The organism is Rahnella aceris, from assembly GCF_011684115.1.
Lineage (GTDB): Bacteria > Pseudomonadota > Gammaproteobacteria > Enterobacterales > Enterobacteriaceae > Rahnella > Rahnella aceris.
Genome location: NZ_JAADJV010000001.1, coordinates 2417500 through 2475170, shown reverse-complemented (window position 1 = coordinate 2475170; position 57671 = coordinate 2417500). Strand labels below are relative to the sequence as shown.

The 57671-nt window shown below is 52.7% G+C and carries 47 protein-coding genes and 1 tRNA gene (2 of these 48 only partly in view); 19 read left to right on the top strand and 29 right to left on the bottom strand.

Features of this window, described 5'->3' with window-relative positions:
* A protein-coding gene (gene alkA, locus GW591_RS11310; RefSeq protein WP_119261873.1) for a DNA-3-methyladenine glycosylase 2 crosses the window boundary here: on the top strand, positions 1-608 show its 3' portion. 265 nt of this gene lie to the left of the window's left edge; 608 of the gene's 873 nt are visible here — the last part of the coding sequence; the start codon falls outside the window, past its left edge; its stop codon occupies positions 606-608.
* Between the two features lie 7 nt (positions 609-615).
* Here the strand turns inward: alkA and GW591_RS11305 are convergent, their stop codons facing one another.
* The 3 genes from GW591_RS11305 to GW591_RS11295 form a co-directional block, all read right to left on the bottom strand.
* Positions 616-2898: a diguanylate cyclase domain-containing protein gene (locus GW591_RS11305; protein WP_166860715.1), complete on the bottom strand. Its 2283-nt coding sequence runs from the start codon at positions 2896-2898 to the stop codon at positions 616-618.
* A 204-nt stretch (positions 2899-3102) separates the two neighbouring features.
* Positions 3103-4542: a magnesium transporter gene (gene mgtE / locus GW591_RS11300; protein WP_015690293.1), complete on the bottom strand. Its 1440-nt coding sequence runs from the start codon at positions 4540-4542 to the stop codon at positions 3103-3105.
* A gap of 9 nt (positions 4543-4551) precedes the next feature.
* Positions 4552-4770, bottom strand: a complete 219-nt coding sequence (locus tag GW591_RS11295) for a YfgG family protein (protein WP_013576570.1) — start codon at positions 4768-4770, stop codon at positions 4552-4554.
* Positions 4771-5283: 513 nt separating this feature from the next.
* Here GW591_RS11295 and GW591_RS11290 point away from each other — a divergent pair.
* Positions 5284-7515 carry a sensor domain-containing phosphodiesterase gene (locus GW591_RS11290; protein ID WP_225444898.1) on the top strand — a complete coding sequence of 744 codons (2232 nt, stop codon included), beginning with the start codon at positions 5284-5286 and terminating at the stop codon, positions 7513-7515.
* A 75-nt stretch (positions 7516-7590) separates the two neighbouring features.
* Here the strand turns inward: GW591_RS11290 and ppx are convergent, their stop codons facing one another.
* The 5 genes from ppx to purM form a co-directional block, all read right to left on the bottom strand.
* On the bottom strand, positions 7591-9135 hold the full coding sequence (ppx, locus tag GW591_RS11285) for an exopolyphosphatase (RefSeq protein WP_013576567.1): 1545 nt from the start codon (positions 9133-9135) through the stop codon (positions 7591-7593).
* Between the two features lie 22 nt (positions 9136-9157).
* Positions 9158-11227 (bottom strand): polyphosphate kinase 1, encoded by a 2070-nt coding sequence (gene ppk1, locus GW591_RS11280; RefSeq protein WP_013576566.1) that lies wholly within the window; start codon positions 11225-11227, stop codon positions 9158-9160.
* A gap of 309 nt (positions 11228-11536) precedes the next feature.
* Positions 11537-12112 carry a spermidine N1-acetyltransferase gene (gene speG, locus GW591_RS11275; protein ID WP_013576564.1) on the bottom strand — a complete coding sequence of 192 codons (576 nt, stop codon included), beginning with the start codon at positions 12110-12112 and terminating at the stop codon, positions 11537-11539.
* 220 nt (positions 12113-12332) lie between these two features.
* Positions 12333-12971, bottom strand: coding sequence for a phosphoribosylglycinamide formyltransferase (gene purN / locus GW591_RS11270; RefSeq protein ID WP_013576563.1), 639 nt, complete (start codon positions 12969-12971; stop codon positions 12333-12335).
* A gap of 36 nt (positions 12972-13007) precedes the next feature.
* Positions 13008-14045: a phosphoribosylformylglycinamidine cyclo-ligase gene (purM, locus tag GW591_RS11265; RefSeq protein WP_015690292.1), complete on the bottom strand. Its 1038-nt coding sequence runs from the start codon at positions 14043-14045 to the stop codon at positions 13008-13010.
* 232 nt (positions 14046-14277) lie between these two features.
* On the opposite strand from purM, the gene upp reads away from it, so the two are divergent.
* The 3 genes from upp (at position 14278) to hda (ending at position 17160) form a co-directional block, all read left to right on the top strand.
* Positions 14278-14904 carry a uracil phosphoribosyltransferase gene (gene upp / locus GW591_RS11260; protein WP_013576561.1) on the top strand — a complete coding sequence of 209 codons (627 nt, stop codon included), beginning with the start codon at positions 14278-14280 and terminating at the stop codon, positions 14902-14904.
* Positions 14905-14983: 79 nt separating this feature from the next.
* Positions 14984-16276: a uracil permease gene (gene uraA, locus GW591_RS11255; protein WP_013576560.1), complete on the top strand. Its 1293-nt coding sequence runs from the start codon at positions 14984-14986 to the stop codon at positions 16274-16276.
* A 176-nt stretch (positions 16277-16452) separates the two neighbouring features.
* Entirely contained in the window at positions 16453-17160 is a 708-nt protein-coding gene (hda, locus tag GW591_RS11250) for a DnaA inactivator Hda (protein ID WP_013576559.1), read from the top strand.
* A gap of 53 nt (positions 17161-17213) precedes the next feature.
* On the opposite strand, the gene arsC is transcribed toward hda, so the two are convergent.
* Both arsC and bepA read right to left on the bottom strand, forming a co-directional pair.
* Positions 17214-17570: an arsenate reductase (glutaredoxin) gene (arsC, locus tag GW591_RS11245; RefSeq protein WP_112197534.1), complete on the bottom strand. Its 357-nt coding sequence runs from the start codon at positions 17568-17570 to the stop codon at positions 17214-17216.
* Positions 17571-17597: 27 nt separating this feature from the next.
* Entirely contained in the window at positions 17598-19130 is a 1533-nt protein-coding gene (gene bepA / locus GW591_RS11240) for a beta-barrel assembly-enhancing protease (protein WP_015690291.1), read from the bottom strand.
* A 260-nt stretch (positions 19131-19390) separates the two neighbouring features.
* Here bepA and GW591_RS11235 point away from each other — a divergent pair, with 260 nt between their 5' ends.
* Entirely contained in the window at positions 19391-20455 is a 1065-nt protein-coding gene (locus GW591_RS11235) for an AI-2E family transporter (RefSeq protein ID WP_013576556.1), read from the top strand.
* Positions 20456-20529: 74 nt separating this feature from the next.
* Here GW591_RS11235 and bcp read toward each other — a convergent pair whose 3' ends face one another.
* Both bcp and GW591_RS11225 read right to left on the bottom strand, forming a co-directional pair.
* Positions 20530-20997, bottom strand: a complete 468-nt coding sequence (gene bcp, locus GW591_RS11230) for a thioredoxin-dependent thiol peroxidase (RefSeq protein WP_013576555.1) — start codon at positions 20995-20997, stop codon at positions 20530-20532.
* Positions 20998-21022: 25 nt separating this feature from the next.
* Positions 21023-21589 carry a glycine cleavage system transcriptional repressor gene (locus GW591_RS11225; protein ID WP_013576554.1) on the bottom strand — a complete coding sequence of 189 codons (567 nt, stop codon included), beginning with the start codon at positions 21587-21589 and terminating at the stop codon, positions 21023-21025.
* A 145-nt stretch (positions 21590-21734) separates the two neighbouring features.
* Here GW591_RS11225 and dapA point away from each other — a divergent pair, with 145 nt between their 5' ends.
* The 7 genes from dapA to ypfH all read left to right on the top strand — a co-directional run bounded on the left by dapA (position 21735) and on the right by ypfH (position 28887).
* Positions 21735-22616 carry a 4-hydroxy-tetrahydrodipicolinate synthase gene (dapA, locus tag GW591_RS11220; RefSeq protein WP_013576553.1) on the top strand — a complete coding sequence of 294 codons (882 nt, stop codon included), beginning with the start codon at positions 21735-21737 and terminating at the stop codon, positions 22614-22616.
* 16 nt (positions 22617-22632) lie between these two features.
* Entirely contained in the window at positions 22633-23712 is a 1080-nt protein-coding gene (bamC, locus tag GW591_RS11215; RefSeq protein ID WP_126125073.1) for an outer membrane protein assembly factor BamC, read from the top strand.
* Between the two features lie 56 nt (positions 23713-23768).
* The gene (purC, locus tag GW591_RS11210) at positions 23769-24482 is read left to right on the top strand and encodes a phosphoribosylaminoimidazolesuccinocarboxamide synthase (RefSeq protein WP_013576551.1); all 714 of its coding nucleotides are present in this window, start codon (positions 23769-23771) and stop codon (positions 24480-24482) included.
* 219 nt (positions 24483-24701) lie between these two features.
* Positions 24702-25574, top strand: coding sequence for a KPN_02809 family neutral zinc metallopeptidase (gene ypfJ, locus GW591_RS11205; protein WP_013576550.1), 873 nt, complete (start codon positions 24702-24704; stop codon positions 25572-25574).
* Between the two features lie 114 nt (positions 25575-25688).
* A complete protein-coding gene (locus GW591_RS11200; RefSeq protein WP_013576549.1) occupies positions 25689-26141 on the top strand; it encodes a DUF441 domain-containing protein in 453 nt (150 codons plus the stop codon).
* A 1-nt stretch (position 26142) separates the two neighbouring features.
* Positions 26143-28128, top strand: a complete 1986-nt coding sequence (locus tag GW591_RS11195) for a tRNA(Met) cytidine acetyltransferase TmcA (protein ID WP_166860600.1) — start codon at positions 26143-26145, stop codon at positions 28126-28128.
* Positions 28129-28236: 108 nt separating this feature from the next.
* A complete protein-coding gene (gene ypfH, locus GW591_RS11190; RefSeq protein WP_015690286.1) occupies positions 28237-28887 on the top strand; it encodes an esterase in 651 nt (216 codons plus the stop codon).
* Positions 28888-28966: 79 nt separating this feature from the next.
* Here the strand turns inward: ypfH and GW591_RS11185 are convergent, their stop codons facing one another.
* From GW591_RS11185 to acrD, 7 genes are all read right to left on the bottom strand, one after another.
* Complete coding sequence (locus tag GW591_RS11185; protein WP_013576546.1) at positions 28967-30067, bottom strand: phosphoserine transaminase; 1101 nt, start codon at positions 30065-30067, stop codon at positions 28967-28969.
* 2 nt (positions 30068-30069) lie between these two features.
* Positions 30070-31350, bottom strand: a complete 1281-nt coding sequence (locus GW591_RS11180; protein ID WP_223509232.1) for an ATP-grasp domain-containing protein — start codon at positions 31348-31350, stop codon at positions 30070-30072.
* 129 nt (positions 31351-31479) lie between these two features.
* Positions 31480-31665 (bottom strand): YpfN family protein, encoded by a 186-nt coding sequence (locus GW591_RS11175; RefSeq protein WP_013576544.1) that lies wholly within the window; start codon positions 31663-31665, stop codon positions 31480-31482.
* Between the two features lie 10 nt (positions 31666-31675).
* A complete protein-coding gene (locus GW591_RS11170; RefSeq protein ID WP_166860598.1) occupies positions 31676-32350 on the bottom strand; it encodes a M15 family metallopeptidase in 675 nt (224 codons plus the stop codon).
* Positions 32347-33474 (bottom strand): succinyl-diaminopimelate desuccinylase, encoded by a 1128-nt coding sequence (gene dapE / locus GW591_RS11165; RefSeq protein WP_013576542.1) that lies wholly within the window; start codon positions 33472-33474, stop codon positions 32347-32349. The genes GW591_RS11170 and dapE overlap by 4 nt, the downstream gene beginning before the upstream one ends.
* A gap of 1 nt (position 33475) precedes the next feature.
* Positions 33476-33859 carry an ArsC family reductase gene (locus GW591_RS11160; protein WP_119261864.1) on the bottom strand — a complete coding sequence of 128 codons (384 nt, stop codon included), beginning with the start codon at positions 33857-33859 and terminating at the stop codon, positions 33476-33478.
* Positions 33860-34309: 450 nt separating this feature from the next.
* Positions 34310-37465, bottom strand: a complete 3156-nt coding sequence (gene acrD / locus GW591_RS11155; RefSeq protein ID WP_112197530.1) for a multidrug efflux RND transporter permease AcrD — start codon at positions 37463-37465, stop codon at positions 34310-34312.
* Between the two features lie 343 nt (positions 37466-37808).
* Between acrD and GW591_RS11150 the strand changes: the two genes are divergently transcribed.
* Positions 37809-38099 carry a winged helix-turn-helix domain-containing protein gene (locus GW591_RS11150; RefSeq protein WP_112197529.1) on the top strand — a complete coding sequence of 97 codons (291 nt, stop codon included), beginning with the start codon at positions 37809-37811 and terminating at the stop codon, positions 38097-38099.
* 70 nt (positions 38100-38169) lie between these two features.
* Positions 38170-38760 (top strand): GDP-mannose pyrophosphatase NudK, encoded by a 591-nt coding sequence (gene nudK / locus GW591_RS11145; protein ID WP_013576538.1) that lies wholly within the window; start codon positions 38170-38172, stop codon positions 38758-38760.
* 56 nt (positions 38761-38816) lie between these two features.
* Here the strand turns inward: nudK and GW591_RS11140 are convergent, their stop codons facing one another.
* Entirely contained in the window at positions 38817-39992 is a 1176-nt protein-coding gene (locus tag GW591_RS11140; RefSeq protein WP_153374601.1) for a hypothetical protein, read from the bottom strand.
* A 255-nt stretch (positions 39993-40247) separates the two neighbouring features.
* Between GW591_RS11140 and GW591_RS11135 the strand changes: the two genes are divergently transcribed.
* The gene (locus GW591_RS11135; RefSeq protein WP_037036947.1) at positions 40248-41315 is read left to right on the top strand and encodes a DUF1176 domain-containing protein; all 1068 of its coding nucleotides are present in this window, start codon (positions 40248-40250) and stop codon (positions 41313-41315) included.
* Positions 41316-41414: 99 nt separating this feature from the next.
* On the opposite strand, the gene ybcJ is transcribed toward GW591_RS11135, so the two are convergent.
* Positions 41415-41633: a ribosome-associated protein YbcJ gene (gene ybcJ / locus GW591_RS11130; RefSeq protein WP_013576535.1), complete on the bottom strand. Its 219-nt coding sequence runs from the start codon at positions 41631-41633 to the stop codon at positions 41415-41417.
* 32 nt (positions 41634-41665) lie between these two features.
* Positions 41666-42538, bottom strand: a complete 873-nt coding sequence (gene folD / locus GW591_RS11125; RefSeq protein WP_013576534.1) for a bifunctional methylenetetrahydrofolate dehydrogenase/methenyltetrahydrofolate cyclohydrolase FolD — start codon at positions 42536-42538, stop codon at positions 41666-41668.
* Positions 42539-42723: 185 nt separating this feature from the next.
* On the opposite strand from folD, the gene GW591_RS11120 reads away from it, so the two are divergent.
* Together GW591_RS11120 and GW591_RS11115 are read left to right on the top strand one after the other, a co-directional pair.
* Positions 42724-43635, top strand: coding sequence for an L-lactate dehydrogenase (locus GW591_RS11120; protein WP_166860596.1), 912 nt, complete (start codon positions 42724-42726; stop codon positions 43633-43635).
* Between the two features lie 146 nt (positions 43636-43781).
* A tRNA-Arg gene (locus GW591_RS11115) sits at positions 43782-43858 on the top strand.
* Positions 43859-43995: 137 nt separating this feature from the next.
* Here the strand turns inward: GW591_RS11115 and GW591_RS11110 are convergent.
* The 3 genes from GW591_RS11110 to GW591_RS11100 form a co-directional block, all read right to left on the bottom strand.
* Positions 43996-44643 carry a phosphatase PAP2 family protein gene (locus GW591_RS11110; RefSeq protein ID WP_166860594.1) on the bottom strand — a complete coding sequence of 216 codons (648 nt, stop codon included), beginning with the start codon at positions 44641-44643 and terminating at the stop codon, positions 43996-43998.
* Between the two features lie 536 nt (positions 44644-45179).
* Positions 45180-46838, bottom strand: a complete 1659-nt coding sequence (locus tag GW591_RS11105; protein ID WP_166860592.1) for a ShlB/FhaC/HecB family hemolysin secretion/activation protein — start codon at positions 46836-46838, stop codon at positions 45180-45182.
* Positions 46839-46841: 3 nt separating this feature from the next.
* Positions 46842-51398: a two-partner secretion domain-containing protein gene (locus tag GW591_RS11100; RefSeq protein ID WP_166860590.1), complete on the bottom strand. Its 4557-nt coding sequence runs from the start codon at positions 51396-51398 to the stop codon at positions 46842-46844.
* Positions 51399-51741: 343 nt separating this feature from the next.
* Between GW591_RS11100 and GW591_RS11095 the strand changes: the two genes are divergently transcribed.
* The gene (locus GW591_RS11095) at positions 51742-52521 is read left to right on the top strand and encodes a HalD/BesD family halogenase (protein ID WP_166860713.1); all 780 of its coding nucleotides are present in this window, start codon (positions 51742-51744) and stop codon (positions 52519-52521) included.
* A 741-nt stretch (positions 52522-53262) separates the two neighbouring features.
* On the opposite strand, the gene GW591_RS11085 is transcribed toward GW591_RS11095, so the two are convergent.
* From GW591_RS11085 to GW591_RS11070, 4 genes are all read right to left on the bottom strand, one after another.
* Positions 53263-53976: a DUF2461 domain-containing protein gene (locus tag GW591_RS11085; protein WP_013576527.1), complete on the bottom strand. Its 714-nt coding sequence runs from the start codon at positions 53974-53976 to the stop codon at positions 53263-53265.
* 172 nt (positions 53977-54148) lie between these two features.
* The gene (locus GW591_RS11080) at positions 54149-54478 is read right to left on the bottom strand and encodes a hypothetical protein (protein WP_166860588.1); all 330 of its coding nucleotides are present in this window, start codon (positions 54476-54478) and stop codon (positions 54149-54151) included.
* 376 nt (positions 54479-54854) lie between these two features.
* Positions 54855-56573 carry a restriction endonuclease subunit S gene (locus GW591_RS11075; protein ID WP_166860586.1) on the bottom strand — a complete coding sequence of 573 codons (1719 nt, stop codon included), beginning with the start codon at positions 56571-56573 and terminating at the stop codon, positions 54855-54857.
* Positions 56573-57671, bottom strand: the 3' portion of a protein-coding gene (locus GW591_RS11070; protein ID WP_166860584.1) for an N-6 DNA methylase. The gene runs 371 nt beyond the window's last position; the window shows 1099 of its 1470 coding nt (coding positions 372-1470); its start codon lies beyond the right edge, outside the window; the stop codon is at positions 56573-56575. Before GW591_RS11070 ends, GW591_RS11075 begins: the two co-directional genes overlap by 1 nt.

The window sequence follows — 57671 nt, the reverse complement described above, 5'->3', positions numbered from 1 at the left end:
ATCTGGACGCGCAACCCACGCTTATCGCCGAGGGGCTGGGGGGACTGGCTGACAATGCGCCGGGATTACGCCTGCCGGGCTGCGTCAACCGTTTTGAACTGATGGTGCGCGCGATCCTCGGGCAACTGGTGAGCGTGAAAATGGCGGCGACACTGGCGACGCGGCTGACTGAAAAATGGGGCGAACCGGTGCGTACGCCGTTTGCCGCGCTGACGCATTTGTTTCCGTCTGCAGCGGCCATCGGGCAGTTAACGGTAGACGATTTACGGGGTATTGGTGTGCAGGCCAAACGTGCAGCGTGTCTGATTAATATTGCGCAGGCAGTGGATGAGGGGCGCTTGCCGCTGGATGACATCACCGATGTGCAGGACGGAATAAAACAGCTGCAGGCGATGCCGGGGATTGGCAACTGGACTGCCAGTTATGTGGCAATGCGCGCCTGGTCTGCGCCTGATATTTTTCTCGGCGGTGACTATCTGATTAAACAGCGTTTTCCGGGCATGACGCCCGCGAAGATAGCCCGCTATGCCGAAGTCTGGAAACCTTGGCGCACCTACGCCACGCTGCATTTGTGGTTCAATAATGAGTGGCAGCCGGGCACGCCGTAGGCGGGGATTAACGTGACACTTCTGTGCCAGACTGATGGTCTTCAGGGGGGATGGCACCGCTGGTATGTGCAGTGGCCGTTTTTTGCGCCGGTTCATATTTATAAACCCGCCCGCGTCCGTTGTGTTTGGCGATGTAGCAGGCCATATCCGCTTGCGCCATGTATTCGCTGCCGGTGATGTTCGCATCGTTTATTTGCGTCATTCCTGCGCTGGCTCCGATCCGGTAGGCATTTCCTTCCCAGATAAATTTGAAATCGTTGATTTTGTCCACCAGATGCTGCAGCGTTGCCAGCCCTTCTTCCTGAGGACAATCAAATAAGATCAGCGCAAATTCATCGCCGCCCAGCCTTGCCAGCCGGTCGCTGTTGCGGATGTTCTCCTGCATCAGTGCGCTGATCTGGCGCAGCAGTTCATCCCCTGCAGCATGTCCTGCGGTGTCGTTAATCGCTTTAAAATGATCCAGATCGATAAACGCCAGACCGTGAGGCTGACGTTGCGTTGCAGTCAGATTCAGCGCTTTTTTCAGGCTCGATTCGAAACTGCCACGATTCGACAACCCGGTGAGTAAATCGTGAGAGGCGCTGTAACTGAGTTTTCGCATCAGTTCGCGGGATTTACTGACGTCCTGTAGCACCAGCACAATGCCAATCGGTTCGTCTTTCAGGGTGCGCAGCGGTGACACTGCCAGCTGAACATCAAACAAAGCCGTGTGATGGCCGTGCAGAACCAGCGAACGCTCAACGGAAGAGTGCAGATTTTCATTGATATCAAACTGCAAAAGATCGTCGATAAGCGGCCCTCCCGCTCCTTTGCTGATGCGCACGATGCGGCCTACCGGTTGCCCCTGCGCCTGCTGTTCTTTCCAGCCAGTCATTTTCTCTGCGACCGGATTCATGAAAGTGATATTCATATTCCGGTCGGTGGAGATCACCGCTTCATTGATCGAATTCAGCGTGATATGCAGCAGCTCTTTTTCTTCATGCAGCGCTTCCGAAAGGCGCTTGTTAGTCATTTCGGTGTGTTTAAGCTCGTTGATATCTTCAATCTGAGAAATGAAATACATCGGATTATGGTGTTCATCACGTACCAGAGATACGGCGAGGAATGCCCAGATAACTTCTCCGCTGCGGCGCAGATAACGTTTCTCCAGGGTGTAACTCTGGATGTCATCGTTCAGCAATTGCTGCAACAGCGCCAGGTCTTTGCCCAGATCTTCATGATAGGTAATTTCCTGGAACGTCAGGGTGGTCAGATATTCCGCCTCATAACCCAGCAGATGACACAGGGCTTTGTTCACCTGCAGCAGCTTGCCTTCCGGTGATACCAGCGTCATGCCAATTGCGGAATATTCCATGGCGTTTCGGAAGCGATTTTCACTTTGCGTGATGTGAGATTTTTCAGTACGCAACGCATGCATTGCCATCGCCATGGCATTCGCAGGCATCAGAATCAATAGCAGCGGCAGGAAAATCAATCCCTGAGGGAGCTGATCCGCCAGGTGCGGCTGAACGGAAATAATGCCGCTGGTATGCAGTAACGCAATCATCAGTGTCATCGAGAGGAAAATGATGAACGATTCCATACGGGGTAAACGGATGGCGGCCGATAACAGCGGAATGGTGATAAAGGCGAAAGTGTAAGGCAGCCATTTCAGGGCCAGAAAACCGGCCGCCAGCGTCAGGATCAACGTCAGAAGCAGTCCGAAAAGACGCGGCGAGGTGATCAGTTTAACCAGGTAGCCGCGATGGTAGATAAGCCCCAGCGGCGTGAGCGCGAGGATCGCCACGGCTTCTGACATAAACCAGGTGGTAAAGCGACTTTGTAATTCTGCCGGAGAATGAACATGCAGAATAAACAACAGCATGATTAACGCGCTGACCAGCGGGCAGAAGATCACCGCGACGAAAAGGAATTTCATCCAGGAACTCAGCCCCGAAAGCGGATCCTGCGCCGGCAATATTCTGCGCAATAAATCCGCACACAGAGAAGCCTCAATAAGGTTGTTGAGCAGATAAGGCAGATAGCGAAAGAAGGGCGTACCGAGGATCGTATGTGATGCCGCGATGCCCAGTGCGGCGGCGCACAGCAGCGGGATCCAGTCGCGATAGCGATGGTGGAATAAAACAGGGATCAGCAATGCTGTCGGTAGCCACAATCCGGCGAGGCTGGACGACTTCTGAATGATACTCAAACAGGCAAAGGCCAGCAGGCAGGTTGAGGTGCCTAAAAGTAAGCAGGATGTCCAGTTTGCCCGATTAGCCCCAGTTGAGGGCGGCTTGCTATTTTCCACGGTGAAAACCTTTTTCTGGCTGACGGAGCGTTGCAGGCAGTCGCAGTGATACTTATTGATTAATGTTATCAATGCACTACCGCAGGGCGAACTGCGGCAGGGGTTAATGAGTACCGGAAAATCAGCGCTAATGATTAATATAAATTCTACATTACGCTGTAATAGATAACGAATTTTCCGGCCAGAAAGCCGGAATTCATTTTGTTAAAGCAGGAAAATGGTGGCAAGGCCGAGGAAAATGAAGAATCCGCCAGTGTCTGTCAGCGCGGTAATCATCACACTGGATCCGACCGCAGGGTCGCGGCCCAGGCGTACCATGGTGAGGGGGATGACGACACCCATCAGCGCGGCCAGCAGTAAATTTAGCACCATCGCCAGCGTCATCACCGCGCCCATCTCCCAGTTGCCATAGAGCAGCCAGGTGACAATCCCCATTAATCCGCCCCAGACGAGGCCGTTGATCAGCGCCACGCCCAGCTCCCTGAACATCAGGAATTTCAGATTGCCGAGCTGAACATGGTGCAGCGCCAGCCCGCGGACAATCATGGTGATGGTCTGATTGCCGGTATTTCCGCCGATACCGGCGACAATGGGCATCAGCGCGGCCAGCGCAACGAGCTGCGAAATCGTGTGTTCAAACAGGCCGATCACACGGGAAGCCACAAACGCCGTACACAGATTGATGGCCAGCCACGCCCAGCGGTTACGCACGGCTTTGGTTACCGGCGAGAAAACATCTTCTTCAGGGCTTAAGCCACCCATGCGGCGTAAGTTACTGTCGGTGTCGTTATTGACGAAATCGACGATTTCTTCCACCGTCAGGCGGCCCATCAGTTTACCTTTTTTATCCACGACGGCTGCGGTGATCAGGTCATAACGTTCGAACGCGCTGGCGGCGTCTTCGGCTTTGTCCTCCGGTTCAAAACTGGTGAGATCGGTGATCATCACGTCGGAAACCAGCGTATGCGGCGCGTTCAATAAAATCGTGGTCAGCGGCAATTCGCCAAGCAGCGTATTTTTCCGGTCAGTAATAAAGACTTTATCGGTTGCCTGCGGAATTGACTTACGTGAGCGGAGAAAGCGCTGAACGGTGCCCAGTGAGACATCCGGGCGAACGGTCAGCAACTCGAAATCCATGATACGGCCAACGCATTCTTTGCTGAATTTCATCACTTCGCGGACTTTCTCTCGCTGGCGGGGATCCAGTGAGGTCAGTACGCGGCCAATCAGGTCGCGGGGCAGATACTCCGCCAGATAAACCTGATCGTCCACATCCAGCAGTGACATGGTTTTGAGCAAATCCTTATCGCTCATTTCTTCGATCAGACTGTCCCAGACGGTTTCTGAGACTTCCACCAGCGCTTTACCGCGTGCAGCGGGTTCGACCAGCCGCCATAACGCCAGACGCTCACGGATCGGCAGTGCTTCCAGTACGTCCGCAACGTCCGCCGCGTGAAGACTTTGTACCCGCGAGGTCAGCTCGGCGGTGTTGTCCATCAGTTGTGCGCGGGTGACGTCATCAACATCAGGTTCCTCGCCCAGAATACTGTCGGCGAGGTCATCGGTGTTCAGAAGGAGATCGAGGATCCTGCTGCGGCTTTCAGCCAGTTTCTGGCCGTAATTCTTTGGTTTTCCACCAGACATTTGTGATCCTTAGTCCTTTGAGTAACGACAGGTTTTCAGCGTGCCGGTACAGGTTTTTGCCGGAGTCTGTTCCTGTAACTCCACAGTTTGCGTATCGGTCCGGGTTTGTTTTTGATTCTGATGATGTGAATACGCACCGATAGCGGAGTAGACCAGACGCCCGAACAAAATAATGAAGCTTATCGCTAAAACGATTTTCGTCATTCTGATGTTGGTTTTTCGAGACATAATTTAATCGCTTAAGTAAATCGTTGCTCCGGTGAAGGAATGAAGGTGTGCAAATGATAACGTTTACAATATATAACACATCTAAACAGGCAGCCAGATAATCGGATTAAGGGCAAACGCGCGGTTTAAAGGGGTATAAATCCATCAAACCTAAGACTTTTCGTTCTCCTTAAGAAGGATCGCATGAAATTGCCAAAAAAATTTTATTTCATGCATCACGCGATGAATTTGTCTGAGATGAATTTTTGTCAAATCACAAAGATTGTGTTTATTGATATGCATCAAGGGATTTAAGATAAGTCACATTAGAATCCAGCCATATTTTAAAATTTATATCCCGGCCTCCGCTGTATTCTTTTTTCTTCTGCGTTTTTTCTGTGAGATGACGTTTTTACAACGATAATTGAGGACGGAACCTGTGGCCATCGTCATCGGACTGTCTGTCTGATGTCTATTACACCCTGAACCCTTCACTGCAGCATGAAGTTCATGCGCAAAACTTAGATGGACTTGATGCGTAAAAAATTTTCCTGGCAAGACATGCGCCATAAATGGTGGGGCCTTCCTGCGATTTTTGCTCTGGTGCTGATCCCGGTGACCTCGTGGCTTTCTCCGATGATTTCCCTGCCGGATGGCCGTACTTATCTCATTTATATGCCGATGGCGACCTGCGTCGCGTTGCTGATGGTATTTGACTGGGCCGCATTGCCGGGCATCGTCCTGACGCTTTTCCTGCGCTATTACCTGCGGATTGGCTTCGAGATGGGGATGCTGATGACGGTGATTTATTTCGCCGCGCTGTCTCTGGCCTGGCTGGGCTATCGCTGGCAGGCGGGAAGTCGCTGGTCCGCACCGCTCGGTCTGATGAATCTGGCGAAAGCCCGGGTAGGCTGGTTGCTGATTTTCCTGACATTATTCTTAGTCATCGTGCTGCAAATTGTGATTGAAAGCGGATTGCTGCCCGATTATCTCGGCATGGCGACGCGGGACTTTTTCACGCTCAGGACCTTGGTCAATTTACAGGGGATGGTCCTTGGTATTCTGCTTAACTCGCATGTGATTTATCTGGTGATACGCATTATCCGCAAGCCGCATTATTTACGTGTGGTCTGCACGAGGTTGCGTCAGGAAATGGCACCAGGCGTGAAGTTTGCTGAGATTATGCTGTGGTTTGCGGTTCTGGGGGTCATGGTCACGTTGTTGTGCCTGCCGGGGCTGAGTGAACCGTTCATGAAGATTTTACTCAGCGATTACACGCTGACGCTACTGTTTCCGGTATTGCTGTTTGGAGCCTGGCGCTACGGTTATTACTTTATCAGTATCGTCTGGACCGTCACCCTGACTGTGTTATTTGAATTTTATCAGGGGTTTATCTCCGAACACGGCTTTGTTCATAATCTGGTGTTCGTGTCCGCCCTGATGTTGGTCTATACGATGACGTTGTTGCTGATGGCGGCCATCGCCTCACGTCAGCGTCTGCTGATGAAAAAATCCAGCGCCGCCGCATTGCAGGATCCGGTGTTTGGTCTGCCAAACCTGCGTGCCTTCAACCGCGATCTGGCGAGCTATCCGCGTTCCATGCTGTGTTTTATCCGTGTTTCCGATATGGACGTGCTGAGCCGTAACTACGGCATGCAGTTGCGTATCCAGTTTAAACAACAACTGGCCCACGGGCTGAAGCCTTATCTGCAACCGGGTGAGCGGGTTTATCATTTACCGGGTTATGATCTGGTCTTGCGGCTTAACTGCGAAGATTCGGATAAAAAATTGCAGAATTTGCATGACTATCTGGAAGACTTTCGCCTGATCTGGAACGGCTTGCCGCTGCATCCCAATATAGGCTTATCGTACTGTACCGTGTATTCGCCAGTGGAACATCTGCCGATTTTGCTGGGCGAACTGAGCGGTATTGCTGAAGTTTCCCTGACCACCGGGCAGCCGGAATCCAATAAAAACGACCACAGTCAGGTACAACTGGAGATCAGAGAAAAAGTCGACATGCTGCATAAAATTCAGCGGGCACTGGATGACGATCGCTTTGTGCTGATGGCGCAACCCATCTTCGGGGTGCGTGGCGACAGTTATCATGAAATCCTGCTGCGTCTGTCTGACAGCGCCGAAGGAACGCTGATCACACCGGATAAATTCCTGCCGGTGGTGCATGAGTTCGGTTTGTCGTATCAGCTGGATATGTGGGTGCTGAAACATACACTGATGTTTATTAATCAGAACCGTGTTCATTTGCCGAGTCTGCGCTTTGCGGTGAATTTCACGCCCTCGACGCTGTGCCGCCCGACCTTTAGCCGCGATTTTAAAACGCTGATGCTGGAATATGAGGTAGAACCGTTCCAGATCGTGCTGGAAGTGACCGAATCCCATCTGCTGCAGAACATGAAATATGCCGACCTGGCGATGCGGGAATTGCGTTCCTACGGTTGCCGCATTGCGATTGATGACTTCGGTACGGGCTACGCCAGTTACGGTCGTCTGAAGGCTATTCAGGCCGATATCCTGAAAATTGACGGCAGCTTCGTGCGCAATATGCTCACTGATTCGCTGGACGCCTACATTGTGCAGTCAATCTGTCAGGTGGCGCGCATGAAGCATCTGTCGATTGTGGCGGAGTATGTGGAAACTGAAGAACAGAAAATCGCGTTGCACGAGCTGGGTGTGGATTACATGCAGGGTTATCTGGTGGGTAAACCGCAACCGTTAAACAAACTACTGGAATTCCCGAACGTCTGACATTGAGCGATGTCCGGAAAGAAAAAGCCCTCTGCGCATCAGATGCCAGAGGGCTCTTTTATTGCAGCGAAACGGTTAGTTTTTCACAATACCGTCTTCTTCCTCAAGCATCAGTTTCCAGCCTGTCACGTCATCCCAGTAACTCTGTTCTCTTTCGAAATCCAGCTGAACCAGGTTGTTCTGAGCCAGATATCCGGCCGGGAAACGCAGCGTCCAGTGATTATCATCGGTAGATAACCGCAGGGATTCAGGCGTTGTCGTTGACTGACGCTGATTGTTGAGCAACGCCCCTAGACGCAGAAGCTGGATCAGCGGAATGTAGTGTTTCTTCTTGAACAGATTCAGGCGCGGCAGTTCTTCCAGCTTGATGGCTTTTCGGTGGAAGCGGACCAGTGTGGCCAGCAGCGTTTGCTGTTCCTGGTTGAAACCCGGCAAGTTGGTATTTTGCAGGATATACGAGGAATGGCGGTGCATGCCGGTGTGGTTAATGCTCAGACCGACTTCATGCAACATGGCGCTGAATTTCAACAGTGATTCCAGCTGTGGCTGCACCAGTTTGGTATTTTGCGCCAGCCACTGGGCATACAATTGCTCTGTGGTATCCAGCACACGGCGCGCCTGTTCACGGTCAATGTTGTAATGCTCAGCCAGACTTTTGGCAGTACGGGTACGGATATCCTGATGACGGAAACGGCCTTCCATTTCATACAGCACACCTTCACGCAGTGCGCCGTCAGAAAGACGCAGCTCTTTGATCGCCAGCGCATCGAACACGCCGCGCAGAATGGCAAGCCCCGGCACGAACACCGATTGCCTGTCTTCCGATAAGCCTGGTAAATCCAGGGCACTGAAATGTTTAAAGTTCAGTACCGCTTCGGACAGCATTTCCAGCCGTTCAGGGGTAATTAAGCCGTCTTTTTCGCCCATCGCGACCAGCACTTCGTGCGCCGCTTTAATACTGCCGGAGGCACCCAAAGCATACTGCCAGCCCTGCAGGCGGTACTGCCACGCCAGGGTTTCCAGCTTTTGCGCAGCAGCGAGCTGGGCACGTTTGAAGTTACTGCGGCTGATTTCGCCATTGGGGAAAAACATCTGCGCAAAACTGACACAGCCCATACGGCGGCTTTCGGCCAGCAACGGCTCGAAGTCCTCTCCGATGACCAGTTCTGTTGAACCGCCACCGATATCGACCACCAGCTTGCGGCCTTTTTCAGGCTGCGTATGTTCAACACCCATAAAAATAAGTCGTGCTTCTTCCTGCCCGGAAATAATTTCAATCGGGTAGGGGATGACTTCTTTGGCACGCTTGAGAAATTCCTCGGCGTTCACTGCCTGACGCAGCGTATGTGTACCGACGATAGTGACGTTATTTTCCGGAAAACCCTGCAGGCGTTCGGCGAATAAAGCCAGGCAATCCAGCCCGCGTTGAATGGCTTCTTCACTGAGCACATTTTTACTGTCGAGACCATCGGCCAGATGGACGCGCTGTTTCAGGCGTCCCAGGACCTGCAGCGCGCCGTTAACGACGCGTGCAATGACCATATGGAAACTGTTCGACCCGAGATCAATCGCCGCAATTTCCTGTGGCTTGGCATTCAGTGGGCTGCTTTTAAGGGGCATAGTTGTGTAACGCTCCAGGGGTTCAGGCTTGCTGACTTTGTTGTTCCAGCTCTTTCAGATATTCATAAATCGCCAGTTGCGCACGGACTTTGCGGCGATTTCCGCGTGGAACATACCGGTTGCTCAGTTCTTTATCAATCACTCTGGCTTTTACTGTGTCACTAAACAGCAGCTCAAGGATATCCAGAACGCGCTGTTTCAAACGCGGATCGAGCAGGGCGACGGCCACTTCAATACGATAATCAATATTACGCGTCATCCAGTCGGCTGAAGACAGGAAGACTTTGGAATCGCCGCCATTTTCAAAGACATACACGCGATCGTGTTCAAGATAGCGGTCAATGATGCTGGTAACCTGAATGTTTTCGCTAAAGCCGGGTAAATTCGGCACCAGAGAACACATCCCGCGGATCAGCAGACGGATTTTCACCCCGACGTTAGACGCGACGTAGAGGCGGTCTATCAGCCCTTTATCCACCAGATTATTGATTTTTAGCGTAATTCCGCCTGTTCCGCCCGCCTGAACGTTGGCAATTTCACGGTCGATCAAACGGTAAAGCATGTCGCGCGAGTTTTGCGGTGACACCATCAGATGCTCGAACGACACCGGGCGGTAAGGGTTTTCAATAAAGTTGAAGACGCGGCGGACCTCGTTGGTGATCCTCGCATCGGCGGTGAGCAGTGAATAGTCGGTATAAAGGCGCGCCGTTTTCTCGTTAAAGTTACCGGTCCCGATATGAGCATAGCGGACAATCTCGTCGCCTTCGCGTCGGGAAATAAGAAAGAGTTTTGCGTGTATTTTCAGGCCCGGCGCAGAGAAAATAACGTGCACACCGGCTTCAGTCAGACGTTTCGCCCAGTGAATATTGGCTTCTTCATCGAAGCGCGCCTGCAGTTCGACGACAACAGTGACTTTCTTACCGTTGTGCGCGGCGTGGATCATCGATTCGATAATGCGGGAATCTTTCGCCACGCGGTAAATATTGATTTTTATCGACAGCACGTTCGGATCGAACGATGCCTGACGCAACAGTTCCAGTACGTGCTCAAACGTGTGGTACGGATAATACAGCAGCACGTCTTGCTCGCGGATCGCCGCAAAGCCGTTGCGGAATTTATCGAACCACAAATGGCGCAGACGTGGCAGCGGACGGTTGACCAGATTGGCTTTGCCGACGTTCGGGAAGCCGATGAAATCTTTAAAATTGTGATAACGGCCACCGGCAATCACCGAATCATAATTGGAGATGCCAAGTTTACCGCGCAGCAGTTCGACCATTTCATCCGGCATATCACGCTGATAAACGAAACGTACCGGTTCGGCGGTCAGACGCTGTTTCAGGCTTGATGACATCAGCTCAAGCAGGCTCGATTCCATTTCCGTGACCAGATCATATTCGGCGTCACGGGTCATTTTCATGGAGTACGCGTTCAGTGCATCGTAATCGAAGAAGCCTTTGAAAATATCATCCAGACAATAACGCAGGATGTTATCCAGCAGGATCATCGGCTTACGACGGCGTGGTGCTTCCGGCGGCAGGTTAACGAAACGCGGCACTTTATCGGACGGGATTTCCAGCAGCGCGTAATGGATCTCTTCGCCACGGATAATTTCCACTGCCAGATAGGTGTAATCGTCTTTGAGGAATTGCACCAGATTGGTATCGTGGTTAATCAGAATCGGTGTGATGTACTGGCGCAGCTGATGTTTGAAGTACTGACGCAGCCAGGCTTGCTGGTTTTCAGAAACCTGGCGTTCGTTAATCAGGAAGATCTGATTACGCGCCATTTCCAGAAGCAAATCGTTGTAAAGACTGTCGAATTCCTGATCAATGCGCAGCACCTTCGCCTGAATTTTTTTCAGCAAATGACGGGACGCGCCCAGAAAACCTTGTTCTTCACTGATGAGGATCCGTCGTTTTAAATCGGCAAAACGGACTTTATAAAACTCATCCAGGTTATTGGAGTAGATCCCTAAAAAACGCATCCGTTCGATCAGGGGATTGCTTTTGTCAGCCGCTTCCTGCAACACGCGCTCATTGAAGGACAGCCAGCTTAGTTCTTTCTCGATATAAAGCTTTTCCTGACCCATTTTCACTCCGTTCATTTAGCTTGCAACCTGGCCCATACAGGCAAATTTGCCTGAAAACACCGCAATGTAGCTCAACATATTCTTCGTGTTGCCCGCCTTTTAAGCAGCCAGCGCAGCAGGAAGTCATCTGTGAGAGGGGCCTAGTGTCTACTATCAATATTGCGAAAGATTGACAGGAAAGTCCAACATAACAAGGGATGATTTCAGGAGAGTCTTTAACGGGGAGTCAAAAGAGAGAAAAGTGTTACCGATGAAGGACATTTGTATCCTTCACCGGTCATTTTTTTACCGATTTATGTCGCGGTGGAATTAAACCGCGCTGGCGCCAATCAGGGATTCCGGTTTGACCTGAACAGGCTTGGTTTTGTATTTCGCCAGAAACTGCGGCTGGAAAATACACATGCGGATGGCGCTGCGATATTCGCCGTTCACAAAGAATTCCTGTTTCAGTTCACCTTCAAGCTCGAAGCCTAATTTGCTGTAAATGTGGATCGCCTTTTTATTTTCTTTATCCACGATTAAATACAGTTTGTAGAGGTTAAGAACGGAGAAGGCATAATCCATCGCCAGACGGACAGCGTCACCGGCAAAGCCTTTGCCCTGATGCTGCGGATCGATGATGATCTGAAATTCCGCGCGGCGGTGAATATGATTAATTTCCACCAGCTCGACCAGGCCGACCGGTCCGCTTTCGTATTCAATAATAAAGCGGCGTTCGCTTTGGTCGTGAATATGCTTGTGATACAAGTCGGTCAGTTCGACGAAAGCCTCGTAAGGTTCTTCAAACCAGTAACGCATGATGCTGGCGTTATTATCAAGACGATGAACAAACGACAGGTCGTCCTTTTCCAGTGGACGTAATCTGACGCTGTTATGGCTAAACATGGGGTGTTCCTCAACTATAAAAGCCGTTTTATGAGGGTAACCTTCGTAAATATGAAATCGGAAACAACCGTGTTTCCGATGAAGGTCGGCGCACAAACGACGTTTAAACGTGCGCCGGGATGTGCATTATATCGGACGAAATGTAAACAAATGTCAAATGACGGAAAATAAAAAACCGGCGCATGGCCGGTTTATAGTGAAATCATGATGCAGTGGTAGATTAATCTTCTGCATATCCGCGTTCAGAAAGCGGATTGTTATCCAGCAGCGCCTGACCCTTTTGCAGCGACAAACGTCCGTCAACGAACCAGCTGACGACCAGCGGATAAATGCTGTGTTCCTGCGTTTGTATGCGGGCAATCAGCTCTTCTTCTGTATCGTCAGCAAACACCGGGACTTTGGCCTGTAAAATCACCGGACCGCCATCGAGTTCTTCAGTCACAAAATGCACGGACGTACCGTGTTCCGCATCCTGATTTTCAATGGCCTGACGGTGGGTGTGCAGACCCGGATATTTTGGCAGCAGGGAAGGGTGGATGTTGATCATGCGTCCGGCAAAGCGCTGGACGAATTCAGCGGTCAGAATACGCATATAACCGGCAAGTACCACCAGATCAGGCTGGAAAGTGTCAATGGCATCCGCCAGTGCAACGTCAAATTCCGCCCGGTCCCGGTAAGCCTTAACATCCAGTGCATGCGCGGGAATACCGGCTAAACGGGCTCTTTCAAGCCCGTATGCAGCTGCTTTATTGCTGAAGACCGCACTGAGTGTTGCGTTAATTCGTCCCTGCTGGCAGGCATCAATCAGGGCCTGTAAATTGCTCCCCTCGCCCGATACCAGAACCACAATCCTTTTCATTTTGCTACCCGTCTTCAGTCAGTTGATTTACTGGTTTTATTCAATAACCACGCGTTCAGCGGAGTCAGAGGCTTTAATGTAGCCAATTTTCCACGCTTTTTCGCCATTATCGTTCAGTAATGCAATCGCCTGATCGGCCAGTTCTGCCGGAAGTGCCACCAGCATGCCCACACCACAGTTAAAGGTGCGGTACATTTCGTGACGGCTGACATTACCGGCGGTTTGCAGCCAGGTGAAGACATCCGGCCACTGCCAGCTTGATTCGTCGATAATCACCTGCGTGTTGTCCGGCAATACACGTGGGATATTTTCCCAGAAGCCGCCACCGGTCAGATGGACGATGCCGTGAACATCCACGTTTTCGATCAGGTTCAGAATCGATTTCACGTAAATTTTGGTTGGTGCGAGCAGGTGATCGGCCAGCGGTTTGCCTGCCAGATCGGTGGTTTCCGGGTCAGTCTTACTGACTTCCAGAATTTTGCGCACCAGAGAATAACCGTTGGAATGCGGGCCACTGGCGGCCAGGCCGATCAGCACATCCCCGTCAGCCACTTTGCTGCCGTCGATGATTTCTGATTTTTCCACCACACCCACGCAGAAGCCTGCCACGTCGTAATCTTCGCCGTGATACATGCCCGGCATTTCAGCGGTTTCACCACCGACTAACGCACAGCCAGACTGTTTACAGCCTTCTGCGATACCGGTGATCACGCTGGCGGCAGTATCGACGTCCAGTTTGCCGGTGGCGTAATAGTCGAGGAAGAACAGCGGTTCAGCGCCCTGAACGATTAAATCGTTGACGCACATCGCGACCAGATCGATACCGATAGTATCATGGCGTTTCAAATCCATCGCCAGACGCAGCTTGGTGCCAACGCCGTCGGTACCCGAAACCAGTACGGGTTCACGATATTTTTGCGGCAGCGCGCAGAGGGCACCAAAACCGCCCAGTCCACCCATCACTTCAGGGCGGCGAGTCTGTTTTACTACACCTTTAATGCGGTCTACCAATGCGTTACCGGCATCGATATCTACGCCTGCGTCTTTATAGCTGAGAGAGGTTTTGTCGGTCACTGCGAAGTCCCCACGGCGGTTTGGGTTGGTGGTTGAAGAATAAAGCGGGGCAATTCTAACAGTGGAAGCAAACGTTTGCGAGCGCCTTATTCGATGATGAGTTTTAGGCTGTCTATACTCTAACCGGGTTACTGATGATCCAGATCAGGCTATTTGGTATGGCGTTCAAAAAAAATGGCGTTATAATCTCGCGATTTTTTTTTGCAGCTCAACCACCTTAGGAGAATAAATAATGAAGATCGTCGAGGTGAAACACCCGCTGGTGAAACACAAGCTGGGCCTGATGCGTGAAAACGACATCAGCACGAAACGTTTTCGCGAACTGGCTTCTGAGGTGGGAAGTCTGCTGACGTATGAAGCGACTGCTGATTTAGAAACTGAAAAAGTGACGATCGAAGGCTGGAATGGCCCGGTTGAAATCGATCAGATTAAAGGCAAGAAAATTACCGTAGTGCCTATCCTGCGTGCCGGTCTGGGCATGATGGAAGGCGTACTGGAACACGTTCCGAGTGCGCGTATCAGTGTGGTCGGCGTGTACCGTGATGAAGAAACCCTCAAGCCTGTGCCGTATTTTCAGAAACTGGTTTCTAACATTGAAGAACGTCTGGCACTGGTGGTTGATCCGATGCTGGCGACGGGGGGGTCTATGATTGCCACCATCGACCTGCTGAAAAAAGCCGGCTGCCAGAGCATTAAAGTGCTGGTGCTGGTTGCCGCGCCTGAAGGGATCGCCGCTCTCGAAGCCGCACACCCGGACGTTGAGTTGTACACCGCCTCGGTGGATCAGGGACTCAACGATAAAGGCTACATCATCCCGGGGCTCGGCGATGCGGGCGACAAGATATTTGGTACGAAATAAATAAGCGTTTAGCCGACTAATCAGTCGGCTTTTTTTTGCTCGTCATATACAACATCACACCATTGAGAGGATCACATTCATGACCCGTCGTGTCATCGGGGTAAGCGAACGTCCGCCATTGCTGCAGACGATTCCCCTGAGTTTCCAGCATCTGTTTGCCATGTTTGGTGCCACCGTCCTGGTGCCCATTCTGTTTAAGATCAACCCGGCAACGGTGCTGCTGTTCAATGGCATAGGGACTTTGCTGTATTTATTTGTCTGTAAAGGGAAAATACCGGCTTACCTTGGCTCGAGCTTCGCGTTTATTTCCCCGGTGCTGTTGCTGTTACCGATGGGGTATGAGGTGGCGCTCGGTGGTTTTATTGCCTGCGGGCTGTTGTTCTGCCTGGTGGCGCTGATTGTTAAGAAAGCCGGAATTGGCTGGATTAACGTGATATTCCCGCCTGCGGCGATGGGCGCAATCGTTGCCGTCATCGGACTGGAACTGGCGGGCGTGGCGGCGAATATGGCGGGTCTGTTACCTGCCGAGGGCGCGGCGGTGGATTCCACCACCATTACCATTTCGCTGGTGACACTGTCTGTGACCATTCTGGGGTCCGTGCTGTTCCGTGGTTTCCTGGCGATTATCCCGATCCTGATCGGCGTGCTGGTGGGTTATGCACTGTCGTTCTTTATGGGGGTGGTGGATGTCTCAACGATCGAGAATGCGCACTGGTTCGCGCTGCCAACCTTCTATACGCCACGTTTTGAATGGGTCGCCATCCTCACGATCCTGCCTGCGGCGCTGGTGGTTATTGCCGAACACGTCGGGCATCTGGTTGTGACGGCAAACATTGTGAAGAAAGATTTACTGCGTGATCCGGGCCTGCACCGTTCGATGCTGGCAAACGGTTTGTCGACCGTGTTGTCCGGTTTCTTCGGCTCAACGCCAAATACCACGTACGGTGAAAACATCGGCGTCATGGCCATCACCAAGGTATACAGCACCTGGGTTATTGGCGGCGCGGCCATTCTGGCTATTCTGCTTTCCTGTATCGGCAAACTGGCGGCAGCCATCCAGGCTGTGCCGGTACCGGTGATGGGCGGCGTTTCATTGCTGCTTTATGGTGTGATTGGTGCATCCGGTATCCGCGTGCTGATTGAATCGAAAGTGGATTACAATAAAGCACAAAACCTGATCCTGACCGCAGTGATCCTGATCATCGGTGTCAGCGGCGCGAAAATCCACATTGGTGCAGCGGAGCTGAAAGGCATGGCGCTGGCAACGATCGTGGGCATTTTCCTGAGTCTGCTGTTCAAAGTTATCGAGATTTTCCGTGGCGAAGAACAGATCATTGATGTTGAAGATGAGCGGGAAAATCCGCCGGTCTGATCTGCACGTTTTTAAGTGAATCCCTGACCGGCGGGTGTATTGCCAGCCGGTCAGGTGCTCGGATCGCAAGCGGTTGCACCGGGCACAGTTCATTTCACAACGGATCCTTGCTAGAATTCGGCAGTTCCTTTTATTGACGTGACAACATCTGCGGTCATTATACCGCTTTGGTTGAGGTGCTTCTGAATACGCCGGCACAGCTTTCTTTGCCACTTTATCTTCCCGATGATGAAACCTTTGCCAGTTTTTATCCGGGGGAAAACCCCTCTCTGCTTTCTGCCATTCAGAGCGCATTGCATCAGGAACACGGCACTTATATTTATTTCTGGTCACGCGAGGGCGGCGGCCGCAGCCACTTGCTGCATGCAGCCTGCGCCGAATTATCACAGCGCGGTGAAGCCGTCGGTTATGTGCCATTAGACAAACGCGCGTATTTCGTGCCTGAAGTGCTGGACGGTATGGAGCACCTGGCGCTGGTGTGCATCGATAATATCGAAGGCATTGCCGGTGATGATGAATGGGAAGCGGCTGTTTTCCATCTCTATAACCGCATTCTTGAAACCGGCCGTACGCGCCTGTTTATTACCGGCGATCGACCTCCGCGTCAGCTCAATCTCAGCCTGCCGGATCTGGCTTCCCGTCTCGACTGGGGGCAAATCTACAAACTTCAGCCGCTTTCCGATGAAGAAAAACTTCAGGCATTGCAGCTACGCGCTAAACTGCGCGGGTTTGAACTGCCGGAAGACGTGGGCCGTTTCCTGCTCAAACGTCTGGATCGGGAAATGCGTACGTTGTTTATGACCCTGGATCAGCTCGATCGCGCTTCGATTACGGCGCAGCGGAAACTGACGATCCCGTTCGTGAAAGAAATTCTCGGGTTGTGACAGGAAGGGATGTCCGGGTTCGTTAGCACTGAACCCGAACTGAAAGCGCGGGGTTATAAAATCTCTTTGACCTGTTCCGGCGGACGCCCTAAACGCGCTTTGCCGTTGGCCACCACAATCGGACGTTCAATCAGCCGCGGATGATCGGCCATCACCTGTAACAGCGCGTCCTCGCTCAGACTGGTATCCTTCAGATTCATGTCTTTATAAATCTGCTCACCCTTACGCATCAGTTCACGTGCTGAGCTGAAACCCAGCAGGCCGATCAATTCTTTCAGCTTATCCACTGACGGCTGCGTTTCCAGATACAAAATCACTTGCGGTTCAATGCCTTCTGCTTCCAGCAATTTCAGGGTTTCACGGCTCTTCGAGCATGCCGGGTTATGATAGATTGCGACATCGTGTTGCATAAAAGTTTCTCCATTTTGGCACTGAAATCAGCCTTTCTGATACTGACGGAATCGTTGCTGCAACTGACGAAGCTGGTCGATTCGTGCGTCATAACGGGCCTGTTCCAGACTGCCTAATTTTTGTAATGCGCTGGCATTGCTCAGCATTTCAATCGCCTGATCCAGACGTCCGACTAATGCCACGCTTTCCGCACGGGCAGCCAGTTCCTGCGCACGTAAACCCTGGGCGGCAGCGGCCTGAGACAACAAATCCCAACCATTCGGATCACCCGGATAATTGAAAGTATAGCGGTTGAGGATTTTCATGGCATTGGCCGGTTTCGCGCCTTCGAGATAAGCATTGGCCAGATTGAGTTGCAGCACGGCGTTGGCACTGCTGGCCGCACCGGCCTGCTCCAGACGCGCTATCGCCTGCGGCGCACGTTTGCTGTCGATATCATTATCGGTGGCTAAATCGAGTAACCATTCGTTGCCCGGATTCTGAGCCAGCAGCGGTTCAAGGATCGTCCGCGCCTGATCGTATTTTTTGGCTTTATAAAATTGCAGTGCATGGCCGTATTTTGCCGCCAGTTGCTCGCGGATATTGCCATTGCTCAGTTTCAGCAGATAGTCGTCACTCAGCGGGAAGCTCTCTGAACCGTACATCCCCAATATGCGTACTTTCGCCAGGGTATAATCTTGTGAAGATTGCACAATCGGGTGCGGCATCTGGTTGGCGCGGTTACGGATATCGGCCAGACGGCTGTCGGGCAACGGGTGCGTCAGCAACATTTCCGGCGGACGGGTTGAGTAGCTCGCCTGATCTGCCAGTTTTTGCAGGAAGGCGGGCATCGCCTGCGGATCAAACCCCGAACGCTGTAAGACCTGAATGCCGATACGGTCGGCTTCCTGCTCATTGCCCTGCGTGAAGCTGATCATGCCTTGCTGCGTGCCTGCTAGTGTACCGGTCAGCGCCGCCATGCCCATTTGCGGACTGGCCATCGCCAGTAGAATTGACCCCAGCGCCCCCACCCAGGTGAGCGGCGCGTTACGTTGCTGGTCTTCCATCGCACGCGCCAGATGGCGCTGGGTCACGTGGGAAATTTCGTGCGCCATGACCGACGCCAGCTGGCTTTCGTTATCGGTATAACGGAACAGTGATGAGTGAAGCACCACATTGCCGCCAAAGAAGGCAAAGGCGTTCAGCTCATCGTTATTGACGATGAAAAAATGGAATGGCGTGCGGACGGAATAGGCATGCGCCACCAGCCGTTGCCCCAGTTCGTTGATGTACTGATTGAGCAGCGGATCGTTAATCAGCGGCGTGCTGGCGCGCATCTGACGGACATAAAAATCGCCCATCTGTAATTCCTGATTAATACTGAGTGTACCGCCTGCAGTCGTGCCGATGTCCGGTAATTGGTCGCTCACCGGCGGGGCTAACGGCGAGTTAGGGCTTTTTACGGGGCTCACGGGGGTTGACCAGAATGAACTGTCATCCGCACCGGCGGGCGGTATGGAACCCGCCAGCAGGCTGCCCAGACACAGGGCAATCACCCTTTTTTTCAACCGCATGACCATAAACATTTGCTTCCCAATAAGTTAACCGCGATACCGATGAGCTTTGCGAGCCTTTCTTCTGCGGACAGTCAGTCAGACCATTATTTTCTTGCGCTTTTCTCTGCGCTGGTCTCTATAGTAGCTATCCGCGTGAGAGTTTAAAACACTCCGAAGCTACAGTCGTGTGACAACGAATTTTTTAAATAGTTACTTGTGTCTGAGCGCGCAGGGAACGAACAGCGCGTAGATGCCAGACCCGAAATTACAGGAGCGTTTTATTAATGTTGGATATGTTATTACAGTGGTATCGCCGTCGCTTTACCGACCCGCAGGCTATCGCGCTGCTGGCGATTCTGGTCGCAGGATTCTGCATCCTCTATTTTCTCAATGGTATCCTTGCGCCGCTTCTGGTGGCGATCGTACTCGCCTATTTGCTGGAATGGCCGACGGTGCGTCTGCAACATGTCGGGCTTTCCCGCACGCTGTCGGTCAGCGTGGTGCTGATTATTTTTGCCGGTATTTTGCTGCTCGGTATGTTTGTCATTGCCCCCGTGACCTGGCAGCAGGGGGTGAACCTGATGACCGATTTACCGAGCATGCTGAACCGCTTTTATGATTTCGCCGCAACATTGCCGAAGCGTTATCCGGCGCTGGTGGATGCGGGCATCATCGATATGATGGCGGAAAACATGCGCAGCAAATTATCCGGGCTGGGTGAGTCAGTAGTGAAATATTCACTGGCCTCGCTGGTCGGTTTACTGACGCTGGCAATTTACCTGATTCTGGTGCCGATGATGGTGTTCTTTCTGCTCAAAGATAAAGAGCAGATGCTGAGTGCCGTGCGTCGCGTTCTGCCCCGCGATCGCGGGCTGGCCGGACAGGTTTGGGTGGAGATGAATCAGCAGGTCACCAACTATATTCGCGGCAAAGTGCTCGAAATGATTATCGTCGGAGTGGCCACGTATCTGGTGTTCTGGGTGATGGATTTGCATTATTCGCTGCTGCTGGCGGTGCTGGTCGGCGTATCCGTTCTGATCCCGTATATCGGCGCGATGCTGGTGACCATTCCGGTGGTGATTGTCGCGATGTTCCAGTGGGGGCTGGGCGCGGATTTCTGGACGCTTTTCGTCGCCTATCTGGTGGTGCAGGGGCTGGACGGTAATGTGATCGTGCCGCTGTTGTTCTCCGAGGCCGTGAACCTGCATCCGCTGGTGATTATTCTTTCTGTCGTGGTGTTTGGCGGTCTGTGGGGATTCTGGGGGGTGTTCTTTGCCATACCGCTGGCGACGCTGGTCAAAGCCGTGGTTCACGTCTGGCCGGATGAATCACTCAACGAAACGGTCTGATTTTTTCTGCTTACCGCACCCAATAAAAAAAGCGCGTCTGCGCTTTTTTTGTCTCCACAATCTGACCGTGTCGGCTATTTACCGTTGAGGTAGGCCATGACGATGTCATGGTGATTGGTGGTTTTGAAATCGTCGAACACTTTCTCGACTTTGCCATTGCCGTCGAGCAGGAAGCTGATGCGATGGATGCCGTCGTAGGTTTTCCCCATAAAGGATTTTTCACCCCAGACGCCAAACTGCTCACAGACCTGATGATCTTCATCGGACAACAAGGTGAAGTTCAGCAACTCTTTCTCAGCAAAACGCGACAGTTTTTCCGGTTTATCGGTGCTGATCCCCAGCACTTCCACTCCGGCATTTTTTAACTGATCCATGTTATCGCGCAGTCCGCAGGCTTGTACGGTACAGCCCGGCGTCATGGCTTTAGGATAGAAATAGACCAGGACTTTCTGTCCCTGGAAGTCGGCCAGATTAATTTGTTCACCGTCTTGGTCGGGCAAACTAAATTGCGGCGCAGGGTCACCGGCTTTCAGTGGGCTCATTGTCTTTCTCCATATCTCTTAGCGATTACTGCAGTTTATCTTCATTCTCAGAATAACTAACCACGTTAATACTGCCTTGCGCTTTCAGTTCTGTACATAGCTGATGAAACGCCTGCTCAATAATTGCCGCATCGGTATTGGCTGCGCTGTGCGCCGTTATTTGAATCGATAACTGCGCTGGCGTGGCGGCATCTGCCGGGCGCGTTTTTGAGGCAAGTTCGGCGATATTCATCTGATGCGTATCGAATAAATCGGTAAAACGTTCGATCAGATGCGGAGAGTCTTTCACCTCCACTTTCACCCAGACCGTAGCAGGCATTGGCTGGCGTTCATGTGCACTGGTTCGCTTCATCACGATCAATAATTCCAGCTCTGCGCCTTTTTGCGGCAGGGTGGATTCGATCAGTGTAATCGCGTTCCAGCTTCCGGAAAGCAGCATGATAAACGTAAACTCATCACCGAGCATCGCCAGACGGCTGTCTTCAATATTACAGCCGCAGCTGCTGACCTGACGGGTAATGGTGTTGACGATACCCGGACGATCAGCGCCTAAGGCGGTGATCACGAGATAATGTTGTTGTGGCTGCGGCAAAATAGGTCTTCCTGTCGTGCTTGGGAGTATTCCCAAGGTAAACATAAAAAAAACCGCCGGACAAGCGGTTACCGCTCGTTGATTGCTTGCTTTTGCAGTGGTGTCAAAAGTACCATGAGTGACCTGTTTGTGGAGGGGAAGGTCAATGTTTACGGGAAGTATTGTTGCACTGGTTACGCCGATGGACACCAAAGGTGCTGTCGATCGCGCGAGTCTGAAAAAACTGATTGATTATCATGTGTCCAGTGGTACTGCGGCGATCGTTTCCGTTGGCACGACCGGCGAGTCGGCCACGTTGAGCCATGAAGAGCACGGTGACGTGGTCTTACAGACGCTGGAACTGGCTGATGGACGCATCCCTGTTATCGCAGGCACGGGCGCAAACGCGACTGCTGAAGCGATTTCTCTTACGCAACGTTTTGAAAAAAGTGGCGTTGTTGGTTGCCTGACAGTCACCCCTTATTACAACCGTCCGACGCAGGAAGGTCTGTATCAGCACTTCAAAGCCATCGCTGAAAATACCTCTTTGCCGCAAATTCTCTACAATGTGCCTTCACGTACCGGCTGCGATATGTTGCCGCAGACTATCGCGCGTTTAGCAAAATTGAAGAATATTGTTGCTGTTAAAGAAGCAACAGGGAACTTAAGTCGGGTTAGTCAGATCCAAGTGCTGGTTGATGATGAAGATTTCATTTTGCTGAGCGGCGATGACGCCAGCGGTCTGGACTTTATGCAACTCGGTGGTAAGGGCGTTATTTCCGTCACGGCTAACGTAGCTGCCCGTGAAATGGCCCAACTTTGTGAGCTGGCAGCGCTTGGCAACTTTGCCGAAGCGCGTCGCCTGAATCAGCGCCTGATGCCTTTGCATCAGAATTTGTTTGTAGAAGCAAACCCAATCCCGGTGAAATGGGCCTGTAAGGCACTGGGTTTGATGGCAACCGATACGATGCGTCTGCCTATGACGCCGTTAACAGATGCTGCCCGTCCGGTCGTGGAAGAAGCATTAAAAAGCGCCGGTTTGCTGTAACTCTTAGGAAGATTTGATGGCCTCTTTATTTGACAAGAACAGTTTCCAGATGACCCGATTGCAGAAAACGGCCGTAGCGAAAGTGGTCGGGGTTTCCCTGATCATGCTGCTGGCCGCCTGTTCAAGCGATCAACGTTACAAACGCCAGGTAAGTGGCGATGAAGCCTACCTGGATGCGTCAGGTCTGCATGAGCTGAAAGCGCCGGTCGGGATGATTCTTCCCGTGCAGAACGGAACGTATGAAGTACAGGCAGGATCAATGCAGGGCGCCGTGGGCAAACAACTCGACATCCGTCCACCATCCCAGCCACTGGCGCTGCTGAGCGGTTCCCAGACGCAATTCTCTGGCAACAGCAGCACCGTGTTGCTGGAAAATACCGCGCAGAACCGTGATCTGTGGAATAACGTCGTGAAAGCGGTTGAGCAAAATAATTTCAAAATTGCCAACCGTGATGATGCTAACCAGACACTGACCACCGATTTCGTTGACTGGAATCGTGCGGATGAAGACTTCCAGTATCAGGGGCGTTATCAGATCAGCGTGAAACAGCAGAGTTACCAGTTAGCGCTGACGGTGAAAACGCTTGAGCTGAAACAACAGGATAAACCTGTGACCTCTTCTGCTGAAATCCAGCGTTACAACAGCCAGATGATGAACGCCATCACGGCGAACCTGGATAAAGTGCAGCAGGATACTCAGGCACGCCTCGACAACCGTCGTGTTGGTGAGATTGATGTTCAGAGCGGTGCAGATGATACCGGCCTGCCGGTGCTGATTGTTCGTGAGAGCTACGGTGTTGTGTGGGATCGCCTGCCAAATGCCCTGACAAAAGTCGGCATGAAAGTGACCGACAGCAGCCGTCCGCAAGGCACATTGTCTGTGACCTACAAACCGCTGAATGACGATGCGTGGCAGACACTGGGTGCGAAAGATCCGGGGCTGACTTCCGGTGATTACAAACTTCAGGTTGGCGACCTCGACAACCGTAGTAGTTTGCAGTTCCTTGATCCGAAAGGACATGCTCTCAGCCAGTCGCAGAACGATGCGATGGTGGCGGTCATGCAGGCCGCGTTTAGCCAGAGTAGCGCAAAATAATACCAAGGGGCTCCGGCCCCTTTTTACATCTGTTTTTTCCACTGGAGTAAGTAAAGATGCAAAAGTTAGCTGAGTTGTATCGCGGCAAGGCGAAAACCGTCTACACCACCGAAAACCCGGACCTTCTGGTACTGGAGTTCCGTAACGATACGTCAGCACTGGATGGTCAGCGTATTGAGCAGTTCGACCGTAAAGGCATGGTTAACAACAAATTTAACCATTTCATCATGGCTAAGCTGGAAGAAGCCGGTATTCCTACTCAAATGGAACGCCTGCTGTCTGACACCGAAGTGCTGGTGAAAAAACTGGATATGGTCCCGGTTGAATGCGTGATCCGTAACCGTGCTGCTGGTTCGCTGGTAAAACGTCTGGGCATTGAAGAAGGTCTGGAACTGAACCCACCGTTGTTCGATTTGTTCCTCAAAAATGACGCCATGCACGACCCGATGATCAACGAATCGTATTGCAAGACGTTTGGCTGGGTGAACGAAGAAAACCTCGCGCGCATGAAAGAGCTGAGCTACAAAGCCAACGACGTGCTGAGCAAACTGTTTGATGATGCCGGTCTGATCCTGGTCGACTTCAAACTGGAATTCGGTCTGTTCAACGGGGAAGTGGTGCTCGGTGATGAGTTCTCTCCTGACGGCAGCCGCCTGTGGGATAAAGAAACCCTGAACAAAATGGACAAAGACCGTTACCGCCAGAGCCTGGGTGGCCTGATCGAAGCTTACGAAGAAGTCGCTCACCGTATCGGTGTGAAACTGGACTAAGCTGCACGTTATTTTTTTAGCCAGACTACGCAATCGTTTACGCGGTATGCACTAAACGGGTGATGGCCTCCGTCACCCGTTCTCTTTCCTGCATTTAATTTTCTTGTTTTAACACTGATTCCTTTCATTTAATTCCTCCGCCACTAAACTTACGTCCTTTCGCAGATGGTATTAACTGCGTGTGCTGGCTAGTCTTAAAAAAACAGGTTGGAGGTATCTATGCGTTGGCAAGGGCGTCGCGAAAGCGACAATGTAGAAGACAGACGCGGACAGGGATCTAACGGCGGCGGTTTAGGCGGCGGAGGAATGCGCCTGCCGATCCGTGGCAAAAGCGGTATCGTGATCATCATCGTGGTGCTGGTGGCCGGGTATTACGGTATCGACCTCACTCCGCTGATTGACGGCGGTCAGTCCGGCGGCATGCAGCAAACACAGTCACAATCCATCAGCCCGAAAGATGACGAGCAGGCAAAATTCACCTCGGTGATCCTCGCTTCGACGGAAGACACCTGGAAAGAGATTTTCCAGCGGCAGGGCATGACTTATCGTGAACCCAAACTGGTGATGTATCGCGGCGCGACCCGCACAGGTTGTGGCACCGGCCAGTCAGTGATGGGGCCGTTCTATTGTCCGGCGGACAGCACGGTGTATATCGATCTGTCGTTCTATCAGGAATTGCAGAACAAACTCGGCGCGGGCGGTGATTTTGCGCAGGGCTATGTGGTGGCGCACGAAGTCGGCCACCATGTGCAGAATTTGCTGGGCACCGAACGCAAGGTTCGCGAGATGCAGCAGGGCGCGTCGCAGACTGTGGTAAATCAGTTGTCGGTGAAAATGGAATTACAGGCTGACTGTTACGCCGGTGTCTGGGGGCACGCGATGCAGCAGCAAAATGTTCTCGAAGAGGGCGATCTGAAAGAAGCGCTGGATGCCGCGCAGGCCATCGGCGATGACCGGTTGCAACAGCAAAGTCAGGGGCGCGTGGTGCCGGACAGCTTCACTCACGGTACTTCCCAGCAGCGTTATACCTGGTTCAAACGCGGCTTTGATACCGGTAATCCGGACCAGTGTAATACCTTTGCCAGCCGCTGATTAAGTGGCAGGAAGCGCTGGTCTGCTGCTAAAAACTGTTCAATAATCAATGACCGATCCAGAGAGGCTCCCCGGGCCTCTCTTTCATTTTCATGTTGAACCGCTGGGAATGCCATGGCTTTTCTCGATCCAACCCTATTGATCTTACTTGTTTTCGCCGGTCTGGGCATTATCAGCCACAACAGCGCCGTCACCATCGCAATGTTCTTCCTCCTCACGGTGCGTATTACGCCACTGAACAGTTTTTTTCCGTGGATAGAAAAATACGGCCTGACTATCGGCATTATTATTCTGACCATTGGCGTGATGGCGCCGATTGCCAGCGGAAAAATCAGCGCCAGCACCATGGTGCATTCTTTCCTCCACTGGAAATCTATTGTCGCCATTCTGGTGGGTGTGCTGGTGTCGTGGCTTGGCGGACGTGGCCTGACGCTGATGGGCACGCAGCCGCATCTGGTGGCTGGCCTGTTAGTCGGCACCGTGCTGGGCGTGGCGTTGTTTAAAGGCGTACCGGTCGGGCCGCTGATTGCTGCCGGTCTGTTATCGATGATTGTCGGGAAAACCTGACATGTCTGCGACGTTGCTACAGCAGCAGATGCAGCGGCTGGGTGTCCGGCGTTTGCTGGTGTTCAGTGGCGGGACGCAGTGGTGTGAACAACAGGCTGTCCTGTTCTCTGCCCAAAGTGCCGGTGACTGGCTGTGGCTGAGTGATTCACCGCCTGATGGCGTCACATCCTGCCCGCCTTCAGCGGCGCAGACGCTGCTCGGACAGGACATTTTTCACGGTGTGTTTGATGCGCGTTATGGCCTCAATACCGAGGCGCTGGCGGTATTTTCCGGCACATTGAAAGCCGGAAGCTGGCTGATTCTGCTAATACCGGAATGGAACGCCTGGCCTGACACGCCGGACGCGGACAGCCTGCGCTGGAGCGAATACCCGCAGGCGATCCCGACGCCGCGTTTCATCCGCCGTTTCCAGTCTTTACTCGAACAAGATCGCAACATTACGGTTTGCCGGCAGGATCAGCCTTTTGATATCCCCCCGCTGCCAGCAGCACCCGACTGGCTGCCACCCGACGGTCAGCCCACCGCTGAACAATCGCAGATTTTACAACAACTGATGCAGGCTCAGTCCGGCGTATGGGTGCTGACGGCTGCCCGTGGCCGTGGAAAATCGACGCTGGCGGGAATGCTTGCCAGACAGTGGCCGGGTACTTGCTGGGTGACCGCACCGGCGAAAGCCTCAGCCAGCCAGATTCTCAATCATCAAACAGAGTCTGCCCGCTTTATCGCACCAGATGCGTTGCTTTCATTATGCCGCGAAGGTGCGGTAACGGACATTGACTGGCTGATTATCGACGAAGCGGCAGCAATTCCGACGCCGATGCTTTCGGAAATTATCGCGGCTTTTCCGCGTGTGTTACTGACCACTACGGTTCAGGGATATGAAGGCACCGGACGCGGGTTCTTACTTAAATTCTGTGCATCCCTGCCGCGGTGGCATGACCTGCGTCTGAATTCCCCGATCCGCTGGTCATCATCCGACACGCTTGAGCCGTTTATCAGTCAGTTATTGTTGTTTGACGAGCATTTGCCTGTAGCAGGACAGACGGGCGGCACATCAGAAATTTTCTCCATTGATGCCGACGACTGGCTGAGTGAACCGGCGCTGTTAGAGGAATTCTACGGCCTGCTGACCAGTGCGCACTACCGCACGTCGCCGCTGGATCTGCGGCGTTTGCTGGATGCGCCGGGCATGACATTCAGTGCGTCACGACAGAAAAACACCCTGACCGGAGCGTTATGGCTGGTGGATGAAGGCGGGCTGAGTGCTGAACTGGCGCAGGAAGTCTGGGCGGGCAGGCGACGTCCGCGCGGTAATCTGGTGGCGCAGTCTCTCGCCGCGCACGCGGGTTTCCCCGAGGCTGCCGTATTGCGTTCACGGCGTGTCAGCCGGATTGCGGTACATCCCGCGTTTCGCCGTCGGGGTATCGCCCGTGATCTGTTATCGGCGCAGAAACAGCAGGCGCGGCTGGCGGGGCTGGATTTTCTGTCCGTCAGTTTTGGTTACACCACGGATCTGGCGGCCTTGTGGCAACAGGCCGGATTCCGGCTGGTGCGCGTCAGTATGCAGAAAGAAGCCAGCAGCGGCTGTTATGCCGCAATGGCGATATTACCGCTGAGCGTGGCGGGGCAGGCACTGGCGGACAGAGCCGTGCATCAGCTTGACCGTGACTGGCGCTGGCTGGCGCCTCAGATGGATTTAACCCTGCCGCTCGGCACCACTGCGGATACGCAACCCGATGATGCCGACTGGCGCGAGCTGAACGGATTTGCGTTCGCCCATCGTCCGCTGGAAAGCAGTTTACCGGCGCTCAGTCGCGTGCTGTTGCACAGCACTTTGCCACTGACGGCGTTGCGTGCGCATCTGCAACAGGGGCAAAGTGTCGCGCAAGTCGTCATGTCGCTGAAGCTTTCCGGCCGTAAAGCGCTGGTTTCGCGCTGGCGTGAGGAGACACGACAGGCGCTGAAAGCCGCGGGAATGGCTGAATAAATCAGCGGTTTCATTGCAAAAAATGGAAAGACTCGTTCAATAAAACCCGATTTCACTGACCGGCGGGCGGCGTATAGTGAACTCATTAAATGACAACGGGAGAGAGCAATGAGCTCAGAACAAATTATCGTCCAGCAGCCGGAAGAAATCGCTAACCAGCTGATTTTATTATTTCATGGCGTGGGTGATAACCCGATTTCTATGGGCGAAATCGGTAAGTTTTTCGCTGTTTCATTCCCGCAGGCGCAGGTGATAAGCGTCGGCAGCCCGGATATTTGTGATTTTGGCCGGGGCTTCCAGTGGTTTTCCGTGCAGGGCGTGACCGAACAAAACCGTCAGCCGCGAGTGGATGCCGCAATGCCAGCTTTTGTGCAGATTGTCCGTGACTGGCAGCAAAAAACCGGCGTTACGCCGGAACACACCACATTAGTCGGCTTTTCGCAGGGCACCATCATGGCGCTGGAATCGACGAAAGTGGAAGAGCATCTGGCGTCGCGCATTATTGCGTTCAGCGGGCGTTTTTCAACGCTTCCGGAAAAACCGATTGCCGCCGGTACGGTGGTGCATTTCATTCATGGCGAACAGGATCCGGTGATTAATCCGTTCCAGTCGAAAAGTGCGGCAGAACGTCTGAAATCATTGGGCTGTGAATGTACGCTCAATCTTCAGCCAGGTATGGGACACGGGCTGGATTCGCACATGATTAATACGGCGATAGCGCATTTGCAAAATTACGAACCGAAGTCGCATCAGCACTGATTTCATTGCCACTTTTATTGAAAAACGCCCCCGGCTGCATCACAACCGGGGGCGTTTTTTTAATGTCTGACTGAGGCGATTATTTGCGGTTTTTACGCATAAAATCATCCATGAAGTTCGTCAGCTTTTCTGCCGCTGGCAGTGACAGGGCGTTGTAGATAGAGGCACGGATGCCGCCAATCGCACGGTGCCCTGCCAGACCTGAGAAGCCAGCTTCCTGGCTTTCGGCCAGGAATTTCTTCTCCAGATCCGCATCCGGCAACTTAAACGCAACGTTCATGTGTGAACGGTCGGCTTTGCTGCTCCAGCCATTGTAGAAACCGTCGCTGTTGTCGAGCATTGCATACAGCAGTTCTGCTTTATGGCGGTTGGTTTGTTCCATATTTTCCAGACCGCCGACGTCGTTAAGCAGCCAGCGGGTGACCAGCAGCACCACATAAATCGCAAATACCGGCGGCGTATTGAGGTTGGAATGAGATTCCACCTGGCGGCGGTAATTCAGGAATGATGGCAATTCGTCAGATGACGCTTTCACCACGGTATCGTGCACCAGCACGATAGTGACGCCCGCCGGGCCGATGTTTTTCTGCGCATGAGCGTAGATGACTGAAAACTTATTGGCATCGCACGGTTTGGACAGGAAATCGGAAGACATATCGCAGACGCGGGGTACGTCGTCGCGGCCCAAAACGCGCTGAAACTGTAACCCTTCCACTGTTTCGTTCGAGACATAATGCAGATAGGGCGCATCAGGCGAGAATGCCAGTTCTTCGTCAGAGGGCAGACGGTTGAATCCGCACGATTCGCCGCTCCACAACACTTTTACCGGCCCTTCGCGACGCGCTTCGGTCACGACTTTACTGCTCCAGTAACCGGTATCCAGATATTCTGCCGCATGCTTCTGACCGCGCAACAGCGTCATCGGCACCATCGAAAACTGCTGCGTTGCGCCACCCTGCAGGAACAGGATATGGAAATCTTTCGACAAGCCGAGCAGGGTGCGGATGTTGTTTTCGGTTTCCTGCACAATGGCGGCAAACCAGTCTGAACGGTGGCTGATACCGAGGATCGACAGGCCGACTTCCGGCACTTCTTTTATCGCGGCTTCAACCTGAGTGAGAACGGTTTCCGGCAATGCGCCAGGGCCACCGGAGAAGTTCAGGGCGTTACGTGAAATCATGTTTATTCTTGTCCTTTAAACGCATCAGCAGAGGTGTCGGTGTGCGCAAAGGCACGGGATAACAGCAACTCGCGGCATGCTGTTTTAACTTTATTCATGTGGATTTTTTTGTGCGGGAACATCACTTCCAGATCCATTGCGTGCACCACCATCGCCGGATCAATTTCAAACACCAGCAATTCGCCGTCCGGTGTTTCGCTGCAATCGATGCCGAGATAGTCGAGCTGCGTGGTGTCATAAATCGCTTTCAGCGCCTGCTGGTGGCGGGTGGCAAATTCGTGGAAGTTGTTCAGGAATGCGGCTTCTTCTTCACGCTTTTGGATATCTTCGTACATAAAAGCGTTAACGTAATGCACCATCCAGTGGGATGAAATCGCCATATGACAGGCATACGGCACGCCGTCGATCAACGAAATGCGGTACTTACGGAACTGACCGTCTTCATTGCTGTAATCAATAAACTGCGACAGGAAATAATCTTCAACCTGCACGCGGGTCAGATAATCAGCCAGTTCTTCCTGACCGGTGATTTTTTCCAGACCGTGACCACCGTGCGAACCTGCAGGGCGCAGGATCACCGGATAACTGCTGTCAGGCAGCGCAGCGTGCAGCGTGGTTTCTCCGGCAGCGACGGCAGATAACGCCGCAAACGTCATCGCATGCGCCTGGGCAATGGCTAAACCCGGTTGGTTTTGCAACAGGCGGCTGGCGGTTTGGCGTTCAGAACTCGGGATATGCTGTGGCGCATTGATCACCGGCACCGGCCAATGTTCCGTGACATCTTCCAGTTGCTGCAACAGGAACAGATTTTCGGTAGTGGCGCTGATGCCGACCATCAGTAAATCATGTTCAGGGATCGGGGCTTCAAAAGGGGCTTCGGGCGTGATGTAGTAATAAATCAGCTCGATGTCGCTGTTTTCCAGCAGGCAATCCAGCGGCACATTCGCGGAAAGCGTGCCGGGCACCATGAGTATCAGTAAGCGTAACTTCGCCGGTTGTAGCGCGGGGCAAAGGGTATAGACCTGCTGCATCGCCAGTGCCTGATTCTGAATCGTCAAACCCAGTTCAGTGCGTTGCAGGCACAGCATGACAGTGGAAAGGTTCATCCACAATACGGCGTCATCCGGGGTCTGTTGCGCACGGGTGATCAGTATCTGCGCGATGTCAGACCATTCCTCGCCCGCGATGCTCATACGTAGAAACGGAGCCAGACCCAGAAATTTCGACGCGTCAAAGCGTTCAGGCACTGCCTGATCCGCCCGGGTAATAGGTAATGTTTGCAAAGACTTGTTCTCTCCGTGCATCAGTTTCATGTTGAATGATAACGGCAGGAGGTAAAGTCAATCGGCGGAGAATCGCTAGATTATCCGCCGACTAATATTGATTAAAAGTGAGATGCTACCGGGGTGGGATTACTTTTTCTTTGGCCAGTCGTCATCTTTATCCCACTCGGCATTGTTGTCGCGATGCGGCGGGATCTCAGGTTTATCTTTCAGGAACTTTTTCACATCAACGCGGTTCAGCTCTTTGATGCCGCTGATAAACATGCCGACCAGAATGATCAGAACGATCCACCAGTAATCTTTAATCCACTCCATGGTGTACTCCTTAAAAGGGTGAGAGGGCGATAAATCGCGGGAAAAGAGTGTCCATTTGCCCGGCTAACCAGTCTGCAGCAGCGACGTCTTTTCCGGTCCAGGAACTGATCAACACCTGCGGCGTAAGCTGTTTTTCACATTCTGCCGCCAGCGGGCGGTAACTCAGATGCCAGGGTTCGACAGCCACACCGCCTCGATCTTCCGCATACGGCCGGTAAAAACCATATTCTGTCATATGCGCTGACATCCATTGGTTCAGCGGATAAAAATACCCGCCTTCTTCATATTCCCACGGCTCCAGTTGCAGCGTCTTGCCTGCCGGTAACAATGAAGGATCGTAGACATCCAGGTCACTGCCCCAGTGGTGACGGCTTGCACCCGGCAGCGCAGACCAGCGCAAAATCAGCTCGCAACGTTCTGCTGTCGTCAGCGCGCTGACATCCACCGGCTGACTGTTCTTATCTAATACTGGTCGCTCGCCGCGAAATTTGCCATTCCAGATAGCCAGTTGCCGATCGAAATCACGAAAGGTGCTGGCCGGTTGCAAGTCAAAACCGGCTTCACGGGCTGCCAGACGCATTTTTTTGAATGCCTGCGCCGCTTCCTTCTGCAAACGATGCGGCCCGTCGCCGATAATCACCAGATGCGCAGCGGAGCGTCCGGTCAGCATCTCGTGAGTGATCATGCGACTAATTGTTCCATGATGCGCTGATACATGCGGCTGAGCACCTGCAGATCGGCGGCATGTACGCATTCATTGATTTTGTGGATAGTCGCGTTGACCGGCCCGAGTTCAACCACCTGCGCCCCCATCAGCGCGATAAAACGCCCGTCAGAGGTACCACCGGTAGTTTGCAGTTCCGGCGTGATTTCACTGTAATGGCGCACCGCATTGACTACGGCATCCACCAGCTCACCGCGTGATGTCAGGAATGGCTGGCCGGAAACCACCCAGTTCAGGGTGTATTGCAGGTTATGGCGATCCAGTAATTCGGCGACGCGCTGTTTGATGATGGCATCAGTCAGCTCGGTGCTGAAACGGAAGTTGAACTGCACATAAAGTTCGCCCGGAATGACGTTGTTGCTGCCGGTGCCCGCGTTGATATTGGCAATTTGCATGCTGGTTGGCGGGAAGAATTCGTTACCATTATCCCACACGGTGGCGACCAGCTCATTCAGCGCGGGCATGGCGCGGTGTACCGGATTATCCGCCAGATGCGGATACGCCACATGCCCCTGAACGCCATGCACATGCAGGTTGGCGGTCATGGAACCGCGACGGCCATTTTTCACAATATCGCCGACGCGCGTGGTGCTGGAAGGCTCGCCGACCAGACAGTAATCAAGGCGCTCATTGCGTGCCATCAGCGCGTTGACCACTTTGACGGTGCCGTTGACGGCGCTGGCTTCTTCATCAGAAGTGATGAGAAAAGCCAGACGACCCTGATGATGGGGATTGGCGGCGACAAACCGCTCTGCTGCTACTACCATCGCCGCCAGTGAGCCTTTCATGTCTGCCGCGCCGCGACCATACAGCATGCCGTCGCGCAGCGTTGGCTCAAACGGGCCGGTAACCCACAGCTTATGATCGCCGGTAGGGACCACATCGGTATGCCCGGCAAAGGCCAGGGTTTTGCCTTCACCACGTGTCGCCCAGAAATTCAGGGTATCGCCAAAATGCATCGGCTCAATGTGAAAACCAATGGCCTCAAGGCGGGCAATCATAATCTCCTGGCAACCCGCATCGTCCGGGCTGAGGGAAGGGCGGCGGATTAACTGTTGCGCTAAATCGAGAACCGGACAACTCATGTTACTTCACCTGTGCAAGGAATTGCTGATAGCTTTCTGGTTTGAATCCCAGCAGAGACTGGCCTTCTGGCGCCAGTAAAAACGGACGTTTGATGACAGCCGGATGTTCGAGCATCAGCGCTTTGGCGCTGGCTTCGTTATCACAGGCTGCGCGCGTGGCCTCATCGAGCTTGCGCCAGGTGGTGCCACGGGTATTGAGCATCGCTTCCCAGCCTTGTTTATCTAACAAATCCTGCAGCAACGCGGCATCCAGCCCTTCGACCCGATAATCATGAAACTGGCATTCAACACCGTTTTCTTCCAGCCAGCGGCGGGCTTTCTTAACGGTGTCGCAATTTTTTATGCCGTAGAGAATAAATGAGTTTTGAGCTGAAGTTGTTGCCATAGAAAAACGTAACCTGTCAGTAAAATAAGCGCTTTTTAGCTGCGCTGATAAGTGGCGTCAGAGAAGGACACATAATGAGGCAAAACGCCGGCAGGATCCAGACGGGGCGGGATTGTGATCGCGCTTAAAAATTAGTCACGGAGTTTTTGCATGGTCAAAAAATAAACGTATACTGCCAGCGTCCAATCAAGGGGAGTAAAATGTTAGAGCAAGAATTAGGTCACTGGAAAGACTTTATCGACCGTATGTTGAAAGCGTAATTGCCCACATCGTTACCGACAAAGCAAAGCAAAGAAAAGATTTATTCTCAGTGCAGCACGTCATTATAAAAACGTTTGTTCAGGAAGACCATTACGTTGCATTTAGCGACGATTCTCACGCCAGTAAATCATGAATAAAAAAGGCGTTAATGTGAATTAACGCCTTTTTTGTTGCCTGCGATCCGGCGTTTTACCGGTGTTCAGCGGGGACTGTTTCCACGATATCAGCAATTACCGGTGCAGTGTGTTTGCCCGGAAAACGACGCCGAATCAATACAAAGAACAGCGGTACGAAGAAAATCGCCAGCACCGTGGCGGAAATCATCCCGCCGATCACACCGGTACCGACGGCGTGCTGGCTGCCTGAACCGGCCCCCATGCTGGTCGCCATCGGCAGAACGCCGAAAACAAATGCCAGCGAGGTCATCAGAATCGGACGCAGACGCATTCTGGCGGCTTCGAGCGTGGCCTCCAGCAGTTCCTTCCCGCGAACATTCAGGTCATTGGCAAATTCGACAATCAGAATGGCGTTCTTCGCTGACAAACCGATGATGGTCAGCATACCGACCTGGAAATACACATCGTTTTCCAGCCCGCGCAGCCAGGTGGCAATTACCGCGCCGAGCACGCCGAGCGGCACCACCAGCATGACGGAGAACGGAATGGACCAGCTCTCGTACAACGCCGCCAGACACAGGAACACCACCAGCAGGGAAATCGCATACAGCGCCGGTGCCTGAGAACCTGACAGTCTTTCCTGATACGACAGACCGGTCCATTCCAGACCAATACCCACCGGCAACTTCGCGACCAGTTTTTCCATGTCATCCATCGCAGTACCGCTGCTGATGCCCGTTGCCGGTTCACCGACAATTTCCAGCGCGGAATAGCCGTTGTAACGCTCAAGACGCGGCGAACCTGTCAGCCATTTCGACGTGGCGAAAGCGGAGAAGGGCACCATGGTTCCGGCGGAGTTTCGCACATACCAGCGGTCAATATCGTCCGGCAGCATGCGGTATTGTGCAGCGGCCTGCACGTAGACTTTCTTCACACGGCCACGGTCAACGAAGTCATTGACGTAGGTTGAGCCCCACGCGGTACTCAGCGTGCTGTTGATATCAGAGATAGCCACGCCCAGCGCCTGCGCTTTCACCTGATCGATATCGATCTGCAACTGCGGGCTGTCATCCAGACCGTTGTGACGCACGCGGGTCAGGTTGCTGTCTTTGGATGTCATGGCCAGCAACTGATCGCGCGCCGCCATCAGCGCATCATGACCAAGCCCGGCGTGGTCCTGTAATTCCATATCAAAGCCGGTGGCGCTGCCCAGACCGTTGATTGCAGGCGGGCTGCTGGCGATCACGCGGGCTTCGGTTATCTTGTTAAACGCTTTGGTCGCCCGCTCAATCAGTGCAAAGGAAGAATCGTCGGTGCCGGTGCGTTCATCCCATGGCGTCAGGCGCACGAACATACGCGCAACGTTTTGCCCGTTACCGCCGGGGCCAGCACCGATGGTTGAGAACACCGAAAGCACGTCTTTCTTATCTTCAGTCAGGAAATACTTTTCGACCTTTTCCACCACTTTTTGTGTCTGCTGCAGCGTTGAACCCGGCGGCAACTGAACCTGAACAGTGAACACGCCACGGTCTTCCATCGGCAGGAAGGAGGTGGGCAGTTTGATAAACATCACTGCCAGCAAGGCGACCAGTGCGGCATATCCCAGCATATAACGCAGGCTGTTACGCAGAACCCTCGCCACGCCGTTTTCGTAGCGACGCGCGTTGCGGTCAAACATGCGGTTAAACCAGCCGAAGAAACCGCGTTTACCGTGATGATGTCCCTGCGCGACAGGTTTGAGAATGGTCGAGCACAGCGCTGGTGTCAGCGTCAGCGCGACGAACACTGACAGCACCATCGCCGAGACAATGGTGATGGAGAACTGACGGTAAATCGCGCCGGTAGTGCCGCCGAAGAATGCCATCGGCACGAACACCGCCGACAGCACCATGGTGATACCGACCAGCGCACTCTGAATTTGTCCCATCGATTTTCGCGTGGCCTCTCTGGGGCTGAGGCCTTCTTCACTCATCACGCGCTCGACGTTTTCCACCACCACGATGGCATCATCCACCAGCAGGCCGATGGCGAGCACCATCGCGAACATCGTCAGAGTATTGATGCTGTAACCGAACTGATGCAGCACGGCGAACGTCCCCAGCAAGACCACCGGCACGGCAATTGTCGGGATCAGCGTAGCGCGGAAGTTTTGCAGGAACAGATACATCACCAGGAACACCAGCACGATCGCTTCAAACAGCGTTTTCACCACGTCGGTGATCGCCGCTTTAACAAACGGCGTGGTCTCGTAAGCGATTTCGGCTTTCAGACCGTGCGGATAATAGTGAGAAAGCTCATCAAGGCGCGCACGGACGGCTTTGTCGGTTTGCAGTTCGTTGGCACCGGACGCCAGTTTAACGCCCATCCCTGACGCAGCCTGTCCGTTATAACGGCTGAGCAGGGCGTAGTTTTCCGCGCCGAGACCGATGGTGGAAACATCCCCAAGTTTGACCTGCGAACCGTCCTGATTCACTTTCAGGGTGATCTGGCGGAACTGTTCCGGCGTCTGTAACTGTGCCTGGGCATTAATGGTGGCATTCAGGGCCTGAAAATCCACCGAAGGTGCGCCGCCGAGCTGACCGACAGCGACCTGACTGTTTTGCGCTTTGATGGCGGTGACCACATCGGCGGTGGTCAGCTGGTAATTATTGAGCTTGTCCGGATCCAGCCAGATGCGCATCGCGTACTGTGAACCGTAAGCATCAATGCTGCCGACGCCGGGCACGCGGCTCAGCGGATCCTGAATGTTGGACGCCACATAGTCGGCGATATCCTGCTTATCCATGCTGCCGTCGGTGGAGACAAACGCCACCATCATCAGGTTGGTATCACCGGTTTTTGACACCGTCACACCCTGCGTCTGCACGTCCTGCGGCAGGCGTTTCAGCGCCTGCTGCAACTGGTTTTGCACCTGTTGCAGCGCTTCGTTGGGATCGGTACCGGCGGTAAAGCTCAGGGTTATCTGCGACTTACCGTCATTACTGCTTTGCGATGACATGTACATCAGATTATCGAGGCCGGTCATGTTCTGTTCGATAATCTGGGTAACGGTATTTTCTAATGTTTGTGCTGATGCGCCGGGATAGGTTGCAGAAATCCTGACGTTTGGCGGAGCCAGATCGGGATACTGTTCAACCGGCAGAAAATAGATAGCGAGTGCGCCGGACAAGGAAATGATGATCGCTAAAACCCAGGCAAAGATTGGGCGATCGATAAAAAAGTTAGCCATGCTTCAGGAACCTCGTTGTCACTCTGGCGTGAGTAACTAACATCAGCAAACAAACAGAACGTCAGTAATCTGACAAAAAAATCCCCTGAGCGCTATTTTCTCATAGGCAGTCTCAGAGGCGGAACCGTCCCGACGGGACTGAGCAAGTGTTAGAGTGGAGTTCTACGTCAATGCACTTTACCTTCTCATGTCGCATAAAACGTGGAGAAATAAAGGAGATAATGTAAAAAAAACCTCCCTGTACACAGGGTTATGCCGCAGACAGATTCGCTGATACCGTCTACGCTTTGACAGCCTGCTTTTTTATGACACGCATTCGTATGTCCACACTGGAGCCGTTCAGATGAGTTTGATGTTAAATTCGGTTTTCGCCCGTCGTCTCTACCTTTGCTGGTTGCTGGACTCTGAACAAAAACCGAACGTACCAAAACTGATGGAAATCACCGGCTGGCCGCGCCGCACCTTGCAGGACGTACTGAAAGCGCTACCGGGTATGGGTGTCGAACTGGAATTTGTGCAGCAGGGTGTGCGCAATAATGACGGTTATTATCAGCTTTCCGGCTGGGGGCCGCTGGATGCGAAGTGGGTTGAACGCCATCGGGAACAACTGCTTAATGCAATTGAGCACGGCTGAATCTGGCGTGCGCGGTGTAATGCCGCTATGATGTCTGGCTTCTCTCACCCTCTGAGCGGAGGCACGCTTTATGTCATCTGATGACAAGTCATCCCGGATCGAAAACGTTCAAAACCAGTTACTCTCTGATAACTGGTATGTTCTTCGCAAATACACCTACGATTTAATCAAACGTAATGGCGAACGCCAGCCGCAATCCCGTGAAGTGTATGACCGGGGAAATGGCGCGACTATTCTGCTTTATAACCGTCCTAAAAAAACCGTTCTGCTGATCAGACAGTTCCGTATGCCGACCTACGTCAATGGCAACCCGACCGGTATGTTGCTGGAAACCTGCGCCGGTTTGCTCGACAACGATTCGCCGGAAGATTGCATCCGTAAAGAAGCCATTGAAGAAACCGGTTTTGCAGTGGGCAAGGTAGATAAACTGTTTGAAGCCTATATGTCGCCGGGCAGCGTGACCGAAATCGTGCATTTTTTCGCGGCAGAATACGATGAGTCGCAGCGTCAGAACGCCGGTGGCGGCGTGGAAGACGAGGACATTGATGTGCTGGAGGTGCCGTTTACCGAGGCGCTGGCGATGATCAAAGATGGCCGCATCAGAGATGGTAAAACCATTATGTTGCTGCAATATGCGCAGATTCAGGGCTGGCTGGCGTAAAGATGACCGGCGAAAATGCATCTGAGGCAAAGGCACCCGCGGGTGCCTTTGTTATTTCAGTGTTCCAGGTTTATTGCGGTGCTGCCCGCGTGGCCTTTCATGGCAGACCATGGCAGAACGGACCATTCCGGGCCTTCGCATGAACGCATGACACGGGCAAACGTCGGATCAAAATACAGCCCTTTTTGCGTGAAATACCAGGCCGGGAATTGCCAGATCGACGGGTCTGAATAATCACAATCGTCTTCGCTTTCTTCCGTCGGCTTTTTCATCTGTTGCGGATAAGCCGCGGTCAGTTGTTTCACCAGCCACGGCGCCCATTTCTTATCGCGGTACTGCGCGAAGGTATCGAAATCCACATCGTTTTTACCCGTAAGGGCGCGATCTTCAGCATTCAGATAGTGGAACGGTGCGCCATCGCCCACCCAAATCACATCTTCCAGCGTCAGCGTTTCTGCGGTTTTGGCGTTCAGGTTGATCGGCGCTTCGCCGAAATCAGGATGCGCACCGCCGCAGTCATAAGAGGTAAATACGCTGATGCTGACCACATCGGGACTCATGAACTTCGGCGTCACCGTTTGCTGATATTCTCCCTGACCAAAACGGCTTGCCCCGAGCATACAGGCATGCCAGCCGCTGACTTCCTGCCATAGACGGGCGCGCAGCTTCTGGTTAATGGCTGGTAAACTGGCTTCCGGATAACCGGAGACAATCTCAAAGAAACTGATTTTTGATTGCGGTTCCGTCCACCATTGCAGCTGATAGCCCATGAAGTTTTCGTTTTTGCCCGCTTTCAGTTGCAGCGCGGATAAACGCAAATACTCGTACGGATCGGTGTGGATCAGCGAACTGAGATAGCCGTCGTCCGTGGCGGCTGCCGGTAACTGCGCGGGTTGCAACTTAACCGGCAGTGTTTTGCCCTGCGGGTTGGTCCAGTTGCCTTGCCAGTCACCGTTTTCATCTTTGGTCAGCGTCAGTTCAGGGCGCGGTGTATCGTCGAAATCATCCAGACCTTCCTGTAATTTCAGTTCCTGACCATCCAGCGCTCCGTTGAGCGGCAGATCCAGACGGTATTTTTGGTAGAAATACCGTCCGGTCACTTCGTCAGGTTTATTTAAATCGAGTTCGACGACAATGCTGGTTTTACCCAGTGTGCCGGCGTACACCACCGGAGGCTCTTCAGCCAGCGCCGGCAGTGATAACAGCGTTATCATCAAAATCAATAACTTCATCCGTATCTCCCAGAGAAATGATCTTCATCCTTTTCGCCATTATTGTTTGTTTTTGGCTCAGCCAGTGTACTGAAAGTTTCCCTGCGTCACCATTGCGGCTTCTCGTATGTCATGAAAAATTATTGTCTGCCGCAAACCCTGCGGGTGGAGTATCTCTTTATAATTTCGGGTAAAAAATGCTGCATTGAAGGCAGTCTCCTGGCGAGGGTTACGCTATTATCAGAAAGATAATTTCGAACAGAGCTGAAACTTATAATGTGCAGATGGATAACCGCCCCTTTATGCCTGCTGGCCACCATGCTGGCTTTTAGCGCCCAGGCTGAGCCGTTGCAGGCTATTTATAACGACTGGCAGGTCAGCTGTGACAACCTGAATCACTGCGTCGCGCGTAATTCGCAGGACGGGCAGGAACTGGTAATGAAAATCACCCGTGAAGCCGGGCCGGAAGGGAAATCCTCCGTCAGCATTGATTACCAGCGTAACAGTGATGAGCAGACGACGGATGCGCCGGTTGCCAGCCGCTTGCAGATGAACGGTAAGACACTGAGTTTTAATCACCGTGAATGGGATGTCAGTAAAAAACATCTTTCCACCACTAACCGTCTGGTGGTGAATGATTTTATTGCCGCGATCCGCGAAGGCAGCAGTATTCAGCTGGCAGTGAAAGCTGACCCGGCTCAGCCCGTTAAACCGGAAGTTTCACTGAAAGGGATCAAAGCCGCCTTGCTGGCCATTGATGCGCAGCAGGGGCGCGTTGGCACCAAAACGGCCTGGATTAATCGTGGTGCGAAACCGGCGAATACCGTGCCGCCCATTCCTGCCACGCCGGTTCTGCCGCGTTTCAGTGAACCGCATGCATTATCCGAAACTGAGATTTCGGCCATCACGCAGAACGCCGCCGCCACCATTGAGAATAATGATTGCAGCCTCGACCCTTCCGAACGGGAAGTGCATATTTTCGCGCTGAGCAACGATAAAGCCCTGATGACTGTCAACTGCGACATGGGCGCGTATAACCTGTATGCGCTGGGCTTCCTGGTTTCACGTCAGGCGCCTTATAAAATGGACAATCTGGCGCTGAATATGCCGTTCAAACTGGGCGAAGATGATGATTCGCCGGAACTGATCAACGCTGATTTCGACCCGAAAACCGGTATGCTCTCGACTTACGATAAAGGGCGCGGCATCGGTGATTGTGGCGTGTCTTCACGCTGGGTGTTTGATGGTAAACAGTTCCGGCTGGCGGCATTTGCCTCTGAACCCAGTTGTGACGGTTACAGCAGCGGTGGCGAATGGCCGGTGTTATGGGTGACGCAGCAGTAATTTGCCTTCGGCCTGTCACTCTGCCGATAAATAAAAAAATGCCCTGTGAGCTTTCGCTTGCAGGGCATTTTCTTTTGTCGTGCAACGCTACCGGAAAGATTATTCGGACGCTTTCACCACGACTTTGTTGCTGGCGAACTCGACGTTCATATCAGCAACGATTTTGCAGCGCTTACGGGTTTCGACTTTACCGTTGACCTTAACCTGGCCTTCGGCAATCACTGCTTTCGCCGTACCGCCGCTGTCACACCAGCCCATAAATTTGAGCAGATCGCACAGTTCAACGTGCGGGTGTTTTTCGAGAAAGAAAGTTTCCATGTATTCCTGACTTTTTGTGTAGTGCAAAGGGTTTAAGACTTACTGGCGCTGACGTCATGATATTCCTCGCACGCCTGCAAGGTATTCTGAATCAGCGTCGCGACCGTCATCGGGCCAACACCACCCGGCACCGGTGTGATAAAGGAAGCACGCTCGGCGGCGGCATCATATTCCACATCGCCGACAACTTTACCACTTTCCAGACGGTTAATACCGACATCAATGACAATCGCGCCCGGTTTAATCCATTCGCCGGGAATAAAGCCCGGTTTGCCCACAGCAACAACCACCAGATCGGCATTCTCAACATGATGGCGCAGATTTTTGGTGAAACGGTGGGTGACGGTGGTGGTGCAACCGGCCAGCAGTAATTCCATGCTCATCGGACGGCCCACAATGTTGGATGCGCCAATCACCACGGCGTTCAGGCCGAAGGTTTCAATACCGTAACGTTCTAACAGCGTCACAATGCCACGCGGCGTACAAGGGCGCAGCGTCGGCGCGCGCTGGCACAGACGGCCGACGTTATAAGGATGGAAGCCATCGACGTCTTTATCCGGATGAATACGTTCCAGCACTTTGATGTTATCGATACCGGCAGGCAGCGGAAGCTGAACCAGGATGCCGTCGATTTCGCTGTCGTTATTCAGTTTTTCGATCAGGTCCAGCAACTCACCTTCAGTGGTGGTGGCTGGCAGGTCGTAAGAGCGGGAGATGAACCCGACTTCTTCACAAGAACGGCGTTTGCTGGCGACATAAATCTGTGACGCCGGGTTTTCACCGACCAGCACCACGGCCAGACCGGGCGCACGCTTTCCTTCAGCCAGTCGTTGTTGAACACGCGCTGCAACTTCGCTTCTGACTTGCTGCGCAATCGTTTTACCGTCAATAATCTTTGCTGCCATCAGGGAATAAATCCATTAATTAATAAATGCAGGGGGATGCGCCTATTTTGTCAGAAGCCGCGGGCGCTGTCAGGCGTTGAATGCGAATAACTTGTTATCTGCGGATGAGAATTTAACCTGCGACAGTGGCGAAAAAAGTGTCTATTTTAGGTATGACTCTTTTTAAATCATAAGGAAAGAAACAAATGACACGCAAAGTGGGGATCATCGGTGCCGGTCATGTGGGCGCTGACGTTGCATTCTCTCTGGTCACGCTGGGGCTGTGTGACGTGATTGTCTTGCTGGATGAAAACGAACCTAAAGCGGCCAGTCAGGCGCTGGAGTTGCGGGATATGGCGTCGCTGACGACCTCACGCGTGCAGGTTATCGCCAACGACTACAGCGAACTGCATGATGCCGATGTGCTGGTCATCGCCGTCGGCCCGAAAACCTTGCTGCGTGAAGATCGTCTGGAAGAACTTGCTGAGACCCGTGCCGCCGTGCGTGAAGTGATCCCGCGCGTGATTGCCAGCGGCTTTGGCGGCGTGATCGTCAATATCACCAATCCGTGCGATGTCATTACCCAGATTATTCAGCAGACCAGCGGATTCCCTGACGCACAGGTGTTCGGCACCGGCACCTCGCTCGATACCGCGCGCATGAAACGCGTGGTCGGTGAGTTCTTCGGTTTCGATCCGAAAAGCGTCACTGGCTACGTGATGGGCGAACACGGCGAATCACAGTTTGTGGCCTGGAGCACCGTGACACTTGGCGGCTGTCCGGTGGCAGAACTGGCAGGCGACCGTGACGTCGACTGGGCAACAATGAACGACGCTGTGCGCGGCGGTGGCTGGGAAATCCTGAAAGGCAAGGGCTGGACCAGTTTCGGCATCGCTACTGCAACAGCGCGGCTGGTGGATGCCATTTTGTCCGACGCCCGCAGTGTCTGGCCGGTGTCTGCCCTCGATGAACAACTGGGCGTTTATATCGGCCAGCCAGCGGTGATTGGTAAAAAAGGTATCGTACAAACATTACGACCGGAACTGACGGCTTACGAAGGTGTCGCTTATCACGCGTCTGCCCGCGTGATTGCTGCCGCGCTGAAATCCGAAAAATAGCCGATACTGATCACATAACGTTGCAAGACAGTCCGGGAATATCGGCAAATTGTTCAGGCATTAAGCAGTGAGTTCGAAAGCCATTGACTCATCCCGGTCTGCCCGTATAATCCGAACCCGCAACGCTCCCGAAAGGGACAAGCAATGCGCCCTTAGCTCAGTTGGATAGAGCAACGGCCTTCTAAGCCGTAGGTCACAGGTTCGAGCCCTGTAGGGCGTACCATTTCAAGTCAACACACCTCTGCTGAATTCGCCTTTTCTCCTTTATACTCCCTGAAATTACTGAATTTTTCTGTCACGAGTTCTATCGAAGTCAACTCAGTTATACCCAAATCAAGTGGTATTGTAAGTATCTCTGCTTTAGTTCCACGCGCTTTTTGAGATTTCCGGTTTCTCAGCCATAAGCTGATATTCTTCCCGCGTCCAGGGTTGTTTGCCTGTGATTTGCGTAGCGATATGTTCGAGAAGCTGCTGTGTGGGTGCTTTCTTGCCAAAGCTCATCAGTGACAGAGGGAGAATAAGCAGAATAGCTAATGGAGTGAATGTGAAATAGCGCATGTTGCGGTCGTGTTGTGTATATAAAAAGATTACGCTGCAAAGACTGCCGAGAATAAATCCTGAGATCACTTCGCTGACGGAATGAGCATGCAGTGCGAGCCGGCTGATACCCACCATAATGGCAATGAAATACCCAGCAGTAATCATCAGCCTGCGTCCGTCAGGTTGAAAACGTTGGCCTATCAGCCAGAACATGACCGGCCATAAAGTGGCTGACATCGTGGTATGCCCGCTGAAGCCTGTAAAATTAAATGTACTGCTGCCAATGCCCCAGGCGAGAAACAACAGCTTTGAGATGCTCACCGCGAGGCCAGAAATACCCAGTATAATCAGCCAGATTAATGCTGTGACTGGGTTGTCAGCCTTCCATAACATAAATAAAGCGAGGGTTATTCCGGTTGGCAAAATGAGCATGCTGTCGCCAAAATAGGTCAGGATATTCCAAAGCAAAACGTAGCCCTCGACGATAAATAGTAAATTTTTAAAAAGAATCAATCGGTAAGTGTATCAGCAGGGTTTTTTTACCAAAAGGGATTAGCTTCTCTCATTTAATTTTCAGACTGCAACCCGATTTATTTCTGTAGGGTGAACTCACCCTTGGAGTATCAGCCGCATATTCTGGCGCTGCGATAAAAGCATTAAAGAAACGTAATGAAGACCAGGCAGAATTTATCGCTACTTTGTCTGAACGTTTGAAAGCGATCGAAACAACGCTTGTCATCTTTTTGCATGTTGGGACGTGTGAGCGGGGCTATATGCGGTAAGTTAATGATTTATTGCACGGTTCTTAGAGATTCTAAGCCGCAGGTCACAGGCTCGGGCCCTGTAGGGTTCAGGTCAATAGACGTCAACTGACGTCTATTTTTATGCATTAAATTCAGTGAGTTATCAGGTTTTAGCGCTTCATGGTTCAAGCTGATTTTACCTATATCAACCGACATCAAGTACTATCTGTTGGTACATGTGTTGGCATCGTAAACATCCCCTCAAAACGTACGACTAGCCTGTGCCCACACCCGGGGCGTGCGATCCGTGTCGCTTTGTGCATCGGCATTACCCAGTTTCCATGCCGCGACCGCCATCAGATGCCAGTTGCCGGCAGACAATGTCGAGCCCACACCCGTAGCAGAAAGGCTGCGGTGATTTTCGCCGTCAGCCCAGGTGTCTTTGTTCAGCCGTACTTCGCCATGATCGACGAAGGTGAACAACTGCACCATTTCGGTCAGTGCGTATCGCAGTTCGGCGCTGGTCACATACCCCTGGTCACCCTGTGCTTCGCCTTCCGGGTAAGCCCGTACGCCATACGCGCCGCCGAGGCTGATTTTTTCAGAGGAATCAAGGTTGCCGTCAGTCCATTGGCCCTGGAACTGACCATAAAGACTGATCCGATCCGTCAGGCGCTGCAGGCGCACGATGCCAGGATTGATCTTCTGAAAGGTGCCGCGAGTCCTGGCTGTGAGATCATCCAGCACTTTGTCTTGCGGGTTATCCAGCGTCAGGTTGCCCTGGCTCCAGGCCAGCGAGAATGCATTCGAACCGCCACCCAAAAAATTGTCGCGGGAGTTGCCGTTGAGACTGGCAGTCACGACATGCGACTGTTTGTGACTTTTATAGTCGTAAAGATCGATGTCATCTCTTAAGCGTTTGTCATCGAATTGCAGTTGCGCAGTCAGGCTGAAATCCCGGAGGCGAATCAGTGGCTGCTGCACAAACACGCTGGCAATCTTCGCGTTACCCGAGGCATCAAGATTGTCAAAGTTCCTGGCTAACTGATAATTCATGTACGAGTAAGCGACACCGACTTGCGTCGCCCACGGACCGATCGGTAACTGATACGCTGCCCGGAAGTAATGCTGATCTTCATCAGAACCCATGATCCGTATGCTGGCCTGATCACCCATGCCTGACGGGCTGGCGAGGTTCAGCGTACTGCCCAGACGGTATTCACCGGTGAAGCGGTTGCCATAGTTGTCCAGATCCACCTGACCCGAAACCATCGGCGCCGAGCGGGCATCGACCACCAGGTCGCTGGCACCCACGGCGGTACCGGGTTTCAGCGTGGACCGGACTTCAACGCCGGGGATTTCCTGAAGCAACAGCAGACTGCGTTCCAGAGGGCCGGCGCGCACCGCTTCACCGTTTTTCAGCGCGCGGAGCGGCGCAGCCAACGTGCCGTCGCTGATGCGCGAAGCGTTATTAAGCTTCACTTCGCCAAAATGACCTTCGAGGACGGCAATGGTGACGACGCCATTCTCCACGTCCTGAGCCGGCAAATAAGCCCGTGCCAGCGGGTAATTTTTCTGTCGATAAAACAGGGTGATACGCCCGGCCGCCGCCTGCAACTCACCAAAGCTGACCGTGCGATTTTGCAGGTCAGCCAGCAATGGCAGCAGATCGGCGCTGCTGATCGCCTGATTGCCTGTCAACCTGAATTGCGCGACCTGCATCGTTGGCCCGCGGGCAGTCGGATGAGTGTCCGGCGTGTCGGGAAGGTTCAGTTCCAGCGTCTGGCGCGGCGGTAAAACCGGCGGTTTAGTTTGGATCTCACGGATTGACTGACCCGCGTCCGGCACAATTTCAGCCCGGGCCGTACTGGCAGTTAACGTCAGGAGAGCCAGGGCAATGGGAGTAAGACGGATACGCATAAATCAAAGTCCTTCCGGAAGGCGCAAGCCTTGCTCAATTACGCTATAGAGGCTGTTGGACGGCAACTGCACCGCCAGAGACGTGGTGGGGGTCGGTAATTTACGCAGAGGTTGGGTGGTCACCACCGCTACGTTTTCGGGGGCATTGAGCAAACTGAGCAATTGGTTTAGCGGCGTTACACCGATGTTGAACGTACCGTCAGTGAAAGCGATGGCGTAATTGCTGTTGTTTAGCGAGCCTTGTTCAATCCTGTACTGACCGGCTGTTTCGCCAGCACTGCGCGTCAGATTGCCGTTGAGGTGGTCACCGTTAACCAGATTTCCATTGGTGAACCAGGTCAGTGCCGGGTCGCTGGTGTTGACGATTTTGCCAAGGTTGTTAGCAATAACGGCCAGGGCGCGGGGAGCGACGATCCATTGGCCATCGGATGTTTGAGTCACGCGGTAATTGCCATTGGTCAGTACGCCCTCCACGCGCACCACATGGGTGCCGACGTTGGTGGTGCCGCTAATGCCTGTGCTGCTCAAACCGCTCAGCACCGACACATCCTGGCCGTTGACCAGGCCGATGGCGCTCAGGGCTGGCTGGACAGGGGTCGCGCCGTACGTTGAGCTGCCACTGCTGGCCGCCACGGTGACGTGTCTGGCATTGACAGTTAAGTTTCCGTGGCTTGCAAGTGCGACCAGGTAACCCTGCAAACCGCTTAAAGTCCCCTGGCTTGCCAGGATGGCGTAAGTGCCTGCACCCGCAGTAGCCGCTGTTCCCGTTGAAGATATCGCTAAAGTGCCCGCTACCACGTTAGCCAGGGTATCGGCTGCAAATGCTCCTGTAACCCCGGCACTTACTCCAGAGGTTGTATACGCAGAGCTGACATCTGCCGTATCACCATAGGTCTTGCTGACATTTGCCGGGGTGTAGGTGACCGTCGGTTGATAGCGGAACACGTACCGGTTACCGGTTACGGAGCTCGCCGGAAGGGTATTAATGCTGGCATTCCAGATAGCAGTATTGTTGCTGTTCAGTCCGGTAAAGGTACCGGTGGCGGGGGTATTGGAATAAATCACCCAGTGGTGTCCGCCGACAGTTGAGGCGGTAACGGCATGACTGCCCGCGTTGTTAATAAAGGCACCCGTGGTGGATAACACCACATCAGACCCGCTGACATGCTCGCCCAATGCGATGGTCAAATCCCCTGCGACGCTCACGTTGCTGTTGCCGACCGCGCTCAGGGATTGGTCAAAAATGAAACTCCCGGCCCGGGTGAATTGCACATTACCGGTGGCGTTCAGACCACTGGCATCGAGGGTAAACAGCTTGTGGGCGCTGTCTGCGCTGCCGCTGGCCGTGTTCAAATCTGTCAGCAGCGAGGACAGAGAGTTTTCATTGCCCGTCAGTACCAGCGTGTCAGCCGTCAGATTGATGTTACTGGTCGTCCCCGTCACACCCTGCGTGAAGGTATTAGCCAGATTGCCGCCGCTTTGCGCATAGGTGAACACATCAGTGTTCGCCAGGGTGCCGGGCGCGAGCAGACTGTAGTAGTAACCCCCGGCGCCGATGGAGGAGGTACCGACCACCAGGCCGTTAATCACGGTGGAGACCTGGCCAGCCGCATCGCTGTTTTGAGCGAAGCCGGAAATGGCTTGCGGTGTGCCGTTCGGATATTGGGATTTCAAATAGGGGTAAAGACCGCTGGCTGTGCCCCAAACGGTATTATCGAAATAAGAAGGTAATACGCCCTGTAACTGTGCGAGGGTTAAACCGGTGACCCCGGAAGTGACGCCGCCGCCAATCCCGACAGTGTTGCCACTGGTGACGCTATTCCAGTAAACGTTTGTCACCGTGCTATTGGCTTGATTGTAGCCAATAGCACCGCCAGCGTTACTGCCCGTCGCCCCCCGCACCTGACCGGTGGAATAACTGGAGAAAATAGCGCTGTCGTTATAGCCTGCGACCCCGCCCACATTATAGTCAGCCTGGACATTGCCGAAATTGTAGCTATTGGCGAGGGAGCTGGCAGTATCGTTAAGGCCAACAACACCGCCAACAAAACTGTTGCCCGATATGTTGCCCGTATTGTAGCTGTCAGAAATCGACCCCCGGTAGCTGTTGCCTGCCACCCCGCCAACACGTGTATTGCCCGACACGTTGCCGGTGCTATAGCTGTTAGTGATGGTGGCGCTTTCGTTAGCGCCCACGACCCCGCCAACGTAGTCACCATTACCGCCATTTACGTTGCTGGAGCTGTGGCTGTTTGTCACCAGGGCACTGCCGTTATAGCCCGTTATTCCCCCTGTCCAGCGGGTGCCCGTTACCGTGCCCATGCTATAGCTGTTTGCAATCGTCGAGTTATTTCCATTAAAGCCGGCGATCCCCCCGACCATTATGCCGGAGGATGACGTTGACACCGTGCCGCTGAAATAGCTGTTTAATACAGAGGAGGAACTCTGGTTCATAGAGACGATACCGCCGACGTAAGATCCGCCGCTGATAGCGCCATTAACTACACCCAGATCCCGAACCGTTGCCCCCTGATTGTCGCCAAACAGCCCCGTGTAGTTTGCGTCCGGAGCCGTGATGGTCAGATTCGATAGGGTATGACCCAGGCCTTCAAAGGTGCCGGAGAAGGGCGAATCATAATCATAATTGCTCCCCACGAGTGCGTTCGTATATATGACGCCACTGGCATCCTGATTACGGGCCAGGGCGTAATGACCTGCCAGTCCGCCTGCCGCTGTCTGGTCTGTAATTGCGCCAGACGAAGCCGGATCCCCGTCGATTCCGTCGATGTCGGCCATGCTGTAAACCAGCGTGTAAGCCGAACCGTTGATGTTCAAACGCTGCCCGCTGCCTTCCGGTGCCGTGAAACTGGCCGAGACGCCTTTGGCAAACGTGAGATCACCGCTGCCACTGCTGGTGCCGTTGCTGTTGTTATTCGTCACCAGCACCAGACCACCGGCACCGGTGACGGAGACATTGGCATTGATCGCAATAGAGTGGAACGAGTCCAGCGTCAGGGTGTTTGGTGAACTCCAGCTCAGGGCTGAATTAACGGAAATATCACCGAGGCCTGTTGCCGTGGAGGTGAGGGTGCCGGTGGTTTGCAGGGTGACGTCGGTGTTCAGGAGAGCGGCGTTGATTGTGGCTGCTGAAGCGTCATCAACGTTCAGGTCTTCAGGATCCACCCGCCAGTTACCCGTTTTGCCTTGGGTCGCCGAGGTGTTCACCTGGATGCCAGTGAAGTCAACGTGATGGCCGGAGGTTTCTACGGATCCTCCGTCACCGCTTTGCGTGCCGCCCCTGGCCGAGAAATTGCCCTTGGCCACGGTCGTTCCGTTGGACCAGACGACTATGTTGCCGCCTTTTCCCGTGGTTCCGGCGTCAGCCTTGACGCTGCTGCCCGCATCCACGCTGACACCTTGTGCGTTAGCCAGGGGGCCTTTGCCTTGAGCGTCGCCGCCGATCTTGATGCTGCCGCCACCGCGGGCACCTGAGACATTCAGAGTGGCGGATGTGAGCGCAATGTTCTGGCCGGTGATTTGAATCGCGCCGCCCGTGCCGTGGGGTGAAGAGGCATCCAGGGTACCGGCGACGCGCACCAGACCGCTGTCACTGCCACCGAGGGAAATCTTACCGTTCTTGTTCTGCAAGCCTCGCGCTTCAATCACACCGGTGTTGTTGACCACCGTCCTGAGCAGCGCATTGCTGGCCGCCGCGGTCATAATGACCTGGCCACCGTCGGCCTGAATCAACTGGCGGTTTTCCACCAAGGCATTTCTGGTCGCTTCATCGACCTGGACGTTAAGCAAGCGATCACCTGCGAAGTCCAGCGTCACCGCATTGCCGGCGGCCAATGCGACGGAACCCTGTTTCGCAACAATCACGCCCTGGTTGCTGACGGTGCCGCCGAGTAACACCACGGCTCCCCCGTCGGCAGCGTTAATCGTGCCCTGGTTGATGACGCTGGCGTTGCTGCCATCCCCCCTGAACCTGTACTTGCCGTTAGCAAAATCCTGGTTCGAGATATTGAGTGTCGAAGCCACCAACCCGCCGACACTGACGGAGGCGCCCTGACCAAACAGCACGCCATTGGGGTTGATTAAGAACACCCGGCCATTGGCGTTGAGTTGGCCCATGATCTTCGAGCCGTCAGCACCGATCACCCGGTTCAGGGCAACCGAATCAGCGCCGGGCTGAACAAAGGTCACTTTGTTGTCTTTGCCAATATTAAAACTCTGCCAGTCAATTGCCATTTTTTGGCCGGACTGGTTGATCGTCAGTTGATGATCGGCCGCCGCGCCAATCTGGCCGCTGCCGAGAACGACATTACCGCCAGTGGGCAAATCTGCGGCCATGCTGATAACAGGCATGAATGAAACAATGAATGAGATAAGGGCAATGGCAAACGGTGGCGGCGTGATCGCGCCGTTGAATGGGGTTGAATGATCATCGACCTGAATCGCACGGACGTCACTGCGTTTTCCACGGCGAGTGGTCAGCTCACTGACGACCACAAAAGCATTACGGCTGTGGTTCCAGATCACGCTGAAGATGCAATTCATATGTACGCCTTTCATAAGGGGGGGAGGAAAGCATGTTGACTAAACTGTATTAGCGGCAGGGGGCGTGCTATCGCTGGCGCACATTGGAATGAGAGGCGGTGTTGCCGCCTGTATCAGAAATATCGGCAGGGATGAGGAGAATCTTTATCAATAGAAATGTTTAATATGATATTTGCGTGTTGCGTCAAAGGGAGAGACATCAGGCGGCTAAACCCCTTGCAAACTTACCTCAATGGGGATTCATGGCGATAATGTGATCACTATTTTTCATTTCCCAGCTATTAATGACTTGGTTAAAGTAGAAGCGACTATTTTCCCCCTGAATAATTCATGAGAATTAATGATGCAAGAACTCGATACGATCGTAAATTTCGCGGCGAATCCGATATTGGATACGAATTTTCTTTCTCAGTGTAAACAGACGCTGAATGAAAAGGGCGTTCTGGTCTTGCATGACTTTCTTAATCCTGCTGCGCTGAAAGCGATTAAGCGTGAGGGGGATGAAAATCGCCATCTGGCCTATTACACCAGCAATAATCATAATGTTTATCTATTGAAACCTGATGCCGGGCTGCCAGATTCGCATCCAAGAAATCGGCAGATTGTCTCCTCAAAGGGCTGTATCACCGATGAAGAGATCCCGCAGGATTCGGCGCTGCGCGCACTGTATAACGCGCCAGTGTTTCGTGCGTTTCTTTGCGCGGTGCTGGGTGAGGCGCAACTGTATCCTTACGCTGATAAACTCTCTTCAATCAACCTGCATTACGCCAGCGAAGGCCAGGAGCTGGGCTGGCATTTCGATAACTCCTCTTTTGCCATCACCCTGCTGATTCAAAAACCTCAGGCTGGCGGTGTGTTTGAATACGTTGAGAACTTACGCGACGCTGATGCTGGCGACATGAATTTTGATGGCGTTGAAAAATTACTGGATAAGCAAACTGAGCCGAAAAAACTCGGCATTGAGGCAGGCGATTTGGTGCTGTTCCGCGGCCGGAATGCGATTCATCGTGTGACTCCAACGGAGGGGGAGACCACGCGCATGCTGGTGGTTTTGGCTTACAATTCTCAGCCTGATATTTCGTTGTCTGAGTCTGCCAGAATGACCTTCTACGGGCGGATTTAACGGCCTGCGATTCTGATTCAACACAAAGCGAATCAGCAATAAGTTTATCATCGGCTAATGTGTTCGCGGCTGAACGTTGCCGCGTGCGAAGCTGAACAAGTTGCAGCTATCGATTGAACTCACCCTGTCAGGGGGATTTTCGTCAGTGCAAAATAATGCCTGGGGCTGGCAGACGATCTGTTGTCAGCTAAAACCGTTTTGATGCGCATTCAGAGATGATTGTTAATTTTTCTAATGGAAAAATTTTTTCTGAAATCTTCAGCTACTCTACGGGGGTTTTTTTAGTCCGTTTGGAGGTTTTATGGAGATTTTGAATCCCGTTTTTGAAGAAGCGTGCAGGATGGTAGGTGAATGTTGCTTTATGCTTGCTCAGAATGGGGAAGAGATAAGTCGCTCTAGAATTGCCAGTCGTTTAGAGCGTGTTCAACAATCAGCTGTGACAATAACAGGTAAGCCTAATGATGCATTGTGTCAGGCGATAGAAGGTCTTAGAGAGTAGTGGGTTACACGCACCAAAGCCCGGTCCGCTAGCCGGGTTGAAATGAGCAGAACATCACAGCCCTGAGCGCAACAGTACACATGCTGTCAGGGGAAAGGGATTTAGCAAACCGGCCAGCGCATTCAACCACGAGGCCTCTGGCCGGTTGCTGTCATGACAGTGAAAATATAATTTTGGCTGTTTCAGGTGTCAAGAATGCTTCGCACTTCACCGGGCAGGGTAAACCTGTCGTCTCATCAGCTTCAGAAGTCCAGCTCAAGTGCAAAACACAGATAGGACATCAACGGCGCACAATGTCTGAACTGCTCTGCGCAAAAATCAATAACATCTGGCTTGCACAGATCCTCAAAGGCGATGTTTTTAATCGCGATAAAATCTTTGCGTTTTAATTCAGCTAACAGCGGGTGGTTTTTGTCGTAGCCTCTTGGCGGACGACTCAGACTGTCGCCATCCATCACAAACCCGTTATCGTGCAATGTCTTGAGCGCTTTCTGATAGGCATTCGGGTTCTCATCAATACAGGCGCGAATCGCGTTTAACGCTTTTGATTCCGGGTGCCAGATCCCTGCCGCAATAAAACAACCGTCTTCGGCGATGTGCAGATAGAGGCCGGGTGCGTGCACATCTTTGCCCTGGAAATGACGAAACTGAATGCCGACATTGGTTTTATACGGCGTTTTATCTTTGCTGAACCGGCTGTCGCGCTGCGGGCGCATCAGGCTGCCCCCCACTTTTTTCGCGACGGCAGTCAGTCTCGGAGAAATGGCAATAATCTCTGGCTGCATTTGCTCGATAAAGCGCAGCGCGGGCGTTCTCAGCGTATTCTCGTATTCGTCCTGATTAGCCTTAAACCAGTCCCGGGTGTTGTTTTGCGCGAGTTTATTCAGAAATTGCAGACCGGCTGCGCTAAAAATTGTCCCTGCCGCAACCGGCGTTTTAGGTGTCTGAGTCGTCATTATCGATAAGCCTTTATCACTGCCAATGGGGAATCAGGGTAAATCCTGACGCCAGACACGACTCAGTGCAAACTGAAAAGTAAAAAATTTTCCGGATTAAAGGATGTGGGGAGAGTGGGTGCTTTAAAGCCCGCCAGAACAGTCCGGCGGGCCTTTTCATGTCTGATACCCGTCAGTTAATCGCAGCAGGACTCACTTTTCCCGCTTTCCCTAAGCCGTCATTCGCCCGTTCACTCAGCTCAAACAATACGGGTAATAAATGCGCGGTTGCCTTGAGATAGGCGCTGACCTGCGGGATACCTTCCGGCGGTAATATCTCACCATTCTCCAGCCCTTCGCTCAGGCACAGCAGGCCGTGGCACAATCCTTCGGCAGAGTCCGATGCCAGCGCGCTGAGATCGTAAAGCTGAGCATCTTCGAAATGGCTGAAATCCAGCTCGGCGATCAGTGAGCGGAAGACGGTGATTGAGTTTTCAGAGAAAGCAGTTTCGGTGTTCGTCATGATAGAAATCTCGTGTAAGAAAGTTAAAGACGACCACCTGAGACGCTAAACTCGGGTGGCAGCTCAGACAGGGTTAGCGTACCGGCTTACACGAATCCGATGCTTCTTGCGAAGCCCCTGCCTGAGCCACCATTATTTGGGGTGAATCAAAGCGCACGAAATTATCACATAATTTCGCCGTGTAAGTATCGGAACGCTAATTCCGGCTGCGGATTTTGCCGCAGCGGGGAGACTTTATTCCTGCTGCCGAAGCAAAGAAACAGGCTGGATGCATTTACAGGGAGTTGTATTCAGATTTGGAAGATATCTCGCAGGAAAGACGAAACGGCCAGCATGGTACTGACCGTTTAAGTGCTTGGATTTTAAAACGGATGAACTAATTCAGTGCAGCCTCTGTTAAAGCATCCGCCAGGTGAAGTTGGGTTTGCTGGGCGGATTGCAGGCGGGATTTGAGATGATCACAAGTACCAAATAGGGCATTAACCCTCGACACTATTCTCTCCTGCTCATTCAACGGTGGTAATGATATAACGGGTTCGATAACATCTTCTCTTGAAATTCCAGGTATAGCTATACCTACACCTTTCGCTTGAAAATAGTCATACATGCTTGATAACAATAATTTAAAATAGTCACAATTTGCGCGAACTGTTCTAATAGCCATAAGTTGTCTACTGATGGCTATCTCTACGTTGGCAACATTGAGTTTCCCTAAGCCCGCGCCCTTACAGGTAACAAGGATATCTTTAGGTTCAGCCACTGCTCTTTTTTCGATTGTGAATTTTGAATACGTTGGATTCAAATCACCGAATTCAGCCGGACCAGTAATATAGGGAATTGCTCCTTCGATTATATTTTCAGTGTACTCATTTGGTTTTAGATGCTGCCCAGATATTAAATGGATACAATGTCCTAAGCGACACCATTCCCACCCCACTGGCAACTCAAACGGTTTTTCCTCTTCACTAATCGGCGGCAAAGGTTTTTGCTTTTTAATTTTACCTTCTTTTACCAGTTGCGCTTTTTCCTGCTCGATACGTTTAAGCAGTTCAGAGGCGGGTTCATCATTCGGGTCTTGCGGCACCAGTTTACCCATCACCGCCAGTTTCAAAATGGTTTGCTTAAGTGCGTCGATACTGGCTTCGGTGGTAAAAAGCGTATCGAAATGTTGGCTGATTCGCGTCCAGTTTTCGGCGAGTTCTTCGGCATTTTGGCTGGCGGTAAGCGTTGCCAGCAGCGTTTCAACCAACTGATAATGCGCATCCAGACTGGTCAGGGATTGCTGTTCAAGTTGATCGCAGAGGGACATGAGTTCGTGAACTTTGCAGATAATTCGGTTTTGTTCAGCTTTAGGCGGAAGTGCAAACACTGTGGCAATAAGTTTTTCTCTTGAGATATTCGGTTGAGCTCCACCAGCGCCCATGCCTATAAAAATTCGCTTGTAAGCTTTTAAAAGAGTTAATAAATAGACATTCGAAATTCCACTATATGGGGTACAAGCACATACTGCCTGATTAGTAGTACCGCGAACATTTAGGATCGATGTCTTACCAATTGTAGCTCCATACATCGCAATTAATACATCACCGATATTATTATCTCGGAGTGAACATTCTTGCAAAGCCAATTCTGTAACTGTCTCCTCTGAATCCGAAATGAAATCTGAGGAAAGCTCGCCTGATTTAAACCACGGAATATTACCATTATAATATTCTGAATTAGAGCGGCTTGGCGTAGAACCAGCCCCCCAATTACCTATGTCATCTAAATAACACCATTCCCAACCATCCGGTAATTCAAAGGGTATTTTGGAGTTTGTAATTTTTTCAAGTGTTTTAGGCTTTCTAATCACTTTACTCTTAACTAGTTCATCTCTTTCTTTTGCAATCTGCTTCAGTAATTCAGACGCCGGTTCATCATTCGGATCCTGCGGTACCAGTTTGCCGCGCACGGCCAGTTCGAGGATCAGTTCGCGCAGCTTTTTAATGCCGTACAGGTCAATCTTGCCCGATGTTCCGCGTCCGGCGGTGGAACGGGTGCGCAGGGCAGATGTCCAGGTATCGATATGTTGAGTGATCAGTTGTTCGACAACCATCAGTTCGCTCCTTTACCGGCCAGCGCAGCGCCGAGGATGTCGCGCAGCTGATTGCGCAGTTCGCTGATTTCAGTTTGCTGCTGCTGATACTGACCTAACAACGCATCCGGATCGTGGCTGATGGTTTCGCCCTGATAAGGGTTTTTAATGTCTAGATTGAAGTTGCGAGCAATCACGTCATCAATACTGACTTTCCAGGCCTGATGGCTTCCTTCGCGGCTGGCAAAACCATCGCCTTCATCGCCCCACCAGTCGATTTCTGCCTGGAATTCTTCAAATTTCATCGGGCGGGTTTTGTTGTAGTTCTTCACGCCTGCCGGGTACGGATGTTCGTAGAACCAGATATCTTTGGTCGGCTGGCCTTTGGTGAAGAACAGGATATTGGTTTTAATGCCGGTGTACGGGCTAAACACGCCGTTCGGCAGGCGCACGATGGTGTGCAGGTTACACTCTTCGGTCAGCATCTTTTTGATTTTGGTTTTTACACCTTCACCAAATAAGGTGCCGTCAGGCAGTACCACGGCGGCGCGACCTTTATCAGCCAGCACTTCGACGATCAGTTGCAGGAACAGATCGGCAGTCTCGCGGGTCTGCATTTCGGCCGGGAAATTCTTCTCGATGCCGTCTTCTTCTGTGCCACCAAACGGCGGGTTGGTGACAATCACGTCTAACTGCTCATCCCAAGAGGAGAGCGGTTTGTTTAGCGTATTGTCGTGGCGAATTTGCACCGGCACTTCAATGCCGTGCAGCAACATGTTGGTGGTACACAACAGATGTGGAAGCTGCTTTTTCTCAACGCCAAAAATCTGCTTTTGCAGTATCTGATGGTCTTCGGTGGTGTTGACGTAATGCTCTTTAACGTGGTCAAAGGCACAGGCCAGAAAACCGCCGGTGCCGCAGGCCGGATCCATAATGGATTCGCCCAGTTTCGGGTCGATGCGGTTCACCATAAAACGTGTTACGGCACGCGGGGTATAGAACTCACCGGCATTACCGGCGCTTTGTAAATCACGCAGGATCTGTTCGTAGATATCACCAAACAGGTGGCGTTCATTGCTGTTGCTGAAATCAATTTCGTTCAGCTTATTGATCACCTGA

Coding starts and splice junctions, on each gene's coding strand:
- mgtE (WP_015690293.1), bottom strand. CDS start 4,542: ATGTCTGGTGGAAAACCAAAGAATTACGGCCAGAAACTGGCTGAAAGC.
- GW591_RS11295 (WP_013576570.1), bottom strand. CDS start 4,770: ATGTCTCGAAAAACCAACATCAGAATGACGAAAATCGTTTTAGCGATA.
- GW591_RS11290 (WP_225444898.1), top strand. CDS start 5,284: ATGCGTAAAAAATTTTCCTGGCAAGACATGCGCCATAAATGGTGGGGC.
- ppx (WP_013576567.1), bottom strand. CDS start 9,135: ATGCCCCTTAAAAGCAGCCCACTGAATGCCAAGCCACAGGAAATTGCG.
- ppk1 (WP_013576566.1), bottom strand. CDS start 11,227: ATGGGTCAGGAAAAGCTTTATATCGAGAAAGAACTAAGCTGGCTGTCC.
- speG (WP_013576564.1), bottom strand. CDS start 12,112: ATGTTTAGCCATAACAGCGTCAGATTACGTCCACTGGAAAAGGACGAC.
- purN (WP_013576563.1), bottom strand. CDS start 12,971: ATGAAAAGGATTGTGGTTCTGGTATCGGGCGAGGGGAGCAATTTACAG.
- upp (WP_013576561.1), top strand. CDS start 14,278: ATGAAGATCGTCGAGGTGAAACACCCGCTGGTGAAACACAAGCTGGGC.
- uraA (WP_013576560.1), top strand. CDS start 14,984: ATGACCCGTCGTGTCATCGGGGTAAGCGAACGTCCGCCATTGCTGCAG.
- arsC (WP_112197534.1), bottom strand. CDS start 17,570: ATGCAACACGATGTCGCAATCTATCATAACCCGGCATGCTCGAAGAGC.
- bepA (WP_015690291.1), bottom strand. CDS start 19,130: ATGGTCATGCGGTTGAAAAAAAGGGTGATTGCCCTGTGTCTGGGCAGC.
- GW591_RS11235 (WP_013576556.1), top strand. CDS start 19,391: ATGTTGGATATGTTATTACAGTGGTATCGCCGTCGCTTTACCGACCCG.
- bcp (WP_013576555.1), bottom strand. CDS start 20,997: ATGAGCCCACTGAAAGCCGGTGACCCTGCGCCGCAATTTAGTTTGCCC.
- dapA (WP_013576553.1), top strand. CDS start 21,735: ATGTTTACGGGAAGTATTGTTGCACTGGTTACGCCGATGGACACCAAA.
- bamC (WP_126125073.1), top strand. CDS start 22,633: ATGGCCTCTTTATTTGACAAGAACAGTTTCCAGATGACCCGATTGCAG.
- purC (WP_013576551.1), top strand. CDS start 23,769: ATGCAAAAGTTAGCTGAGTTGTATCGCGGCAAGGCGAAAACCGTCTAC.
- ypfJ (WP_013576550.1), top strand. CDS start 24,702: ATGCGTTGGCAAGGGCGTCGCGAAAGCGACAATGTAGAAGACAGACGC.
- GW591_RS11200 (WP_013576549.1), top strand. CDS start 25,689: ATGGCTTTTCTCGATCCAACCCTATTGATCTTACTTGTTTTCGCCGGT.
- GW591_RS11195 (WP_166860600.1), top strand. CDS start 26,143: ATGTCTGCGACGTTGCTACAGCAGCAGATGCAGCGGCTGGGTGTCCGG.
- ypfH (WP_015690286.1), top strand. CDS start 28,237: ATGAGCTCAGAACAAATTATCGTCCAGCAGCCGGAAGAAATCGCTAAC.
- GW591_RS11185 (WP_013576546.1), bottom strand. CDS start 30,067: ATGATTTCACGTAACGCCCTGAACTTCTCCGGTGGCCCTGGCGCATTG.
- GW591_RS11175 (WP_013576544.1), bottom strand. CDS start 31,665: ATGGAGTGGATTAAAGATTACTGGTGGATCGTTCTGATCATTCTGGTC.
- GW591_RS11170 (WP_166860598.1), bottom strand. CDS start 32,350: ATGATCACTCACGAGATGCTGACCGGACGCTCCGCTGCGCATCTGGTG.
- dapE (WP_013576542.1), bottom strand. CDS start 33,474: ATGAGTTGTCCGGTTCTCGATTTAGCGCAACAGTTAATCCGCCGCCCT.
- GW591_RS11160 (WP_119261864.1), bottom strand. CDS start 33,859: ATGGCAACAACTTCAGCTCAAAACTCATTTATTCTCTACGGCATAAAA.
- acrD (WP_112197530.1), bottom strand. CDS start 37,465: ATGGCTAACTTTTTTATCGATCGCCCAATCTTTGCCTGGGTTTTAGCG.
- GW591_RS11150 (WP_112197529.1), top strand. CDS start 37,809: ATGAGTTTGATGTTAAATTCGGTTTTCGCCCGTCGTCTCTACCTTTGC.
- nudK (WP_013576538.1), top strand. CDS start 38,170: ATGTCATCTGATGACAAGTCATCCCGGATCGAAAACGTTCAAAACCAG.
- GW591_RS11140 (WP_153374601.1), bottom strand. CDS start 39,992: ATGAAGTTATTGATTTTGATGATAACGCTGTTATCACTGCCGGCGCTG.
- GW591_RS11135 (WP_037036947.1), top strand. CDS start 40,248: ATGTGCAGATGGATAACCGCCCCTTTATGCCTGCTGGCCACCATGCTG.
- ybcJ (WP_013576535.1), bottom strand. CDS start 41,633: ATGGAAACTTTCTTTCTCGAAAAACACCCGCACGTTGAACTGTGCGAT.
- folD (WP_013576534.1), bottom strand. CDS start 42,538: ATGGCAGCAAAGATTATTGACGGTAAAACGATTGCGCAGCAAGTCAGA.
- GW591_RS11120 (WP_166860596.1), top strand. CDS start 42,724: ATGACACGCAAAGTGGGGATCATCGGTGCCGGTCATGTGGGCGCTGAC.
- GW591_RS11105 (WP_166860592.1), bottom strand. CDS start 46,838: ATGCGTATCCGTCTTACTCCCATTGCCCTGGCTCTCCTGACGTTAACT.
- GW591_RS11100 (WP_166860590.1), bottom strand. CDS start 51,398: ATGAATTGCATCTTCAGCGTGATCTGGAACCACAGCCGTAATGCTTTT.
- GW591_RS11095 (WP_166860713.1), top strand. CDS start 51,742: ATGCAAGAACTCGATACGATCGTAAATTTCGCGGCGAATCCGATATTG.
- GW591_RS11085 (WP_013576527.1), bottom strand. CDS start 53,976: ATGACGACTCAGACACCTAAAACGCCGGTTGCGGCAGGGACAATTTTT.
- GW591_RS11080 (WP_166860588.1), bottom strand. CDS start 54,478: ATGACGAACACCGAAACTGCTTTCTCTGAAAACTCAATCACCGTCTTC.
- GW591_RS11075 (WP_166860586.1), bottom strand. CDS start 56,573: ATGGTTGTCGAACAACTGATCACTCAACATATCGATACCTGGACATCT.